The organism is Mitsuaria sp. MSU3D (genome assembly GCF_056867975.1).
Genome location: NZ_CP200314.1, coordinates 4652788 through 4707361, shown reverse-complemented (window position 1 = coordinate 4707361; position 54574 = coordinate 4652788). Strand labels below are relative to the sequence as shown.

Sequence of the window (54574 nt, the reverse complement as noted above, 5' to 3'; positions counted from 1 at the left end):
CGACGGGGTTCTCGCTGGCCTACAGCCTGGCCACCGCCATCTTCGGCGGCTTCACGCCGCTGGTCTCCACCTGGCTGATCCAGACCACCGGCAACAAGGCCGCGCCCGGTCTCTGGATGAGCGGCGCCGCGGCCGTCGGCCTGGCCGCTACCGCGCTGCTCTATCGCGGGATCGTCAAGGCGCGATGAACGCACGGCCATCCACTTGACGTCTCCCGGAAGAAGTCCGGTCACCGAGTGAAGTCCTCCGCCGCCTGCGGGATTGACGCATCGTCCTGTTGTGTATTACTGTACTGATACACGCTGACGATGCCGTCGGCGCCGCCAATCGCCACTTGCCGATGGACGCCGACCTCCTCTTCAGCATCAACCCGGGCTCCCCCGAGCCGATCTACCGCCAACTGGTGGAACAGCTGCGCCGCCGCGTGGCCAGCGGGCAGCTGGTGGCGGGGCAGGAGATCCCGTCCGTGCGCGAGCTGGCGCAGGCGCTGGCGGTGAATCCGATGACGGTCTCCAAGGCCTTCGGGCTGATGGAGGCCGAGGGGCTGGTGGAGCGTCGCCGCGGCTTGCCGATGGTGGTGGCGGCGCAGCATCAGAAGGCGATGAAGACGCGCGGCCGCGTGGAGCTGCTGCGCCCCACGCTGGAGAAGGCCGCCGCGGAGGCGCGCCAGCTGGAGCTGCCGGCGGATCAGGTGCTGGCGCTGTTCAAGGCGCTGCTCGAGGACCAGGGAGAGACGCGATGACTCACACGCTGAAGCAGACACTGCACGAGACGCTCGATCACTCGATGACGATCAGCCCGGCGCAGAGCCGGGCGCTGGCCGATGACGCCCTCGCCGCACCGCCGGTGAGCGCGAGCGGCCTGCGGGTCGACTTCAAGGGCCAGCCGGGCGTGCTGGCGGGCCTCGATTGGACGCTGGCGCCGGGGCAGGTGGTCGGGCTGCTGGGCCGCAACGGCGCCGGCAAGACCACGCTGCTGGAGACGCTGCTGGGCCTGCGCGAGCCGCAGGCCGGCGAGGTGCGTCTCTTCGGCCAGCCGGCGCTGACCCCGGACGACGCGCTGCGCGCACGGCTGGGCTACGTGCCGCAGCAGGCGGCGCTGTTCGAGGACTTCTTGGCCGGCGACCTGCTGCGCTACTTCCGCAGCTTCTACACGCGCTGGAACGACGCGAAGGTCGACGGCCTGATGTCGCGTTGGGAGATCCCGCGAGATCGCCGTGTCGGTCAGCTGTCGCAGGGGCAGCAGCAGCGGCTGTCGATCATCCGCGCGCTGGCGCACGAGCCCGACCTGCTGGTGCTCGATGAACCGGTCGCCAGCCTCGACGCCGCCGGGCGGCGCGACTTCCTGCGTGAGCTCGTCGATCAGGTGCTGGACCGCGGCACGACGGTACTGTTCTCGACGCACATCCTGTCGGACCTGGAGCGCGTGGCCTTCAACGTCGCGTTCCTCAGCCGCGGTCGCATCGCGCTGCAGGCGCCGCAGGACGCGCTGGCGGATGAGGTGCGCTTGCTGGCCGGGCCGCTGGGCCGGCTGCAGGCGGCGGTCGACGCGCATGGGGGTCAGGTGCTGAGCCGGCGCGACCTCGGCGAGCAGCCGCGCTGGCTGGTGCGTTTCCCCGAGGGGAAGCTCCCGCAAGGCGATGCCGCGCTGCGCTGCGAGGCGCTCAGCCTTGAGGACCTCTTCCTGGAGCTGACGCAATGAACGCGGCGATGAACGCGGCGCTCCCGCTGCCCGGCGTCGGCGGACACGTCGCGGTGCTGCGCGCGACGACGCGGCCCTTGCGCCGGCTGTGGTGGCTGCTGCTGCCGGTGGCCGGGATCACGGGCCTGACTTCGATGAAGTCCGCGTCCGCAGCGGGCGTCGCGTTCTGCATCATGGTCGCGATCGGACTGCAGTTCGTGTGGTGGCTGTGCGCAGGTGCCTTGAGCATGCAGAACCACCCGATCACCGCGCGTCTCGTCCCCGGCCACCTGCGTCTGTTGCGCGAGGTCGGGGTCGCGCTGTTCCTGTTGATCGCCACGGCGACCGGGTTGCTGCTGCATGCCGTGTTCGGCCACTTCCTGCTGTTCACGATGCTGGCGGGGGCTGTGCTCGTCAGCGTCTCGGTCGCGCTGCGCTGGCCGATCGCCTGGTTCGTGATCTGGGTCTTTCCGTGGATCCCGAGCGCGCTGCTCAAGGACACCGTCGTCTGGCGCGAGACCGCGGCGGTGCTGCGCGGCTGGCACGAGCAGCAGCCCGTGACGCAGGCCGCGCTGGCGATGATCGCGCTGAGCGTGATCCTCTGGCACCTGTTCCAGGACGGCGGCCCCGGGCACTTGCGCTCCTGGCAATCGGCCAAGATGTTCAGCGACCTGATGTCGATGAAGGCGACCTGCGCGACGCGCGCCGCGCGGCCGCCTGCCCACCCGGTCCTGCGCCTCCTCGGCAAGCCATTCACCTGGGGCCTGCCGACCTGGACCCGCCACCTGATCCGCACCGCCACGCCGACGGCCGACAGCGTGGCGGCGCGTGCAGAGGTCGCCGCCATGCGGAACCTGCACTGGTCGGCGACCGTGGGCGTGGCCGCCGTCATCTTCCTGGCGCTGCTGCTTGCGGAACTCGCGGTGCTGTACTGGCTGCCCGCACCGCGCGCGGCGACGGTGCTGCACAACGCGCTGCCGGGCGCCTCGTTCGGCGTGATGTGTGCGTTGTTCGGGCCGACGCTCAGCCTCTCCGCGATGCTGCGACGGACCCGGATGGAGCAGGCCTTGCTGACCCTCGTGCCCGGCATGCCGCGCGGCGAGGCGATGAACCGCGTGTTCGCGCGCCGCATGCTGACCCAGTTCCTGCTGGTGCTGGGCTTCGGGGCGGCGGTGTTGATGCTGATGGTGGCGCTCGTGCCCGGCGACTGGCCGCGCGACCAGCCGCTGATGGGTCTGCATTTCGCCGCCATCGCGCTGCCCGCGGGGCTGCTGTTGTGGCAGGACTGGTCGCGCAAGCGTCAACCGGGAGCGACGCAGGCCGTGCTGCTCATGCTCGGAGGGATGCTGGTGGCCGGACTGAGCATCGGCGCGAACCGGTTCTTCGAGATCATGCCCTGGCATGTCGTGGCGATCACGGCACCACTGACCGTCGTGCTGGCCGCGTGGCGGTGGCGCGCGGTTCGGCGCATGGCGCCGTTCTGGCCGGTGGGCAGGCACGCCGGAGACTGAGCTTTCGCCTTGCAGGTGGCGCGGTGTGCCGCGCCTTCTGTTGCGCGACAACCTGCGACCAAGACATTTCCGTCCCGGAAAGCGGAAGGCCTCCTTTCGGAGGCCTTCACACTCTTTACACTGGGGCTCCCTCTCGGGTTGGCTTACCAGCGCGTCGGGGACAAGTGTACTCCAGTAATGTCCTAGGACAGGGACGGGATGCTTCCACCAGCCAGCGTATTCGAACAGATCGTCTCCAAGCCTCGATTGGACAGCTATCGCAACTACTGGAAGGTCAGCGCGGATGCAGCGGTTGGCCTGTACATGTGGAACGGCGAAGTCTCCGCGGAGGTGGCGAAGCTACTTTCGTACTTCGAGGTGGCCCTCAGGAACAACATCCACCGAGAGCTGAGCCTCAACGTGACTGGCAACGCAGCCGCGAGCGCCCACTGGTGGGACGCGCTTTCCGGTCAACTACGGTCCGGGACGTTGGACAAGGTTGCGGAGCTCCGTCAGAAGGCGCTTCCTGCAGTTCCAAATGCCGACGAAATCGTTTCGCGGCTGTCCTTCGGGTTTTGGCCGAATGTCTTGACCGGGGTGGCCAAGCATCGAACCTCATTGATGCCTCGAATCCTTCCGGCACATCCGTTGAGCCAGCATGCAGCAGTTCCCAATTGGGCAAATGCCGTTGCCCGACGGAATGCATTGACGGAGTTCTTCGAAATCAAAGACCTTCGAAATCGCATCGCGCATCACGAGCCGTTGTGGAAGTTCGCAGCTGTCATGGACACGTCGACATCGCCCGCGACCCTTCTTGCGGCGGCCTCTACGGATGAGGCTTCGAGCCTTGCCCGGTTGACACGCCTGCTCCAGCGTTATGACCATGCGGTCAATGCGCTCTCGCCTGATCTCTTCGCACACATCCGTAGTTCTTCTTGGCGTGCGAGGGTGAACTATCTGCTGTCCAGGCGAGGACTGGACCGCTACAAGGATGGCGCGCATGTCGCAGAACCGAATGCCATCAGCACGCTCGCTCTGCGTCAACAGTTTGCCGCCGTGATGCGGCGGAATCGGCCTGTCCGCCTCGTCGATCAGGCTGGCGAGGGCCTCTTTATCCCAGCCTGAAGAGGCCCATCAACTGCTCGAGACAACGGGAGCGCAGAGGGGCTTTGGACAAAGGGGCTTGATCGACGTGCCGCCGCTCAGATCGGCAGCTCGGTGTAGTACCGCCCGCCGTGGAAGATCAGCGGCTGCGCCTGTTCGGCGCGGGTGCAGGCCTCCACCTCGCCGACGAAGATGACGTGGTCGCCTTCCTCGTACTGGCTGCGGTTGGCGCATTCGAAGACGGCGGCGCAGCCCTCCAGCACCGGCGCGCCGCCGCAGCCTTCCCGGAATCTCACGCCCGCGAAGCGGTCGATGTCGCGCGTGGCGAAGCGCTGCGCGAGTTCCTTCTGATCCGCCGCCAGGATGTTGATCGCGTAGTGCGAGCCGCGGCTGAACACCGGCATCGATCCGGCCCGGCGCGCCAGGCTCCACAGCACCAGCGGCGGGGACAGCGAGACGGAGTTGAACGAGTTGGCCGTCAGGCCGACCAGGGTGCCGTCCTCGGCGCGCGCGGTCACGATGGTGACGCCGGTGGCGAACATCCCGAGCGCCGCGCGGAACTCCTGCGGGTCGAGCGGCGAGGTGGCGCAGGTCGGAGACGGCGTGATCAGGGGCGACTGGGACATGATGACCGGGATTGTCGCCTGCCTAGAATCTCGCCATGGTTGATGCTGACTTCTCTCCCGATGCCGAGGTTCACCTGCCGTCGGCCCCCGCCTACGGCTTCGGTCGTTGCGATTGCCGCCGCTGCGGCGCCGACGGCGCGCCGCGCCAGCCCGCGCGGCGCCTGTTCACCGGCCTGATCGCGGCCGGCGGCGCCATGGCGCTGTCGCCCGCCTGGGCCCAGGACGGGGTCGATGTCGGCAAGCAGAGCCGCTTCACGAAACTGATCTCGGCCGAACAGGTCGAGGCCGCCGCCCAGCAGCAATACGTGCAGATGATGCGGCAGGCGCAATCGCAGAAGGCGCTGGCGCCGCCCAACAACGCGCAGCTGATCCGCCTGCGGGCCATCGCGCAGCGGATCATCCCGTTCGCGGCGGCGTGGAACCCGCGCGCGCAGCAGTGGCGCTGGGAGGTGAACCTGATCGGCAGCAAGGAGCTCAACGCGTTCTGCATGCCGGGCGGGAAGATCGCGTTCTACTACGGCATCCTGCAGCAGCTGCAACTGAGCGACGACGAGGTCGCGATGATCATGGGCCACGAGATGGCCCACGCGCTGCGGGAACACGCCCGCGAGCGCATGGGCAAGAACATGGCCACCAGCGGCGCGATCCAGCTGGGCGCGGCGATCTTCGGCCTGGGCGACTTCGGCCGCGGCGTGGCCAACATCGGCGGGCAGCTGCTGTCGCTGACCTTCAGCCGCGAGGACGAGAGCGAAGCCGACCTGGTCGGCATGGAGCTCGCGGCGCGCGCCGGTTACAACCCGCACGCGGGCATCACGCTGTGGGAAAAGATGGGACAGGCGAGCAAGGGCGCGCCGCCGCAGTTCCTGTCCACGCACCCGTCGGGGCCGACGCGGATCCGCGACATGGAGCGCACCCTGCCTCGGGTGCAAGGCCTCTACGCCCGCGCCGCCAAGCCCGAGCAGCGCTACCAGCCGCCCGCGCCGGCGGCCAGGTCCTGACGGAGATCGGCGGGGGACCTCGGGCAAGCACGGGGAGACACGCCCGGCCTTTCGGGGCCTGATGGCTCGAAAGGCCGATGCCATCGGGCTTCCCTACGGTTAGGTGCTGGCACAGCGATTGCCCACGCGGCCCACGGGGTCCACACTGGCACCTCGTCCAGAAGGGGTCCACATGCCGGGTCAGGAGCCGTCGTCGCACGGGTCGGGTGCATCCACCGCACCCGAGGAAGGCGCCGCGCACGTCGGGGCCGCGCTCGACTACGTCACCGACGCCGTCATCCTGCTGGAACACGACTGGACCATCGAGTTCGTCAATGTCGCCTTCGAACGCGCGAGCGGCCGGCAGCGCGAGGCGCTGATCGGCAGGAATTACTGGACCTGTCTGGCCGGCGCGATGGGCGACCGATTCGACGTCGAGGCCCGGTCCGCGATGCAGACGCGCGCCGCGCACATCTACGAGGAATTCAACGCCCGCCTCAGCAAGTGGTTCGAGTGCCGGGCCTTCCCGTGCGAACACGGCCTGGTGGTGCTGTTCATCGACGTCACGATGCGCAAGGCCGATGAGCTGACGCGCGTGGACTTCGAGGAAAAGCTGATGCGCATCCAGCGGATGGAATCGCTGGGCACGCTCGCGGGCGGCGTGGCGCACGACTTCAACAACATCCTGGCGGCGATCCTCGGACACGCGGGGATGATGCTCGACGAGCTGCCGGCGGCGTCGCCGCTGCGCGCGCACATGCAGCAGATCAAGCGGGCCGGCGACCGGGCACGCGACATCGTGCAGCGCATCCTGGCCTACGCGCGGGGCGGCGGACATGAGTTGTCCAAGCACCGCCTGCGTCCGCTGGTCGAGGACAGCATCGGTCTGCTGCGCTCGACGCTGCCGGCGTCGGTGCGGCTGACGGTGGACCTGCACGGGGACGACTGCGTGGCGACGGTCGATCCGGCGGAGGTCCAGCAGGTGGTGCTGAACCTCTGCACGAACGCCTGGCAGGCGATGCCGGGCGGCCATGGGCGGCTGCATGTCGGGCTGCGCGCGGTGCAGTTCGACGTGCCGCACGCGTTCGCGATCGGCCGCGTGGCGCCGACGCACTACGCGGAGCTCAGCGTGCGCGACGACGGCCACGGCATGGAGGAGGACGTGGCGAAGCGGCTGTTCGAGCCCTTCTTCACGACCAAGCCGCGGGGTCAGGGCACGGGGCTGGGGCTGCACATCGTGCACGGCATCGTGCATGCGCACGGCGGCGCGATCGACGTGCAGTCGCGGCCGGGGAAGGGGACCGTGTTCTCGGTCTATCTGCCGGTGGTGGGCAGCGAGGCGGCGCCGCTGGACACGGCGGCGCTGGCGCGGGTCGCCGACCCTGGCACGGGCGAGCATGTGCTCTATGTCGACGACGATCCGATCGTCCTGATGATGGTCGAGGCGCTGCTGAAGAAGGCGGGCTACGACGTCCGCACCTACGCCGAGCCGGCCGACTGCCTGGCGGACATCGAGCAGGGCCGCGTGCCGGTGCAGCTGCTGATCACCGACTTCAACATGCCGGGCATGAACGGCCTGGAACTGGCGGTGGCGGTGCGCGCGACCCTGCCGGCGGTGCCGGTGATCATCACGACGGGCTACATCGGGGACGAGCTCACCGACTCGGCCGACCGCATGGGCGGCGTGGCGGTGCTGCAGAAGGAGCGCAGCTTCGAGGAGCTCGTGGAGCTCGCCGCGTTGGCGCTGCGGGGCTTCCCGGAGTCGCGGTTCCTCGATACGGGGTTGTCGCCGCTCTGAGGGCGTTCCGGGGCCGCTGCAAACGCTGTCGGGAGACGGTGAGGCCTCAGCCCCAGCGCCCGCCGACGAAGGGGTTGGTGCGGCGTTCCTCGCCGAAGCTGCTTTCCGGCCCGTGGCCGGGCACGAAGACGGTGTCGTCGCCCATCGGCCAGAGGCGCTCGTTGATGGAGCGGATCAGCGTGTCGTGGTCGCCGCCGGGGAAGTCGGTGCGGCCGATGCTGCCGGCGAAGAGCACGTCGCCGACGAAGCAGCGCTTCGCGCTCGCGGAGTGGAAGACGACGTGGCCGGGCGTGTGCCCGGGGCAGTGGCGCACGGTCAGGGTCTCGTGGCCGATCTGGACGGTGTCGCCGTCCTCGAGCCAGCGCGTGGGCGTGAACATCTTGGCCGGCGGGAAGCCGAACATCGCGGACTGCTGAGGCAGTCCGTCGATCCAGAACTGGTCGCCCTGATGCGGTCCGATGATGGGCAGGCCGCGCAGACGCGCGAGCTCGCCGGTGCCGCCGGCGTGGTCGATGTGGGCGTGGGTCAGCCAGATCGCCTTCAGCGTCAGGCCCAGGCGCTCGACCTCGGCAAGCAGGCGCGGGATCTCGCCGCCCGGATCGACGATCGCGGCTTCCTGCGTGGCGTCGCACCAGACGATCGAGCAGTTCTGGCGGAAGGGGGTGACGGGGACGGTCTGGTCGCGGAGGGGCATGGGGGGCGGAGGTTCTGCTGGGATGCAGACTGAAGGATGCCATGACCCTCCAAGCAGGACACGGCGCCGACGAGGGGTCGATGACATCCTGGCGGTAAAGGAGTCAAGTCCGCAGCCGCGCCACCGCCCAGCCCAACGCCGGCCACGCGACCCGGCGGACGAGGAACGAGCTCAGCGCCAGCACCGATCCAACGAGGATCGGCAGGATCGGGCCGAAGGTCCACGCCATGCCGAGGACGAAGCCGAGCAGGTACTCCGCGCGATAGGTGGGGAACGCGACGCCGCTGAGCAGGATTGCGAGCAGCACGACCGCCGCGTGATCGGACGTTCCGAGGCTGAAGGCCAGCGAGAGTCCGATGCCCGCGCAGGCGGCGCCCAGCGCGGCGATCAGGATGGCGCGTGTCGCCGGGCCGGAGGTCGCTCGGCGCAGGAAGCGGCCGGAGAGGAACCACGCCAATGCCGGCAGGGCCACGATGCCCCAGCCGTTGGACACGGACGGCAGGTCGGGATTCGCGAGCAGGTGATGGCTGACGATGCCGCCGTGCGTCCACTGCCACGCGAGATGCGCGAGCTCGAGCACCGCGACCAGGATCGTGATCAGCGCGCGGGTGCGGCGCGTGCCCGTGGCGGTGGTGAGGGACATCGCTCGCTCCTTGAATGGAAGAAGCGGCGATGGTCCGTGAGGGGGCCAGGCGTTGCGCGGCGAAAGCGATGAGACGTCGAATGCGTCGGATGGGACGGCGATCAGCGCGGCTGCGGTGCTCGCGTGTTCACCGCCAACTGGTCGGCGAACGCCCGTTGGTAAGCCGGCCGCGACTCGCCGCGCGCGACATAGGCGGCCAGTCGCGGGACCTCGTCGAGGAGACCGGTCGATCGCAATCGCAGCAGCACGTGCACCATCATCAGGTCCGCGGCGTTGAAGGCGCCGTCGAGCCAGTCGGCATCGCCCAGCCGCGCCGACAGCTGTTGCAATCGCGTGCGCACACGCGCTTCCAGCGTGGGGAGTCGGGCGGCGTACCAAGGCTGGTCGCGCTCGAACAACCGGGCCATCGTCAGCTCGAGGATCGGCGGCTCCAGGGTGTTCACCGCGGCGAAGACCCAGGCGACGGCGCGCGCTCGCGCATCGGCGTCGTCAGGCAAGAGGCCGGGATGCTGGTGACCGATGTGCAGGACGATCGCCCCCGTCTCGAAGAGCGCCAGCCCGCCTTCCTCGTAGGTGGGAATCTGGCCGAAGGGGTTGAGCGCCAGGTGCGCCGGCTCCTTCATGGCCTGGAAGGAGACGAGGCGGACGTCGTAGTCCAGCCCCGCCTCCTCCAGCGCCCAGCGGACGCGCGTGTCGCGTGCCAGCCCTTTGCCCCCGTCGGGTGAGCGTTCGAAAGCGGTGATGGTGATGGTCATGGCGTCGATCCTTGCACGAGGCGTGTAGGGGAACGACGAATGACCCTCACCGCGATCGACAGTTCAGCGCGAGAAAGCGCGCGCGGGGAGCGTCCTTACCGACCGGCGCGGAAGCCCCGAGCTGCCAGTCGCGCGAGGACGGCAACGACCACGAGGGCCACGCCGTCAAGGACGAACAGCTCGACGCCCGGACCTGCCCGCTTGGCCATGTCGGTGGATTGACCGAAGTGGCTCGCGCCGATGCCATAGGCTTCGACGAAGCTCATGGCGGTGATCCACGCCGCCGTCGCGGCAATCGCGATGGCGGCCACCGTGGCCACGTTGGCCTTCAGATAACTCGTCTTCCTGCGCGTGATGGTCGGCACGTGGTCCGCGCCCGCCGCCACGTCGATATCTGCCTGCATGTTGATTCCTCCGTCTGTCCGAGGAGGCGTTGTATGAGGAGAGCCCTTTTGAATGGCCCGGCGTGTCGTGAACTGCGGAATGGGGCGTTGAATGGGGCCGAGCCGAGGCCAGACGGAGGCGCGCCTGGGGCGCGTGAGCGACGATGGTTGCGGGGCGAAACGCTCGCATGCTTCAATCACCGCATGCCCCAAGACGCCGCCTTCCTGTCCGGCACCGAGAACCTCTCGATGTCCTCGGCCACGGTCATTCCGGTGCTGCACTACCCCGATGTGGCGGCCGCGGCGGCGTGGTTGGTCCGTGTCTTCGGCTTCACCGAGCGCCTGCGCATCGGTGGCCATCGCGTACAGCTCGATATCGGCGCCGGCGCGATGGTGGTGGCGCAAGGCGATGCGCCAGCGGAGCCCGTCTTCTCCATCATGGTCCGCGTCGCGAGCGCGGACCGGCACGCCGCGCGAGCCGCGGCCGAGGGCGCCAAGGTCCTGTCCCAGCCGCACTCGTTCCCGTACGGAGAGCGCCAGTACACCGTGTCGGACCTGGCGGGCTACGTGTGGACGTTCTCGCAGTCCGAGCGCGATGTGCATCCGGGCGATTGGGGCGGGGAGCTCGTCGCCGCGTGTTCGGATGTGACGCGGCCTGCCGGCGGCGGCTGAAGCGCTCAAGAGCACTAAAAAATCGGCCTGGTGCGCCCCCGAGCTCGAAGACGCCATGAGCGTCTCTCCGCTGCGAGTTGCGCACCAGGCCGTCGCCTGGGCGGAGGAGTCGCCTCCCCGTCTGATCCTTAGAGCGAGTTGAGGAACGCCAGCAGCGCCTCCCGGTCCGCCGTGCTCAGCTTGACGAAGCGCTGACGGCTGGCGTCGCCTTCGCCGCCGTGCCACAGCACCGCCTCGGTCAGCGTGCGGGCGCGGCCGTCGTGCAGATAACCGACCTTCACGCCGGTGCCCGCCACGCGCTCGGTGTACCCGATGCCCCACAGGGCCGACGTGCGCCACTGGCTGCCGCTCGCCTGCGATTCGGCGAAGTTGTCGGCCAGCTCGCTGCCCATGTCATGCAGCAGCAGGTCGGTGTAGGGCTTGATGGTCTGGTTGCGCATCTCGGCCAGCTCGGTGCCCGCGCCCGTCTTCATCTCCGCGATGTGGCAGGCCGTGCAACGGATGGTGGAGAACACCTTCGATCCCGCCGCGACCTTCACCGGATCCACGTCCAGATAGGACAGCGGCGTCACGCCCTTCGGGAAGCCGCTGACCACGCTGCGCTGCGCCGGCACGCCCAGCTGGGCCACGTAGCGCGAGAGCAGCTGCAGCTCGGCCTCGGACACGCCCTTTTCCACCTTCTTGTTGTTGCACTGGGCCGGGCCGGCCAGGCAGTCGCGGTTCGGGTAGACCGGGGATGTGACCGACATGTCCAGCAGCAGCGCATTGGCCGTCTGGTGACGCAGGCTCACCTTGGCCGCCTTCCAGCCGTAGCGACCCACGCGCACGGCGCCGGTCTCCGGGTCGTAGACCAGGTTGGCCTGGCCCTTCACACCGTCCTCGTCCGGCGTGCTGCGCACCCGCGACAGGATGTCCGCGTCGGTGATCGCCTCCAGCAGACCCATGCCGATCACGGGCTGCGCGCTGCGCAGCGAGTACACCGTCGGCGTCGGGCCGTCGAAGCTGACCTTGGGCTTGCTCAAGGTCACGACGGTGCCGTCGGCCAGCGTGACGTTCTTCGTGTCGAAGCCGGCGACGCGCACGCCGTTGCCCCAGTCCTGCGCCGCACCGGTGCTGAGCGAGCGGGCGTTCATCTGCACGGCCTCGCCGTAGACCGGGTGGGGCAGCTGCTTGCCGTTGCCGTCCAGCGCGGCCACGCGCACGGCCATGGTGTCCAGGCGCTGGTTGAGCACCTGCGGCGCCAGGCTGCGGCCGTTGTTGATGTGGCAGCCGAAGCAGTTGGTCTGGTTGAAGCGCGGACCCTGCAGCTTCACCGCGTCGGTGTTGCGATCGTTGCCCTGCTCGTTGTGATCGCCGGTCCACATGTTGGTGTGGAACCAGCGCCGGCCTTCGACGAAGGTCTGCATGTTCTTCATGCCGATCTGCGTATTCGGCTGCTGGAACATGAAGGTCGAGTTGTCCGCGTAGTCGTAGGAGATCGACCCCGTGCCGCCCGACAGCGTCTCGACCGGCAGCGGCGCGTTGTTCAGCCGCGGCTGGATGCCGTACTGCGGACGCAGGCCGCTGCCCACCACATAGGTCACCTCGTTGGTGTAGTAGCGGAAGTTGCCGTTGTCCTGGATCGCGTCCATCGCCGCGCGGCTGGAGAAGAACGAGCCGGTGAACTCGATCGCGTCGCCCACCTTGAGGTTGCGCGACGGGATGTTGACGCCGTTGGGCACCATCACGCCGTTGGCATTGGGCGCCAGGTCGGAGTGGCCGGGCACGTTGTCCAGCACCACGGAGCAGCCGTCGTTCGCGCCGACGATGCCGCCGTAGCCCGTGGTGGGCCGGGCCAGTGCGCCTTCGGGCGGCTTGGGCACCACCGGGCAGGAGGTCTTGTCGACGAATCCGTCCGTGTAGGTGGTGTTGTCCAGCAGCCGGCCCGGCGACATCCAGCCGTAGCCGGTGACGTTCGGATCATCGATGCGGCGGAAGAAGGAATGACCGCCGCCGCGCTGCGCCTGCTGGTAGTACTGGTTGACGATGATGCTCGGCTTGGTGACGCCGGCCACGCGGCTGTTGTCGATGAACTCGACGCCCCAGGTGCGGTTCTTGAAGTAGTTGGCGATGAAGTTCAGGTACGCGCCCGGGCCCTTGTCCTGCGGCTTGCCGTTGGCATCCACGGTGTCGTTGGGGCCGAAGCCGATCTCGTTCCAGTCCTCGCCGCGCTCGCGTCCATGGCGCGAGCGGCCCACGAAGCCGAAGCGCGTCACCAGCGTGCCGTCGGGCAGCGTGAACTGCACCTGCTCCAGCGTGGGCGGCGTCGCCGGCGTGACCACGGTGCTGTTCGCGGGCGGCGTGGGCACGGCCGAGGCGGTGAGCATCGGCAGCGTGTTGTCGCTGCCGGGCGAGCTGAAGCTGACCTCGAGCAGCGAGTAGCCGTACTGCGTGCCGCGGGCCACGCCCTGCAGGCGCACGTAGCGCGCGTTGGCGTTCAGGTTGAAGAACTCTTCCGTCCCGCCCTTGCCGCCGGCCACGTAGCGCAGCTGGTACCAGGTCTGGCCGTCATCGGAGACCTGGATCGCGTACTCCTTGCCATACGCGTTCTGCCACACCAGCTTCATGTAGCCGACCGGCGTCTTGGTGCCGAAGTCGAACTGGATCCAGGCCTTGTCGTCGAAGGCGCTGGCCCAGCGCGTGTTCAGGTCGCCGTCGAGTGTCTTCTGGGCGGTGTCGCCGTTGTTCTCCAGCGCGCTGGACGTCGCCGTGATGCCGGTGATGGCCTTGCCGGGCTTGCTGATGTCCAGGCCGGTGGGCGATTGCAGCGACGGGGGCAGCGCGGGCGTCGTGGGGCTGCCGCTGTCGCCGCCGGTGGGCAGGCTTGGCGGCGCGGGCGCGGGCGGAGGCAGTTCGGGTTCGTCGCCGACGGGCGCGGACGCCGGAGGCGCGGGGGCCGGACCGGGCGCCGGCGCGGGTGCCGGCGCGCCGGACACCGGCGGGCTGCCGCCTGCGTCCGAGCCGCCGCCACCACCACAACCTGCCAGCGTGCCGACGGCGCTCAGGGCGACGACGGCGCTGAAGACGATTCCCCAGGGGTTTCGCGGGGAAGGGCATGCCGACGTCGGGTCAGCCTCTGAAATGTTGTGGCGCATGGCGCTCCTGCAGGTCCGTAGAACGAGACACCCGGGGAGCGCGCACGAACGCCTGACCCGGGTGGACTTTCACCCCGTTCAAGCAGAGAGCGTGCCGGTTGCGGTTGGTCACAGAGTGCGGTCAGCGTTGCAAAACGCGAGCGCGCGACGCCTGACCCTAATCCCAAAGAGGTATTTGCGCGATGTGCGGATCGAGGGGCAGGGTCAGGTTTTGTCACGTCTGACATCAGACGCGACAAATAGTGTCACTTCGACAGGCTGGCGCTGGCCGTGGTCACGAGGAGCGCGCGTTGGCCGGCCGCCTCGACACGGGCGAGCTGCTCGGGTGTCGCGATCACGAGGCCGTCATTCCCCTGGGTGTCCAGCAGACCCAGGCGACGCGCTTCGGACGTCTCCGCCCGGACCTGCTGCCGGGTCTTGGGCGTGCCGGTCAGCGCGGGTTCGTAGTTGTCGCGCTGCGAGCGCTGGAGCTCGCCGCTCGCTTGCGCGGCGGCCAGTTCGGCCAGCACCTCGGCGCGCGTGCGCGGCGTGCCCACGTCGCTGGTCCGCGAGAACGGCGCGTCCTCTTTCCAGTCGCCGTTGTCGCCGGCCGCGTGGGCGCGGATCAGGTCGGCCTGGACTTGCACGCGGGGGAGCGCGGCGGTCTGCGCGGCGGCGGGTTGCGCGATGGCGGCGAGCGTCGCGGCGATGAGGGTGGCGGCGAACAAGGTGCGGGACGTGGCGGTGGTCATGTCGGACTCCAGTGAAGGGTTGGGGTTGGCGTGGGATGGATTTCATCCGTCGCAGGTATCTGGGGTTTGTCCCCGCCCCGTGCTTTCAGCAAGAGCCTGTATGCGCGCCGACGCGCGATACATGGCGGTACAAGCGCGCGATCCGCCGATGCCCGCCGCGCTACGCGATGGGCGCGAAATCGTTCGCCAGGCCGCGTGCCAGCGCGATGGCCGCCGCATGGGTGCGCGAGTTGGCGCCGAGCTTGCTCATGATGGCGCCCACGTGCGACTTGACCGTGCCGAGCTCGATGTCCAGGGAGCGCGCGATCGTCTTGTTCGACTCGCCGGCGGCCACGAGACGCAGCACCTCCGTTTCGCGCGAGGTCAGCGCCGTGCGCGTCAGGCTGTCGGCCATGCGCTGCGCCACGGTCAGTCCCAGATAACGCTGACCGCGCGCCGCCGCGGTCACGCCTTCGACCAGCTCGCTGAGCGGGCCGCCGAGCAGCAGGTAGCCATGCACGCCCGCCTCGATCGCACCGCGGATGTCGGCCTCGCGCCCGTGGCTGGTCAGGGCGACGACCCGTGCGCCGTCCAGGCGCTGCAGGGCGCGCTGTCCCGGCGCCGCGAGCCGCAGGGCGTCCTGCAGGTCCGAGACCACGACGTCGATGGGCGGATCCTGCCGCCGCTCGTCGACGCCGTCCTTGAACACGTCGATGCCGCCGTGCTCCCCGAGCGCGGCGGTGATGCCCACGCAGAGCAGGGGATCCGGATGCATGACCAGGACGCGGATCCGGGGCGTCGTGGAACGGGGCGTCGTGACATGGGGCGGTTGGGACGGGAACATCATGGACTTGCCTGGCGAAGTGGTCGGAATGCTTGGCGCCGCCGGCATCGGCCGACGGGGTGTCATGGCGCCGACTCTAGAAGTGGAGCCCCCCGCGCAGCAAGACGCTGACCGCCAAAGTGCTTTTGTGATTTCGACAAAGATCGCCGCCGCGATCTAATCGAGTTCGCGCACATGAGAGTCCGGAGGTCCCCATGGATCGGATCGCTGCAATGAACGCCTTCGTCCGTGTCGTCGAGGCCGGCAACTTCACCAAGGCCGCGGAGTCGCTCTCCCTGCCCAACGCGAGCGTGACGCGCCAGATCCAGAGCCTGGAGCAGGACCTGAAGGTGCTCCTGCTGCACCGGACGACCCGCGCCGTCACCGTGACGGCCGAGGGCGCGACCTACTACGAACGTGTCGTGCGGCTGTTGTCGGATCTGGCCGACATCGAGTCCTCGACCCGCCAGTCGAGCGCGAAACCGGTCGGCACCGTGCGTGTCGACGTGCCCGCGGCGATCGCGACGATGGTGCTCGTGCCGGCGCTCGGCGATTTCCGGCGCGCCTATCCGGACGTGAAGATCGAGCTGGGGGTGGGCAACCGCCACACGGACCTGGTCGCGGAAGGTGTCGACTGCGTGATCCGCGCGGGGGAGGTCAGCGAGCAGTTCCTCGTCGCGAGGCGCATCGGCGGCTTCCGCTTCGCCACTTGCGCGACGCCGGCCTTCCTCGACGAGCACGGCACGCCGACGTCTCCGGAAGAGGTCCCCTTCTATCCCACCGTCGGGCTGGCGGGCGGATCGGGCGGGCGCGTGCAGCCGTTCCGCTTCACGCGGGGCGAGGTCCAGCACCGCTTCACGCTCGAGCACACGCTCGTCGTCAACGACACGAACGCCTACCTGGCGGCGGGGCTCGCCGGATTGGGACTGATCCAGGCGCCGTGCTACACGATCGATGCGGCGGTCCTGGACGGACGGCTGGTGTCGCTGCTCGACGAGTGGCATCCCGACGAGAGCCCTGTCCACGTGCTCTACGCGCCGAACCGCTACCTCAGCGCCAAGGTGCGGGTCTTCATCGACTGGACCGTGGACCTGTTCGAGCGCCACGAGCACCTGCGGCGCGGCTGAGGGTTCAGTTCCGCCTACGACTTCAGTCGCAGCGGCGGACGGCGTCAGGTCGGATGTGGTCTCCCTCGGGATCCGCGAGCCTAGCGGCTCCGAACTCCCGAGGACCCACCGAGCATGAACACATACCCGAGCCGACGTCGCCTGCTTGCGGCGGCCGCCGTCGTCGGCGCTTCCAACATGGCCTTGCCCTGGCTGCCCGCCAGCGCCCACGCGGCTGCGCTGAAGGACGCCGCCATCGGCGACAGCACGGCGATCCGCCCGTTCCGCGCCAGCTTTGCGCGCGCGGATCTGGCCGACCTGCGCCGGCGCATCGCATCGATGCGCTGGCCCACGCCGGAGACCGTCACCGACGCGTCTCAAGGTGTCCGGCTGAGGACCATGCAGCAGTTGGCCCGCTACTGGACGCACGGCTACGACTGGCGGCGTCTCGAAGCGCGCCTCAACCGTCATCCCCAGTTCGTCACGACCATCGACGGCGTGGAGATCCACTTCATCCATGTGCGCTCGAAACATGCGAACGCGCTGCCGGTGATCGTGACGCACGGCTGGCCGGGCTCGGTCGTCGAGCAGCTCAAGCTCATCGAGCCGCTGACCGATCCGACGGCGCATGGCGGCCGCGCGGAAGACGCGTTCGACGTGGTGATCCCGTCCCTGCCGGGCCACGGCTTCTCAGGCAAACCGCGGACGACCGGCTGGGATCCCGTGCGCATCGCCCGCGCCTGGGTCGAGCTGATGCGCCGCCTCGGCTACACCCGCTACGTGGCCCAGGGCGGCGACTGGGGCGACGCGGTCACGGAGCAGATGGCCTTGCTCACGCCGCCCGGGCTGATCGGCATCCACGTCAACATGCCGGCGACGCTGCCGCCCGACGTGGCCCGCGCGCTGAAGCTCGGCGAGCCCGCGCCGGCGGGACTGTCGACCGACGAGCAGCAGGCCTTCGACCAGCTCGACGACTTCTTCAAGCACGGCCTGGGTTACGCGCTCGAGATGTCCAACCGGCCTCAGACGCTCTATGCGCTGGAGGACTCGCCGATCGGCCTGGCAGCCTGGATGCTCGACCACGATGCCCGCAGCCAGGCGCTGATCGCCCGTGTGTTCGACGGCCAGGCCGAGGGACTCACGCGCGACGACATCCTCGACAACGTGATGCTGTACTGGCTCACGAAGACGGCGGTGTCCTCGGCCCGGCTCTACTGGGAGAACAAGCTGGAGTTCTTCGCGATCAAGCAGGTCGCGATCCCCGTCGCGGTCAGCGTGTTCCCCGACGAGATCTACGCCGCGCCGCGCAGCTGGACGGAGCGCGCCTACAAGCGGCTCATCCACTTCAACCGCCTGGACAAGGGCGGGCACTTCGCGGCGTGGGAGCAGACCGAGGTCTTCGTCCGCGAGCTGCGCACGGGCTTCGCCAGCCTGCGCTGAGCGCTGTCTGAGCGCCCGACAAGGCGTCGCCCTCGTGCGGCGCCTTGTCATTGCGCGTTCAGGCGCAGGGCGCCACCGCCATCGAGAGCACGTACCCCGCGCTGCGCACCGTCTTGATGTAGCGGGGTTCGCGCGCGTCGTCCCGCAGGCGCAGGCGCAGGCGGCTGACCAGCAGGTCGATCGAGCGCTCGAAGGGCTCCGTCGGGCGACCCTGCGTGAGGCCGAGCAACTGGTCGCGGCTGAGCACGCGCTGTGGATGGTCGAGGAACACGCGCAGCAGCCGGTACTCGGCGCCGCTCAGATCCACCATCGACTCCTGGTCGTCGAGCAGGTGGCGCTCGACGGTGTCGAGCTTCCAGGTGCCGAACGCCAGGCGCGGGACCGTGTCGGTCGACCGCATGTTGGGCGGCAGCATGCGGGTGCGCCGCAGGACGGCGCGGACGCGCGCCAGCAGCTCGCGTTGCGCGACCGGCTTGACCAGGTAGTCGTCGGCGCCCATCTCCAGCCCGAGGATCCGGTCCACTTCGTCGCCGCGCGCGGAGAGCATGAGGATGGGCATCGTCCGGTGCTTGCCGCCGCGCAGCTCGCGGCAGAGGTTCAGCCCGTCGTCGCCGGGCAGTTCGAGGTCGAGCACGATCAGGTCGAACGGGCCCGACTGCTCGAGCGCCGCGCGCAGATGACGTCCGGTCGCGACCGCCGTCACGTGCATCCCGTGTTGCTCGAAGTAGGCCTTCAGCTGCTCGCGCTGCGCGCGATCGCCGTGGACGAGGAGGAGGTGGTCGCTGGTGTTCATCGTCATGCTCGTCGGAACTCGACGCCCATTCTTCGCAAGGAACGGGCGCGCGCCATCCGACCTTCGTCGAAGTGCCGGCTGCATCGAACGGTCGGCCGGCGGCAGGCCGGGACCGTCTGCGACTTTGGAACGAGGCGTCGATGCCGAACCAGTCGGATGGCAGGCGGCGGCGGCCTCCGTAGTCTTCGATGCATGGACGTTATCAGGACGTTCTCGCGACAAGGAGCGCCGACGATGGCAACACTGAAATTCCAATTCGACACCACGCTGACGCCGGAGCAGTTCATCGCCGGGCTCACGGACTTCGGTCCGGGTCGGTCGAAGATCTTCCGCTTCAGCACCGACGACTTCCTGCGGGTGCATCGTCAGGGGCGCACGCAGGCGGTCGTCACCGAGGGCTCGCCCAGCCTCTGGGAGCGGCTGCACTACGACTGGTCCGTCCCGACCCGCGTCGTGCTGACAACGATGGATTCGAATGTCTGGGGCGGCCGGTCGGGACACAGCTACACCTTCCATCCGTTGGCGGGCGGCAGGACACGGCTGGAGGCGGTCGTCGTCCGCGAAGGCCGCAACCTCAAGGGCCGGCTGCTGGGTCTCCTGCTTGGCAGCGTGGGCCGTGGCACCTTGAGGAACGCCTTGGCCGCGGCGATCGCGGCCATGGAGGCGCGGTACGCCTGATGTCGCCGCCCCACGACGCACCCATGACAATTTCTTCAATGCAATGAACGAGCGATCCAGGACGACCCCATGGAACTGACCGCCACCACCATCCTGGTCGCCTTCGCCGGCGTCTTCCTGATCTGCTTCATGAAGGGCGCCTTCGGCGGCGGCTTCGCCATCGTCGGCATCCCGCTGCTGTCGATCGTGATGGACCCGGTGACCGCGGGCGGCCTGCTCGCGCCGCTGTTCATCGCGATGGACCTCTTCAGCCTGCGCTACTGGAAGCCGTCGACCTGGTCCAGGCCGGACCTGCAGCTGCTCGTTCCGGGTCTGGTGGTGGGCATCGGGGCGGGTTACCTGCTGTTCCGCGTGCTGGACCATCGCGCGATCGCCATCCTGATGGCGGTGATCACGCTGGTGTTCGTCGGCCTGTGGTTCGTGCGAGGCGGCGAGGTGGTGGTGCAGCCGCGGTCGCCGCGCAAGGCCGTCGCCGCGGGGCTGACCTCGGGGATCACCACCATGGTCGCGCACTCGGGCGGACCGCCCCTGGCGATCTATCTGCTGCCGCTCGGCTTGAGCAAGCAGGTCTATGCGGGCACGACCAGCCTGTTCTTCACGGTCGGCAACCTGCTCAAGGCGGCCCCGTGGCTGATGCTGGCCAAGCCGGCCGGCGCCGTCTGGAGCCTGATGGCGATCTGCCTGCTGGCCATCCCCTCGGGCGTCTGGCTGGGGTGGCGCCTGCATGCCAGGCTGGATCAGCGCCAGATGTACAGGGCCTGCTACGCCTTGCTGGTGGTCACCGCCATCAAGTTGCTGTGGGATGGCGTCTCGGGTTACCTGCGCTGAGCAGCGCGGCGGCCGATCGTTTCAGCGTGCCGCGTTCAACGCCGTCCGCGCTTGCCGGCGGCGGCCATCCAGGCTCCACGAGCCCGCACCGAACGCGACGATCTGCAGCAGGCCGCCGGCCATCGCGATGTTCTTCAGGAAATGGAACATCTGGTTCTGGTCGCCCAGCGCGCTGTGGAAGAACACGGCGGAGACGACCGAGAACGCGGCCAGCGCCGCGGCCACGAGACGGGTGCGATAGCCCAGCACGAGCAGCAGGCCGCCGCCCAGTTCGGCGACCAGCGCCGCGCCGTAGGCGAGCGTCGGCGCAGGCAGCCCCACGGAGGCGATGTAGCCGATGGTGCCGGCCGGGGCGGCGAGCTTGCCGAAGGCGCTGATGAGGAAGATGGCGGCCATCATCACGCGGCCGGCAAACGGCAGCGCGGAGGTCGAAGCGGAGGAGTTCTGGAAGGTCATGATGGATTCCTTTGACGATGAAGTGGAGGGCGGAAACGGAAGACTCGGTCCTGGCGCCGTCAGCGCACTCGGCCGCGGGCGCGGAGTTGCTCGCCGAGCAGAGCAATTTCCTGTTCACCGCGCCTCAGCGCGGCCTGGCTGGTGTGGACGGAGTAGCGACCCAGCACGAGATCGTGACGATGCGGAACAGCCGTGCCGACGATGAATTCGGTGTCGCCTTCGGCGATCACATCGATGGGGGCGTCGCTGCTGTTCAGGATGGCCAGCTCGTTCTCGAGGCGGTGGCCGTCGAAGCGCAGGGCGCCTTGCGACACATGGAACCAGCCCACGCGGTGACCTGTCGGCGGGGTCAGTTGCCAGCGCTCGCCGTCGCGCAGCTGGACGTGCACCAGCTGCAGTCCGGCCGGGGCATCGACCTGGCTCGCGCCGCCGCCGTGACGCCCGAGGATCACGCGCGCCGGGCCGTGCCGCGGCACGGCTTCCGGGCCGAGGTACTGGCTGCGGGCCTCCGCGCCTTCCAGCGCTTCCGGCAACGCCACCCAGAGCTGGTAGCCCCGGAACCGGGTCGAATCGACCGGCACGCCGTCGTGCCAGATGCCGCGCCCGGCCCGCATCCATTCGACGCTGCCGCCTTGCAGCTCGCCGTGCGCGCCGGTGGTGTCCTCGTAGCGCATGCGGCCCGAGAGCAGGACGGTGGTGGTAGCGATGCCCGAGTGCGGATGCATCGGGAACAGGGGGCCGCCCGTCGGGATGAAGTCGAAGTGGTCCAGGAACACGAACGGCTTGATGAGCTCGCCGATGTCGCCTGGGCTGAACACGCGCGTGACGGGGCCGTGGCGTCGACCGGCGGCGCGGAACTCGAGCGTTCGCGAGAAGAGGGACTCGCGGCCGCCCTCAGGCATTGGCGCTTCCGTCGACGACGTGTCGGCGCGACGCGCACTCTGGAGATCAACTGACATCGGGGTGGCCTTCGTTCGATGGGATGGATCGAAGCTTAGGAACTGGACAGCCAGCTGGGTAGCCTATATGTTTGGATGGATACCATCTGCTGGAGCGATAGATGCTGGACGGCGTATCCATGGACCAGCTGCGGACCTTCATCGCGGCGGTCGAGGAAGGCAGCTTTTCCGCGGCGGGGCGCAAGCTGCGGCGTGCTCAATCCGTGGTCAGCCAGACCATGGCGAATCTCGAAGCGCAATTGCGCGTGAGCCTGTTCGATCGCAGCGGCCGTTATCCGGTGCTGACCGATCAGGGTCAGGCCTTGCTCGGTGAGGCCAAGACGGTCGTGAACGGGATGGACGCGTTCAAGGCGCGCGCCCGCACGCTGTCGGAGGGCCTGGAGCCGGAGCTGTCCGTCGCCATCGACGTGATGTACCCGATGGCCTCCTTGACCGAGACGGTCGGCGCTTTCCGCCTGGCCTTTCCCTCGACACCGCTGCGCATGTACGTCGAGGCGCTGGGGGCCGTCGTGCAACCCGTCCTGGACGGCGCCTGCCGCATCGGCGTCATCGGCTCCCTGCCCGTGGTGCCGGACGGGCTGCAGGCCGAGCCGCTGGCCGAAGTGCCGATGGTCACCGTGGTTGCGCCGGGTCATCCGCTGGCGCAGCAGCGGGGATTGCTGCGCTCCGCCGAGCTGGAGCGGCACGTGCAATTGATCCTCACGGACCGGACGACGCTCAGCACGGGACGCAACTACGGCGTGATGTCGCCGCAGGTCTGGCGCCTGGCCGACCTGGGCGCCAAGCACGCCTTCCTCAAGGCCGGATTCGGCTGGGGGCACATGCCGCTGGCGATGGTGCAAGCCGATCTTGACGCGGGGCAACTGGTGCGACTCCGGCTGGAGGCGCATCAACCGGCGACGCCCGGCATCGTGATGTACGCGGCCTATCGGAACGACGCCCCGCCGGGGCCTGCGGGGCGATGGTTCATCGACAGATTGCGCCAGCCGACCGTCGATCAATCTGTTTGAAAGATGGATGCCATCGAAACAAATAGGCTACCGCGATAGAGGGGCGGTTCCTACTCTTCGAGGCATGCAACTCGCCGAGTTGCTCCCACTCGAAGGAGTAGACGATGTCTCAGAAGAATTTCAGCGACGCCGCCGCGTCCGTCATCGCGGCCAAGGCGCACAACACCACCATCCGCTTCCATCACTACGGCAGTCCCGCGGTCCTGCAGGTCGAGGAGGACGTCATCCCCGCGCCCGGTGCCGGCCAGGTGCGGCTGCGCCACGAAGCCATCGGCGTGAATTTCATCGACACGCTGTTCCGCCAGGGCGCCTTCCCCGTGCCGCTGCCGTCGGTGCCCGGCGTCGAGGGCGTGGGCATCGTCGAGGCGCTGGGCGCCGGGGTCGCCGGCATCGCGGTGGGCCAGCGCATGGCCTACTACCTGGCGCCCGGCAGCTACGCGCAGGAACGCCTGATCAACGCGGACCAGCTGGTGCCGGTGCCCGACGACCTCTCCGCGGAACAGGTCGCCGCCATGTTGACCAAGGGCCTGACGGCCTGGGCCGGTCTGAACGGCTATCACCAGCTTCGTGCCGGCGAGACGATCCTGGTCCAGGGCGCTTCCAGCGGCGTGGGTAGCCTGCTCGCCCGCTGGGCCAAGGCCCGAGGCGCCATCGTGATCGGCACGGCTGGCTCGGCGGAGAAGCGCGCGGCGCTGGCTTCCGTGATCGACCATGTCCTGCCGTCGGACGCGGCCGACCTCGCGCAGCAGATCCGGCGCTTGGCGCCGCAGGGCGTCGACGTGGTCTACGAGTTCGTCGGCAAGGCCACGTTCGCGACCACGCAGGCGGTGGTGCGCGACGGCGGTGTCATCGTGTCGATCGGCGCCGCATCGGGCGCTCCCGAGGTCGACAAGGCCGAACTGGCGCGACGCAACGTGTCGATGGTGGGCGGGCCGATGGCGAGTCATCTGCAAGGGCGCGTCGACGAAGCCGCGGCCGCCGTGTTCGACGCCTACCGGCGAGGCCTCTTCGGCGCCGTTCCCGTCACGCGCTACGTGCTCACGGACGCCGCCCAAGCGCACGTCGACATCGCGGAGCGTCGCAAGTCCGGATCGCTGGTGCTGATTCCGTAAGCGCCTTGGTCAGTGTCGCCTCATGGTTGTGCCGGCATCGCCGTGACGCCAGCCTGGACAGGGGTCCCGCCTTGATCCGCGCCGCGCCGCGCCACTGACGCCGCTAGACGAGCACGCAGTGCGCGACCGCGCCGAAGTGACAGCCGCTGCCCACCACGACGAACAGGTGCCAGATGCCGTGGGCGTGACGACTGCAGCCCGGGTTGGCGAAGAAGTAGGTGCCGGCGGTGTACGCGCCGGCACCGGCGACGAACAGCGTGACGCAGGCCACCGGCAGTTCCTGCAGGGCGGGGATGCACACCATCGTGGCCAGCCAGCCCATCGCCAGGTAGACCTTGAGCATCGGCCGTTCGACATCGCCCCACACCGTGCGCCGGATGCCCCACAGCGACACGATCCAGACGCTCGCCAGGGCCACCCACCGCCACCAGCCGTCGCCGGTCAGGACCGCGAACGGCGTCATCGTCCCGGCGATCAGCAGGAAGATCGCGCAATGGTCCAGACGGACCCACAGGCGTTGCCGCCGACCCCGGGTGCTGTGGCAGAGCGTGGAGGCCGCGAACAGTGCGATCAGGGCCGCGCCGAAGATGCAGGCGACGGCGAAGCGCCGGCCGCTGCCCGTGCCCAGCGCCTGATGCGCCAGCCACGCGACGGCGGGAAGGGCCGCCAGCAGCCCCAGGAGATGGGTGCCGGCGTTCAAGCGCTCGCCTGGGTACATCGCCGCCTTCACGGTCATGGGATCTCCCAGCGTAGCCCGCTCATGTGACGCCACGTCGGGCGTCCGTCCGGTTCAGTCCCGCAGCGCGTGGGCCAGTGTCTTCCGGACGCGTTCGAAGCGATCGGGATCGGTGGCCCGCAAGGTCTTCAGATCCTGCGCGACCCGCTCCAGCCGGTCCTCCGCCCCGTCGGCCTTGAGCGCCTCGATGTCCTCGCGCAATTGCTCGAAGCGCGCGAGGGGCCCGTTCGGGCCATCGGGCGCGCCCTCCGGATACAGCACGTCCATCAAGGCCTGCACCGCGTCGGACAGCCGGCCGAGCTGCCGCCCGTAGCTGTGCTGCGAGACGATGCGGGCCTCGGTCTGCGGCGCGCTCGAATTGAACGCGTTGATGTTGTAGGTGATGGGCAGGATGGGCTGGGTCAGCTGGCTCGGCGCCAGCGTCAACGCCCGGAAGGGCCAGCCGATCAGCTGCGAGACATCGAAGGACGGCGACGACGTGGTCATGCGGGGCTCCCTGGGTGCGTGTGGCACGCCGAAGCCTACGGAGATCGCCGCGCAAGCGAATCCCTCATCGAGGGGACGCACGCTCAGGCCGGGATCACGGATCAGGGCAGGCTGCGCGCCGGTGCGTCGCAACGCAGGCCCGCCACGCCGAGCGCCCGCGCCGCCGCGCAGGCATTGATCGAGCCGGACACGCCCATCGAGCCCAGCAGCGCGCGTTTGAGCCGCTCCGCGTCCGCGCCCGGCGCCGCCGCGCGCAGCAGCGCGATCACGCCGGTCGCGTGCGCCGCGGCCAGCGAGCTGCCGGCATCGATGTCGTAGCCGCCGCCCGGCACCGTCGTCAGGACCGATCGGCCGGGCGCGGCGAGCCAGCCTTCGGAGCCCGCGGCCTCGCCCGTGCTGGCCACGACCAGCGCGCCGGGCACCTCGCTCGGAAAGCCCTTGCCGAGCCGCCCCGGCGGCGCCGCCGCCACCAGCACCGCGCCGCGCGACAACGCGTGCTGCGCGAGCTTCGTCAGCAGCGGATCGCTCGGACCGCCCAGGCTGAGGTTGATCACCTCGGCGCCGTCGGCGATCGCCGCGCCGAGCGCTTGCGCCAGCGTGAAGGAGTTGCAGCGCGCCGGCGCCGGGCCCGCGGCCGCGCCGGCACCCGCCCGCGCGGCGTCCGTCCAGCACGCGCGATAGCTCGTCACCACGGCGCCCGGCGCGACGCCGACGATGCCCTGGTGGTTGTTCACCTTCGCCACGATGAGGCCCATCACTTCGGTGCCGTGGCGCTCCGGCACGGCATCGACCAGCGCGCCGCCGCCGGCGACGTAGTCCCGCTGGCCCGACACCTGGCCGAGCAGATCCGGATGCCGCGCGTCGACGCCGGTGTCGATCACCGCGACCTTCACCCGCGCGCCGACGCTCACCTGCTGCAGCGCCGCCGCGGACATCTGCTGGAAGCCCTTCTGCAGGCCGAAGTAGGGATCGTTGTAGAGCGAGATCGGCGCGGATGCTCCCAACGCAGAGGCAGGCGGGGACGCCGGTGCAGAGGGCGAAGTCGGCGACGACAGTGAAGACGGCGAAGGCACCGGCGCTTCCGGCGCGGGGTCGTTCAGCGTCTCGAATTCGTTGAGCGGCTGCGCCAGCTTGACGCGGGCGTCCTGGCGCAGCCGCGCCAGCACCGCGTCAGCGTCATCGCCCGCGCCGAGCGCATAGAGCATGCAGCGCAGGTTCAGCGGCGCGATGGTCCATGCGGACTGCTCGCGCAGTCCGTACTCGCGCGCGAGCGCCTCCGACATCGCCAGGGCCCGCGCGCTGCCGGCGTAGCCTGCCATCCGGCGATAGTCGCCGCGCGCCGACCCGCCGGCGCCGGGCAGCGGCTCGCCGCGGTCCTCGACGGCCAGGATGATCAGACGGACGTCAGAGGGCGCCTTCGCCGGCGAAGGTGCCGCAGCGGTGATGGCAGCGGCGGACGCGTCGCCGCCCTCGGCCGCACGAGTCGGACCCGCGGACGCCAGCGCGGCGACCAGGATGGCCAGCGCGATGGGGCCGACGGTCCGCAGGCGGCGCGCGATCGCCGATGGCATCGCTCAGCGTCCCGGCGCCGCGGCGCCGACCGGCTCCGCGAGCAGCACGCCAGGCTCCGCGCGCAGGCGTTCCACCATCGCGGGCACGGCCGCCACCGGCGCCGGCTGCAGCGGCGCCAGCAGCAGGCTGCTCGCGTCCTCGTCCGCGCCGACGATCCTCAGGCCGTGGTGCGTCAGCACCTGCCGCAGCCGGCCCATGTCCACACGCTCTTCCGGCACCAGCCTCACGACCGCGCCGGCGGGCAGCGCGGCCGGCTGGCTCAGCGTCACATAGTCGGCCGGCGGATGGCCGTCGCTCCACAGGCGCAGTCCGAGCACGCACATCGCCACCGCCTGCACCGCCACCGCCGCCGTCAGCCAGCGCGTCGTGCGCGATCCGCCGTCGTTGGCCGAGGCGCCGCGTCGTCCTTCCACCGGCGTCGCCGGACCCGCGTCGCGGTCGCGCGCCCAGAGGCGGTCGAGGCCGGCCTGGATCGAGGCCTCCTCGGCCTCGCTGGCCGCCGCGCCCACTTCACCCGCGGCACCCGCGGCGTTCGCCGAACGCGCGTCCTGCATGCCGCGATGGATGTTGCGCTGGAGTTCCAGCTCATCGCGGCAATGCGCGCAGTGCGGCAGATGCGCCTGCACCAGGCGGCGCTGTTCGGGCGTCGCCGTGCCGGCCACGACCCACGCGATCGCGTCCCACACCTGGCGGTGCTCGTTCGGCTGACCCATCGCCGGATCGCCGGCAGGCAGTCCCGTGGGGTCGGAGGGGGCGTCGTCGTGGGAAGTCATCGGGTCGGTCCTTCGGTGCCGCTGGCCGGGCGGTCTTCGCCGCCCAGCTCGGGCAGCACGTTGCGCAGCCGGACGCGCGCATGGAACATGCGGGCCTTCACGGTGCCGGTGGCGCAATTCATGATGCGGGCGATGTCCTCGCAGGTCTCGCCCAGGTAGTACGCCAGTTCCAGCGTCACCCGCTGTTCCACCGGCAAGGCGGCCAGCCCCCGCATCACCCAGTCGCGCAACTCGCGGTCGGCGGACTCGTTGACCGAGGGCTCGGCCATCGCCAGCTCCGCCTCGCTCACCGAGGAGGCGTTGATCTCCTGCGCCGTCACGCCGTCGCGCAGCGCCTTCAGCATGCAGCGGTAGGCGATGCCGTGGATCCAGGTCGAGACCCGCGACTCGCCGCGGAAATTGCCCGCGGTCCGCCACACGATCCACAAGGTGTCGTTGACGACCTCCTCGGCCAGGTCCGGCCGCCCGCAACTGCGCAGCACGAAACGCGACAGCCGCGGTTGGCAGTGCCGGTACAGCTGCTCGAAAGCCGACCGGTCGCCGGCCGAGGCGGCCTGCAACCAGGCACGCAGACGCGACTCGGCGGCCGTGTCCGCTTCATTCGGAACAGGTTGAAACATGGGCGACTGATTTCTGCAGAAGTGTCCCTCATGGGTGCCAGAATCGCCGCCGATGGTTGCCATGCCCCGAAAAAATCCTGCTCGAGCCCTCGCCCTCCTGGCGGCGGGCCTCATCGCGTCGGGGGCAGCCGCCGCACAGAACTGGGGCGGCACGCTGTCGGCCGTGACGGAACGCGTCTCGCGCGGCAACAGCCTCAGCGGCGACCATCCGGGCGCCACCGCCGACCTCTACTACCGCGACGACCGCAACTGGAGCCTCGGCCTCGGTCTCGGCACGATGCACATGTCCAACGGGGCGAAGGCGGAAGCCGTCGTCTCCGCGACCCGCTGGTGGCAGATCGACGACCGCCGCGTCGTCACGCTGTCCGGCGCCCACTACGCCTACGCCGGCGGCGTCAACGCGAACCGGCTGCGCTACAGCGAGCTGTCGCTCGGCGGGCTCTGGGACACCCCCGCGTGGGGGCAATGGGGGGCGACGGTGTCGGTGTCGCCGGACCTGGCCGCGTACTCGTCGTGGGGCTACCTGGGCCATCGCGGCGCGACCATCGCCGAGCTGACCTGGCACCGCCGGCTCGTCGATGCGCTGGCCGCGGACGTGGGCTGGGGCATGGTCTCCAACTGGGGGCATGGCAGCGGCTCGTACCGCTTCGCCAATGCCGGGCTGGCCTACACCGTCGGGGACTGGCGCTTCAGCGCCGCGCGCTTGTACAGCTCGCTGCCGCAGCGCGGTGACCCGTCGCTGCAGCGCTGGGTCGCCGGCGTGGCGTGGTCGTTCTGAGCCCTTCCTGCCCGCTCTCCCGCTTGCGGGAAAACGGGTAAGAAGAGCGCCGGACGGACTCCCTCTCCCGCTTGCGGGAGAGGGTGGGGGTGAGGGCCAGCGATCTCACGCAGTCAGCCCGACTGCTGCTCCAGGAAGCGCTGCGCGTCGAGCGCCGCCATGCAGCCGGTGCCCGCGCTGGTGATGGCCTGGCGATAGACGTGGTCCTGCACGTCGCCGGCGGCGAACACGCCCGGCACGCTCGTCATCGTGAAGAAGCCCTCCGAGCCGCTGCGCGTCAGCACGTAGCCGTCGCGCAGCTCGACCTGTCCGCGCAAGATCTCGGTATTGGGCTTGTGGCCGATGGCGATGAAACAACCCTGCAGCTTCACGTCCGTCGTCGTGCCGTCCTGCGTGCTCCTGATGCGCACGCCGGTCACGCCGCTCGCGTCGCCCAGCACCTCCTCCAGCGTCTGGAACACGTGCAGTTCGATCTTGCCCGCCTTGGCCTTGTCCATCAGCTTGTCGACCAGGATCGGCTCGGCGCGGAACTTGTCGCGACGATGGATCAGATGGACCTTGCTGGCGATGTTGGACAGGTACAGCGCTTCCTCGACCGCGGTATTGCCGCCGCCGACGACGCAGACTTCCTGCTCGCGATAGAAGAAGCCGTCGCAGGTCGCGCAGGCGCTGACGCCGCGGCCCATGAACGATGCTTCCGACGGCAGTCCCAGGTATTGCGCGGAGGCGCCGGTGGCCAGGATCACCGCGTCGGCCGTGTAGACCGCGCTGTCGCCGGTGAGCGTGAACGGACGCTTGGAAAAGTCGACGCTGTTGATGTGGTCGAAGACGATCTCGGTCTGGAAACGCTCGGCGTGTTCCTGGAAGCGCTGCATCAGTTCGGGACCTTGCACGCCCATCACGTCGGCGGGCCAGTTGTCCACCTCGGTCGTGGTCATCAACTGACCCCCTTGGGCCATGCCGGTGACGAGCAGCGGCTTCAGGTTCGCGCGGGCGGCGTAGAGCGCCGCGGTGTAGCCCGCGGGGCCGGAGCCGAGGATCAGCAGGGCGGTGTGTCGTTGTACGAGGCTCATGTCGGTTCTGCTCGGTGCTGGGTGGTACCGGTCGGTGCCGGTCGGTGCTGCCGGTTTCGTCCCTGGGGTCAGGTCTGCGAGGGTCACAGCCTGGCGCGATCCAGGCGCTGGGCGAATTCGTCGGCGGGCAGGAAGCCGATCGTGCGGGCGGCGGCCAGCTCCTTCCCCTGCGCGTCGAAGAACAGGATCCCCGGCGGGCCGAACAGCTGGAAGCGCTTGAGCAACGCCTTCGCCTCGGCGCTGTTCGCGGTCACGTCGGCCTGGAGCAGGCGCGCATTGCGCAGCCGCGTGGCGATCGCGGGGTCGGAGAAGGTGAGGTGTTCCATCTCCTTGCAGGCGACGCACCAGTCCGCGTAGAAGTCCAGCATCACGGGACGGTCCGTCGACGCGAGGGCCGCATCGAGCTGCGCCACCGTCGTGATGCGCTCGAAGGCCGGCGCCGGCGTGCCGCGCGACGCGGCTTCGGCGCTGGCGAGCGGCAGGGCACCCGCGGAGCTCCGCGCCAGATGGCGCAGCGGCATCAGCACGCTGTCGCCGCCGGAGAGCGCGCCGCCGATCATCGCGGCGGACCACAGCGCCACCAGCGCGCCGCCCGCCTTGAGGGCGCGCGGCCGGCCGGACTCGAACGCGCCCAGGCAGATCGCCGCGACCAGTGCGACCGCGCCGATCAGGAACATCAGCGCGCCCGTCGGCAGCACCGGCGACACCAGCCACAGCGCGACCGCGATCAGCAGCAGGCCGAAGAAGGTCTTCACGTGTTCCATCCAGCGGCCCGCGCGCGGCAGCAGCGTGCCGGCGGACAGCCCCAGCAGCAGCAGCGGCACGCTCATGCCGCAGGCCAGCGCGAACAGCGCGGAGCCGCCCAGCACCACGTCGCGGGTCTGGCTGATGTAGACCAGCGCGCCGGCCAGCGGTGCCGCGACGCAGGGGCCCACCAGCAGCGCCGACAGCCCGCCCATCAGGAACACGCCGACGTGGCGGCCGCCCTTGATGCGGTTGGAGGCGTTGTTGACGCGGTCCTGGATGAAGCCCGGCATCTGGAATTCCCAGACCCCGAACATCGACAGCGCCAGCACTGAGAGCAGCAGCGCGAAGCTGCCCAGCACCCAGGGGTTCTGCAGCGCGGCGGCGAAGCCCGAGCCGAGCAGGCCGGCGACGACGCCGGCGCTCGTGTAGACCATCGCCATGCCCAGCGAGTACGCGACGGCCAGCGAGAAGCCGCGCGCCCGCGAGACGGGCGCGCCCTGGCCGACGATGATCGACGACAGGATCGGGAGCATCGGCAGCACGCAGGGCGTGAAGGACAGCAGCAGGCCGCCGAGCAGGAACATGCCGACCACGCGCAGCAGGCTGCCCGACTGGAGCGCGGCGGCGCTGCTGTCGACGGGCGCCTGGTCGGCGGCGGCGGAGGTCGATGCCGTCGAATTCGAGGCCGATGCTGCGGCCGATGTCGCGGTGGCCGTCGAGGACGTCGAAACAGCCGGCGTGGCCGAGCTTCCGGTCCCCGTCGAGGCGGTGTCCTCGAGGGGCGCGGACAACGCGTCCGGCTGCGCCTCCCAGCGCGCCTTCAGCACGCCGTCGCCGCCTCGCTCCAGATGCACCAGCGCCTGCTGCGGCGGGTAGCAGAGCCCGCGATCCGCGCAGCCCTGATAACGCACCGTCAGCGCCTTCGGCGCGACGCCCTGCGGCAACGGCTGCACGACGCGGATGGCATCGGCCCACAGCGTCATCGTCTTGTTGAAGTTGGGATCGAAGACCGCCTTGCCGGCCGGCAGGCCCGGCGCGGGCAGCGTCGCGCCTTCCGCCTCGATGGCGAAGCGCTCGCGGTACAGGTGATAGCCGGCGGCGACGTTGAATTCGACGATCACCGCGGCCGCGCCTTGGCCTGCGGCCCCGCCGTCCGGGGGCAGCTCGACGCGGGCCCGGCCCGGGAAGGCCTGGGCCGGCTCGAGGAACGCGGGCTCTTCGGCCGCCGCATGCGCGGAAGGGGGAACGGTGACGGCCAGCGCGAACGCGGCCGCCGCACCGGCGAGGAAGGTGGCGAGGAGTCTCATGGCGAAGTCAGAGGTTGAAGCAGTTGTTCGGGGTCGTGCGTGCGGACCTGGCCGTCGGCGTCGACGAGCAGGAATCCGACGCCCGGCGTGCTCAGCCGCGAGGGCGCCTGGGTGCCGATCAGCATGGTCATCGTGGCCAGCGCGCCGGCCGCGACGCACAACGGCGCGACGACGCTGACGGCCTGCCAGTGGCGCACCGGCTGGCCGCTGCGCGGATCGAGGATGTGGCAGCAGCGCCGGCCGTCGGGGGTGATGAAGAAGCGCTCGTAGTCGCCGCTGGTGGCGAGCGCGCCGTCGCTGAGCGGGATGCGGGCGCAGACCTCGTCCTCGCGGCGGGGATGCCGGATCGCGAAGACCCAGGGTTGGTCGTCGGGTCGCGGACCGATGACCCGGATGTCGCCGCCGAGGTTGACGAAGCCGTGCCGCAGCCCGAGTCCGCGCAAGACGGCGACCGCGCGGTCGGCGGCGTACTCCTTGCCGATGCCGCCGAAGTCGATCTCCATGCCTGGCTGCGGCAGCGCGATCGCCCGGCCGTCCCACTGCACGCGGTGCCAGCCGATGCGTTGAAGCTGCAGCGCCAGGGCATCGGGCGTGGGCTCGCGCGCGGCCTTGAAGTCCCAGGCACGGCGCAGGCAGCCGCTGGTGATGTCGAAGAGACCGTCGCTCTGCCGATGCAGCTCGGCGGCGAAGTTCAGCAGCTGCGCCGTCTCCTCGTCGACGGCGACCGCGTTGCGGCCGGCGCGCACATTGATCGCGGAGATCACGCTGTCCTCGCGGTAGCGCGAGTACTTGCGCTCGATGCGGCGCACCTCGGCCTCGGCGGCCTCGCAGGCGTCGGCGGCCCGGTCCGCCGCCACGCCGCCGAGCACGATCTCGTTGGGCGAGGCCATCGCGGTGAAGGCATGGCGGTGCAGGGACCACATGGCGCGTTCGTCGCTTCCGTCCGTCGTTGCGGGTTCGTCGTGTCGGGGTCGTCGTTTCGGGGCGTCGATGCCGGTCAGAACTTGTGCGAGAGACCGACCTGCAGCCAGTCGGCCTGGAAGCGCGCCAAACCCGGCGAGCCGCTGCCGCCCAGGCGCCAGGCGGCGCGCTGTTCGTAGTGCTCGAGGCTCAGGTCGGCGGTCCAGCTCGGCGCGATCTCATAGGCGACTTTCATCCCGACGGTGATCGCGCCGAACGCGGACAGGCGCTGGTCCGGGGACAGGTATTGCGGCGAGGTCGCCGTGTAGCCGGGCGGCAGCGGCGCGCCGAGCGCGGTGTCGTAGACCGGGTCGTAATAGAACTTCGCGGCGCGCTGCGTCGTGTAGCGCAGCGTCGGCGTGACCGTCCAGCCGCCGGACAAGGGCTGCACCCAGGCCGTCTCCAGCGTGTTGGCGCGCACGCCGAAGCTGTCGGCGTAATAGCGCCAGCTGCTGCGCAGCGTGGCCTTCCAATCGCTGAAATGATGGTTCCAGCGCGTCATCAGCGTGTACTGCTCACGCCGGTCGGGGCGACGGTCCGGGAACTTGTACGGGTCCGAGTACATGCCGTGGCCCCAGCTCGCGCCGAGGCTGACCTGCACCAGGTCCACCGCCGTCCAGGCCTGCGTCACGCCCGCGGTCAGCTGCGTGGTGTTGCGGCCGCGGCTGAGGGTCGGATCGTCGGAGGAGCCGATCCAGTCGTCGCTGTACGCGGCGCCGATGTTCCAGGTGGTGTTGTTGTCCTCGCTGGAACGGCGATAGCCCGCGGAGACGGTGCGCGAGCGGTAGTCGTGTTCGGTCGAATACGCCGCGCCGAGGGACCACGCGTCGCGGTCGTTGTAGCGCGTCACCTGGATGTCGCCGGCCTTGCGGGTCTCGTCGAGCCGCGAAGCGCCGGAGACTGCGCTGTGATAGCGCGGCGAGGCGCCGGAGACGCTGTCGTTCACCAGCGATCCCTCGACGGACCAGCGGCCGGCAACCGGCACCATCAGGTAGACCGACGGAGCGGTGACCTTGATGCGGTCGAAGCCCGGCTGGCGGTCGCGGTAGTGCAGCAGCTTGACGGACATCTCGGCCTGTTCGGGCGGGGTCTCGGCCAGGGCGGGGGCCTGCAGCCCGGGGAGCAGCAGCGCGGCGGCGAGCACGCCGCCCCAGGCGTTGCGCCCGCCGGCGCCCGCGTCGACGGCATCAGCAGGCATCGCCGTACCGGCGCGAAGGTCGTGCTCAGTTGCAGCCACAGCCACCCCCTCCCACGCCGTTGCCGCCGGACGCGTTTTCCTTGCTCGTGTAGATGTGCTGCGCGAAGCGGTCGCCAAGGACGTCGCCGCCCATCGTCATCTCGGGACGGGCGAGCGCGCCCTTCTCCCAGGGCTGGGGCGGCTGCAGGGCGCAGCCGGTGGCGGCAACCGCGATCAACGCGAGGATCGCGGCGCGCGCGAGGCGCCGCGGCATCGGACGTGGGGACATGGGAAACTCCTCGAAAGAAAAATCAGGTCGAAGAAGAGCGCAGCGACTCACGACGCCTTCAGCGCGGCGACGATGCGGGCCTCGAGCTCGGCCTCGTCCTCGGCACGGAAACCGCTGTGCTGCATCAGCACGCGTCCATCCGGACCCAGCAGCACGGAGCTCGGCATCGTCCGCACCCCGACGCGACGGGCAGAGTCACCCTTGGGGTCGAAGCCGAGCGAGACGCTGGCGGGCACCTCCTTGAGGAAGGCCTGGGCATCGGCGCGGCTCGCGTCCAGATTCACCGCGACGATGCGCAGACCCTGCGCGCCATACTTCGCCTGCATGCGGTTCATCCACGGGAAGGACTGGCGGCAGGGGCCGCACCACGACGCCCAGAAGTCGACGTAGGTCACCTTGGCCTTGCCGTCGTGCAGCGGAACCGGCGCGCCGTCGGCGCTCGGGACGCTCGCGATCGGGAGAGGCTGGCCGATGTCGGCTGCTTGCGCGTCTTTGGGGGCCGAGGAGAAGACCGTCGTCAGCGCGATCGCCGCCAGCGCCAGGAGGGACGTCTTTCGGGAGACCGCCTGGACTGCTCGGCGCCAAGCGCGGGCTCTCCACGGTGCAGGGGGCATCCCTCCGGGAACCCCCAGCACCATTCCGGCCCCAGCATCACTCGCTGCCTTCGCGTTGGTCGCGGTGCTCGCGTTGGTCGCGGTGCTCGAGGTCCTCGTCGCACGGCGGCGCCACAGGATCAGCGCGGAGAGGCCGGCCATCAGCAGCAGCAGCGGGTCGGCAGCGCCGGTGCCCGAGCCGATCGTGCATCCACCACCACCGCTGTTCGAGGGTTCGGTGTTGCCCGGCGTGCCGCGCAGCGCGACCGTCGTCGTGGCCGGCGTCATGTCGCCCTGCAGGGTGAGCGTGCCGGTGTCCGTGCCGGTCGGTGCCGAGGCCGCGCCGGCACCCAGCCAGCGCAGCGTGATCTGGCAGTTCGCGCCGGGCAGGACGGTGAAGGGCGCGGGTCCGCAGGTGTTGGTGCCCGTGATGTCGATCGAGAAGCGGGCGCTGTCGACGCTGATCGCGCTGATGTGCAGGACGCCGGCGCCGCTGTTGCTCAGCGTCAGCGGGCGACCCGTCGTGTCGGCGGGACCGAAGTCGAGCGAGGTCGCCGACAGCTGCAGCGCCGGCTGCGGCGGGGCAACACCGACACCGGTGAGCGTCAGCGGCGCGGGCAGCGAGGCGTTGTCCGCGACGACGGCGGCCGTGGCCGCGCGTGCGCCGACGCCGCGCGGGCTGAAGCCGATCGCGAGGTCGCAGTTGGCACCGACCGCCAGCGCGGCACCGGCGGTGCAGGTGGAGCTCGTGTCGACGCGGTAGTCGGCGGCGGCATCGCCTGCGAAGGCGAAGCTGCCCAAGGTGGCGGCGACGTCGCCGGTGTTGCTCAGCGTGAAGTGCTTGAGGCCGCCGTCGGCACCCATCGTGACGGAACCGAAATCGGCGCTCGTGGCGGCGGTCCAGACCAGGATCGGCGTGTTGGCAAGGACGCCGTTGCCGCTGAGCGCGACTGACTGCGGCGAGGCGGCCGCGTTGCTGGTGAGAGTCAGCGTGCCGGTGGCGGCACCGGCGCCGGCGGGTGCGAAGCTGACGTTGACGGCGCAGCTGCCGCCGGCGGGAACGCCGCCGCTGCAGTTGTCCGTCGTCGTGAACGGTCCGGTGGCGGCGATGGCGCTGAAGCTCAGCGCGGCGTTGCCGGTGTTGGAGACGGTGACCGTCTGCGCGGCGCTGGTCCGTCCGACGGTCAGCGCGCCGAAGCTGAGTTGCGTGGTCGACAGCGAGGAGACCGGTGTGGGCTGCGCCTGGCCGGTGCCGCTCATCGCGATGTTGACGTTGGCGGTGGCGTTGTTGGCCGTCGGCGCGGTCGCCGCGACCGCCAGCGTGGCGGCGCGCGCGCCGGTCGCAGCGGGGGTGAAGGTGGCGGTGACGGTGCAGGTCGCGCCGACGGCGAGCGGTGTGCCGACGGCGCAGCTGCCGCCGCGGCTGAAGTCGCCGGCGTTGGCGCCGGTGACGCCGATGCTGCTGAAGTCCAGCGACGCGGTGCCGGTGTTGCTCAGCGTGACGGTGCGCGCGGCGGAGGCGGTGGCCAGCGGCTGGTTGCCGAAGGCCAGCGTGGTGGCGTCGGCGGAGAGCACGGCTGTGAGCGCGACGTTGGCGGTGCCGCTCAGCGTGATCGGGATGGGCGTGGAGATGCCGTTGTGGCTGATCGTCAGCGCGCCGCTGCGCGCGCCGGCGGCGGTGGGGCGGAAGACGACGCCGACGGTGCAGCTGGTGCCCGCGGTCACGGTGGTGCCGCAGGAGCCGCCCTGCACGGCGAAGTCGCCGCCGGCAACCGCGGAGAGGCTGCCGAGCGCGGCGAGCCGGCTGGCGCTGATGGTGATCGTGGAGACCGCGCTGGACTGGCCGACGGCGGTCTGCGCGAAGCTGATCGACGAGGGCGAGTTGCCGAGGTAGGCCGCGATGTCGGCGAGGTCGGTGGCGGAGACCGCGCCACCCACGCTGCTCATCTGCGGGATCGTGTTGATGGCGTTCTGGATCATCGCGGGGTTGTTGCGGCCGCGGTCGACGACGGCCGTCGAGGCCACCGTGTGGCAGGCGGCGCAGACCTGCGAGAAGCGGGCCTGGCCGGCGACCGGGTCGGCGGCGAAGGCAGGACCCGCGAGGACCGCGGCCGTGATCGCGACGATTGCGCCGGGGAGGGCGGTGCGCAAGGGAAGGGTCATGTCGGGAGCCTCGTCAGGATGAGGAGAGGGAAGTGGGGAAGGCCGATGAAATCGAGGTGTGGCGCGGGGCATCGAGCGGAGCGTCGAGCGGGGACGCGAGCACCGAAGCCAGTACCGAAGCGAGCAGCGGCAGCAGCGTGGGGGCGGCGAGCAGCCAGCAGGCGTTGAAGCTTGCGTGCCAGGCGATGCAGCGGGGCAGGGAGCGATGTCGTCGGTAGCTGCGGCCGATCCACCAGGCGGGTACGGCGGTGGCGAGCGCGAGCAGCAGCGCCGGGCTGGCCGGCGTCAAGCCGGGCGTGACGATGGCGAGCACGAGGGCGTGCGTCGCGCCGAAAGCGATCGCGGTGAGCGCGACGGCATGACGCCGCGCGGCGGCGGCGCGCGCGGTCGACAGCCGCTCCTGGAGGCCGAGCCGGAAGAGGATCTCTTCGAAGCAGGGCGCGAGCAGGAGCTGCCGGAGAACGACGTCCCAGGGGATCGGGACGGAGAAGAAAGGCAGCATGGGCGCGGCGGAAATTCACGCAGGGGTTCTGCGTAGGTGCCGGCGCGCGGGAGAAAGGTTGCGAAGGGGCGGGGGCGTTACGAGTTGGTCACAAACGGATTCGCGAGGGATTGCTCCCCCGGGGTGCAGCCCCGAGTCAGGCTGGCTCCATGTCGGCGAACGAAGAGAAGTCCATGACGTAGCGCAGTTCCGCCAGGCGCGCCTTGAATGCGTCTGCCTCGGGAATGGTGATCAGTCCTTCCTCGACGCATCGCCAGATCACATCCTCCGTGCGAAGCAAACGCCTCTCACCAAGCATCTCGATGGCAATTCGCTTGGCGTGCTTCTTCTCATCGGTCGCCACCAGGTGCCCGCGCATGAACGCAATCGCGATGCAAGCTGCTTCGCCGATCTCAATCCGTGTGCAGAGGTCCGCGAACAGATCCCTCGTTGCGGAATCGTCGGTGTCGCAGCGATCGATGTGGCGGCATTCGAAGGATGCAGCCAGGGCCAGGGCTTGCGACTCCCGTGTGATTTCGTCGACCACTTGATTCGGAACGGCGCATCGGTAGGAGCACATGCTTCCGAGCAGTGGCAATTGCGCCAGATGAAGGAAGTTGATCAGAACGTTGGTGTCCGTGACCACGACCTCGGGCGCCGGGTGATTCGTCGCAAATGTCATCGGTTGATCACTCCATGCCAAGCGCTTCGACCATCCGCGCGATGGCACCCCGTTCGAAGCCGGCCAGCTGGCCGATCTCATTCAGTTTTCCCCGCGATATCTTCTCCAGTCGATAGGCCTCGCATGCCAGCCCCAGGAGACGGCCGCGACTCTCCCTTCGGCTGTCTGCCTCTGGTGGATTGAACAGACCGAGCAGCGTCGAATACGGTTGGCCGACTCCCCGCGCTTCCTCGGACCTCAGCGCCTCGAACTCCTCCATCGAGACGAGCTGAAGATTGCGAAGGCGCCGGAGGGCCGATCGGCGGCTGACGCCGAACGCTTGCGCTACAGCCGCCACGTGCAGCATGCCCACGGTCGAAGGCTGCAAGATCTCGCGATCGACGGCCATCGCAGGCTGCCGGGCGTGCGACCGCCTGGCGGCGATGCGTCGGACGCCGTCGGCTGGCATGAGGAATGCCGCAGCGAAGGCGTCGGCCCGACGTTCAATCAGATCATCGCGAGCATCGATCCTGCTGAGACAGCCGAGTCGATGCCGATCCATCAGGACATGGCCGTACTCATGAGCAATCGAGAAGCGGCGGCGGGTGAGAGGCTGGGCCGAGTTGAAGAGGACGAAGGCCCCGATGCGGGCTTCAAAAAGCATCACGCCAGAAACGCTGTCCGGCAAGGGCGCTGCCATGCTTCCGACACCCTGCATTTCCAGCAAGTGCTGGATGCGATCGATGGACTGCTCACCCAATCGGAGTCGTAGGCGCTCCGTTGCCGCGATGTGCTCACCTTGCTGAACCGCCTCGTCGAAGTTGCCGGGATCCGCAAGGCCGGCGGCGGTGGGCAGCAACGCTTCCCGGCGGATGCCGAGCATGGCCTCCAGCGAAGTGAACTGCAGAGCATGGGCCATGCCTTCCTGTAGCGCCCTCGTCAGACGGTGTCGATCCCGGATCTCGACATCGGCGCGAAACAGGGCGGACAGGGCGCCGCTGTCCGCAAAGCTGTCCTCGAAGAACTCTCGGAGATTGCGCCCCAAGGCGTAGGCAATGCGCATCAGCGCCCCGGTGCCGAAGTCCTGGGTACCTCGCTCCAGGGCGTCGATATCGGCCGTCGACAGGCCGACGAACTCCCCCAGCTCCTGCTGAGTCAAATGGAATCGTTCCCGGGCGACGCGGATGCGCTCGCCAAACTGCTCGTCCGTCACCGTCATCGCGGCTCCCCGATCGAAGTGGAAAGCAGCAGATGGTGAATCGCGGCGCGCTCATTGACGATGACTCAGTCTCATCGTCTTTCGTGCAGCTCCCACTTGTTTGAGGAGTCCCCATCGCGGCGATGAGTGGGCGACGGATTCAGGCGCGTCGCCGCCCGGCCATTTCCTCGCCCATCACACGCAGCACGGTGCCAGGCGTTGCCGCACTCGCCGACGGATACGCGTCGTGGTCTTCGGCATCGATATGACGCCGGTACAGCGTGGCGAAGGTCTGCCAGCGTTCCCGCGCGGCGTTGAGCGTCTCGGTCGGCATCGATCCGTCACGGATCGCCTCGAGGTCCGGCACGATCTCGGCCCAGCGCGCTTCCATCTCCCGATGGTCGGCCAGCAATCGATCGGCGAGCTCGTCGTTGCCCAACTCGCGCAGTCGAGGCAGGACGTGCAGCTCCTCGTCCTCGTGATGCAGCGGCGCAGCGATGGTGAAGTAGCGCAGCACGTCCTTCGCCGCGTCCCGCGCCTGCTCGTCGCAGCCGTGCGTCGCCACATGCGCGCCGATGCGTTCGAGCAGGGTCAGGGTCCGCGCCATCCGCTCGTGGCACGCGGCCATCAGCGCGAAGGGCTCGTCGAAGCCAGCGGCCGGGGCGGTGTGCAGGAGGCTCATGGATGGCTCGCCGGCGTCAGTCCGGGATGACTCCGGGCTCGTGCCCGGATCACTCCAGGTAGTGCCCCATCCGCTTGCGCTTGGTCTCGAGGTAACGCTCGTTGTGCGGGTTCGCCGCGATGCGCAGCGGCACCAGCGCCTCGACCTCGACACCGCCCGCCACCAGCGCGTCGCGCTTCTGCGGGTTGTTGGTGATCAGCCGGACGCTCTTCACGCCCAGCAGGCACAGGATGTCGATGGCGTCGGCGTAGTCGCGCTCGTCCTCGGCATGGCCCAGGCGCAGGTTGGCGTCGATGGTGTCCACGCCGGCTTCCTGCAGCGCGTAGGCGCGCAGCTTCTCGACCAGGCCGATGCCGCGCCCTTCATGACCGCGCATGTAGATGACGATGCCGCCCTCGTCCTTCAGCAGGTCCAGCGCGCTCTGCAGTTGCGGACCGCAGTCGCAGCGCAGCGACTGGAAGACGTCGCCCGTCAGGCACTCGCTGTGCACGCGCAGCAGGCCGCCGCGCGCCTGCAGCGGACCGACCGACAGCACCAGGTGCTCCGATCCCGTCGCGGGGCTGCGGAAGGCCCGCGCCTGGAAATCGCCCAGCGTCGACGGCAGGTGCACCACTTCCCACTCGGTCGCCCCTTGCGTCCCCAACGGGATCTTCTCGCAGTGATTCACAGCCATCTCTCCAGCTTCGCCTCGGCGCCCTCGCGGACGTCCCGGTCATGTCGTTCGTTCATGTCGTGCGATGCGCGCCCGTCTGAGCGGCGGCGCGCACGTGCAAGTCCAGCAATTTAACCCGTCTCAGGGAAAACGCGCTGTCGCGAGGTGGAGAGCCCTCTCGGTCGCCGGGGCCTGGGCATGCAAAATCGGCCGCACCGACACCGCCCCTGGGACGCCCATGACCGCTCTCCCGCCCGCCGCCGCGCCCGCGTCGACGCCATCGCTGCCGACGCCGCGCTTCGACGAATTCCCCCGCTACGACGCGCTGACGCAGCTGCTGTTCAGTTACGCCGAGGCCTGTCCCAACCTGGTGTCGGTGCGGTCCATCGGCAAGAGCTTCGAGGGCCGCGAGATCTGGGTCGTCATCCTGACCAACACCGCGACCGGCAGCGATGTCGAGAAGCCCGCCTTCTGGCTGGACGGCAACATCCACGCCGCCGAGCTCACCGCCTGCACGACCTGCCTTTACTACCTGCACGATCTGTTGAGCAAGTACGGCACCGACCCGCAGGCCACCCACCTGCTGGACACGCGCACGATCTACATGGTGCCGCGCCTGAACCCGGACGGTGCCGAGCTCGCGCTGGCGGACCGGCCGCGCCACATCCGCTCGTCGACGCGCCCGTATCCGTTCGACGAGGAGCCGGTCGAAGGCCTCAGCGTGGAAGACATCGACGGCGACGGCCGCATCCTGACGATGCGCATCGCCGATCCGCACGGCGGCTACAAGAAGCACCCGGACGATCCGCGCCTGATGGTCGCGCGCCAGCCCGGCGAATTCGGCGGCGAGTACTACCGCCTGATGCCCGAGGGCCTGGTCATCAACCACGACGGCTTCAGCATCAAGGTCAACCGCGACAGCGAAGGCCTGGACCTGAACCGCAACTTCCCCGCGGGCTGGCGGCAGGAGTTCGAGCAGGTCGGCGCCGGTCCCTACCCGACCAGCGAGCCCGAAGTGCGCGCGATGGTGGACTTCATGGTGAGCCACCCCAACATCGGCGCGGCGATCAGCTTCCACACGCACAGCGGCGTGATCCTGCGTCCCTGCGGCACGCGCAGCGACGACGACATGGCGCCCGAGGACCTCTGGGCCTTCCAGCGTTTCTCCAAGCTCGGCGAGCAGCACACCGGCTACCCGGCCGTGAGCATCTGGCACGAGTTCAAGTACCACCCCAAGGAAGTCATCACCGGCACGCAGGACTGGGTCTACGAGCACCTGGGCGCGCTGTTCTGGGTGGTGGAGCTGTGGTCGCCCAACAAGGAGGCCGGCATCACCGGCTACAAGTGGATCGACTGGTTCCGCGACCATCCGGTCGAGGACGACCTCAAGCTGCTGAAGTGGAGCGACGAGCACTGCGGCGGCAAGGCGCATGTCGAGTGGACCTCGTTCATGCATCCGCAGCTGGGGCCGGTGGAGATCGGCGGCTGGGACAAGATGAACTTCTGGCGCAACCCGCCGCCGCACCTGCGCGAGCGGGAGGCGGCGCGCTTCCCCGCGTGGATGAACCAGATCGCGCTGAGTCTTCCGAAGCTGGAGCTGCTGCGCACGGAGGTCCGCGCGCTGGGCCCGGACACCTGGCGCGTGCGCATGGCCGTGGGCAACAGCGGCTGGCTGCCGGCCTACGTGACCAAGCAGGCGCTGGCGCGCAAGCAGACGCGCGGCGTGATGTTCGAGATCTTCCTGCCGGTCGATCCCGAGGTCGGGCTGGTCAGCGGCAAGCCGCGCATGGAAGGCCCGCAGCTCGAAGGCCATGCGCCGAAGCAGACGCAGCTCGCGTTCCTGCCGGAGCGGGATATCACCGGGGATCGCGCCTACGGCGAATGGACGGTGAGAGCGCCGAAGGGCACGCGACTGAGCCTGGTGGCGTGGGCCGACCGCGCGGGCACCGTGAGGACCGAAGTGACGCTGGATTGAGCCCCGAACGGGCCGCGCTCAATGGCGCGGCTCGTTCTTGTCCTGCTCCGCAGCCGTGAGAACGGCTTCGCGCCAGAGGCGCGCAGGAATGAACGTCCGCAGCTGCTCCATCGCGCGCTCGATGAGCGCCGGATGCAGTTCATGGCCCACATGCGGGAGCACATCCGCCGTGATGTCCGCGCCGAGCGACATCAGCTCGCGCGCGGCGTTCAGCAGCGCCGGATAGGGCAGCTCGCCATCGTCCTTGCCATGCAGCAGATGGATGGAGACATCCTTCGGCGCATGCTGCGGCCAGTAGGCAAACGCACCGCCGAAGGCGAGCACGCGACCGGCCAGCTGCTCTTCCTGCTGCAGCGCCTCGAGCGCCAGGATCGCGCCCTGCGAGAACCCCGCCAGCGCGACGCGCCCCCACTCCAGATCGAGCTTCTCCGCCCACCCGCGGACCAGCGCGACCAGCGTCGGCACCGCCGCGCTCAGGCGCAGCGCCCGGAGCGTGTCGTCTCCGTCCTCGGAGTACCACTGGAAGCCCGCGCCGCCGCCCGGGATCGCATCGAAGGGCTCGAAGCCGTCGAGCAGCACCAGCGCGGCGCGCGGGTACTGGCGATGGAGTGCCTCGGCGAGCGGGCGCATCTGTTCGGCATCGGCGCCGGCGCCGTGCAGCAGCACGAACAGCAGTTCAGGAGCTCCGTCCTTGGGGAGCAGCACATGGGCTTGGGTCATGGCCCCGATTCTCCGTCACGTGCCGTCGATGCGCTCCAGCGCGGCCCGGATATCCGCGGCGTTCGTGGGCCTGACCAGGCGCTCCACCTCCTGCCCGTCGCGCATGAAGATCAGCGTCGGCCAGAGCTTGACCTTGAAGGAGCGCCCCAGCGGCTGGCCCTTGCCGTCCTCGACCTTGATGTGCTGGACCATCGCGTGCCGGCCTTCGAAAGCCTGCTCCAGCAGCGGCTGCGCCGCCTCGCAGATGGGGCACCACGAGGCGCCGAACTCGACCAGCAGCGGATGTTCCTTCGACAGCGTGTCGACGGCGTCGCGGATCGGCTCGGTCAGCGCGTAATGGGGATTCATCGGCATGAAGACCTCCTTGTCGATTGAGGCGGCGCGGCTCAGGCCGCGGCGCGGCGCAGGCTCATCTCGAACACCACGCCTTCCGGCACATTGAATGCCCGGATGCTGCCATCCATCTTCGCCAGGTAGGTCTTCGCGACGAAGAGCCCCTGGCCGCGGCGTTCCCCGTTGACCTGCGGGGCGGTGTCGGAGACGCCGTATTCGAAGATCTGGTCGAGCATCGCCGCGTCGATGTGCGGCCCCTGGTTGCGGATGCGCAGCAGGACGAAACCGGGCTCGCCCGCCTCCAGGGTGATGGCAATGGGCGTGCCTTCGGGCCGGTAGCGGTCGGCATTGCGCAGCACGTGGGTGACGGCGTCCTCCAGCGCGTAGGCCTCCGCGTGCACGGGCTGCGGCTCGGGCAGCTCGGTGGCGAAGGTCACGCCGTCGATGCCGGCATAGTGCGCGTTCGCGGCCACCTCGCGGCAGAAGGTCGCCAGGTCCAGCGCCTCCGTGTGCAGGTCGGCGGATGCCAGCGCCTCGCTCGGCGGCGCGCTGCCGTAGAGCACCTTCACCGCCTGCTGCATCCGCTGCACGTAGCGGTGGCTGGGATCGTCGCCCGCGCCGTGCAGCACCATCAGCGACTGCAGCGGCGACATGATCTCGTGACCGACCGCATGCCACATCTCGCGCTCGCGTTCGGCGCGCAGCTGCTCGCGGCGCAGGCCGTCCTTCACGCGGGTCAGCGCGTCGGCCAGGCTGCCGGCCAGGATGCCCAGCTCGTCGCGGCCGCGCAGGTCGGCCACGTCGAGCTCGCCGATGCGCTGGTCCGCGCGCGCGTCCTGCATGTTGTAGGAGACGGCGGCCGCGCGCTTCGTCAGCACCGCGATGCCGCGGATCAGCCCCAGCTCCACCATCAGCCACGCGAGCGCGACGGCCGCCAGCATCGCCGCCGCCAGCCAGGCCAGCGGGCGCGCCTCCAGCGCCAACTGACGGTCGAGGCTGCGCAGGTCGCCGCGCAGGTCGAGCCGGTAACGGCCGCTCGGCGTCGCCACGTCGTCGGACGCCGTCAGCCAGCGGATCTCGGTCGCGTCGGTGTCGGCGCCGACGCCCAGGACTTCGCCTTGCACCGGCAGGCGGCGCATCACGTGGATCAGCCACGGCAGCGCGCGCTCCGACAGCTCCGGGCCGCGGGGCTCGGCGATCGTCGTCGCCTGCTTGCCCAGTCGCTCGATGCGCAGCGTCTCGCCCGGCTGCAACGACGCGCCGATCCGGTCCAGCGACAGCGCGAGCGACGCGCCCGGCTTGGCGCTGTCGAAGAGGATCGGAGCCGGAGCCGGCGTGGGAGCCTGTGTCGGCGGGGCGATCACGCTGGCGTGCATCGACTCAGAGGCCGCAGCAGGCAGCTCGGTGGGCGCTATGGGTTCGGAAGGCCCGAGCAGCTCCACCCGCACCCGCATCTGGTCGAGGTCCGCCGGCGGCCATACCGGCCGGGCGCGATGGCCCGCGTCGTCGAAGAGCGCGTCCTGGAACGCTTCCACCGGGAGCCGGATCGAATAGAAGGTGCGCCTGGCGCAGTCCGGACCGCTGCTGCCTTCGGCGCAAGGCCCCTCGCGCCAGAGCCAGCCGCGGAACTCGCGCACCGGGCGCGCCTTGCCGGGCAGTTGCGGTCCCGCGCCCAGGAAGCCGGTCAGCCGGCCGCGCTGCGTGCCGTCGGCCGCGGCGGTGCCTTCGAACGGCGCGATCCAGGTCTGCGTGCCGCCGCGCAGCTTCAGCGTCACGCGCGCGCGGTGCACGCCGCTCAGGTCCAGCGCGCCGTGCTCGCGGCCGGCGAGCGGGCCGCTCTCCAGGCTGCCGACCAGGTAGAGAAATCCGCCCGCGTAGGCGTTCGCGCCGACGGCGGCGCACAGGCTCGCGCCGTCGGGCCAGCGCAGGCCGCAGCCGGCCATCTCGACGGCGCGCTGCGCCTTGTTCTGGTCGTCGAAGTCGATCGCCGAGAACGGCAGCAGCACCGGCGCCTGGCCGTCGCGGTCGCCCACGCCCATCGTCGGATTCAGCAGCGCCAGCTGGCCGCTCGGATGGCGCAGCTGCAGCACGATCTCGGCCAGCGACTGCCGGAAGCCCTGCGCATACCGCTGGTAGGCGCGCTGCTTCTGATCGATCAGCACGGTCAGCACCAGGCCGACCGTCGCCAGCGCCAGCAGCAGGAAGGCCAGGTGCACGACCGCGCGGCGGCGGAACGCTGCCAAGCCCAGTCGCGGCACGGCCAGCGCGGGCAGTTCGACCGGTCCGAGCTTCATGCGACGTCCATGCCGACCGTCATCGCGGGCCCGACCACCGGAACCCCCGCATCGGCACGTTCTCGATCGCGTCGAACGACGGATCGACTTCCTTCAGCGCCTCGCGCAGCGTCGACACGTGCTTGCGCACGTTGTCGCGCGTGCGGCCGCTCTTGACGACGTCGTAGAGCTCCTCGTACGACACCACCTGCGGCGCGCGCTGGTACAGCGTGGCGAGGATGCGCTGCGCCGTCAGCGGCAGGTTGATGCGCTGGCCCTTCCACAGCGGGCTGCGCTGCCACAGCGGGTCCAGCTGCAGCGCCTCCGGCGCGGCCGGCACCGGCTCGGTCGCTTCGCGGGCGCGGGCGGCGCGCAGGATGTCGAGGAAGGTGTCGATGAATTCGGCCTCGTCGAAGCTGGTCTTCTGCAGGTAATCCCAGGCGTCGAGCGCCTTCATGATCCCGCGGTAGATGGCGGCCGGCATCGCCGACACGACCAGCACCGGCGTGCCGGCGTTCAGCTTGTTGATCTCGTTGATCAGCGCGATGCCGGCGTTGCGCTCGCGGCCGAGCTCGATGTCGAGCACCACCATCTCGTAGCGCTCGCGCGCCAGCGCGGCCTCGGCGGCGTCGCGGTCGAACCATTGATCCACCTGCAGCTCGGGCCGCGCGGCGCGGATCCAGCCGGTGAGCTGCTCGCTGGTGGGGCGGTCGTCCTCGATGACGGCGACCTTGTTCCTGGGGATGGCCATGGCGCCGGATTATCGACATCGCCGCGCCCGGCGGCGCGACCCGCCCGTGAAGGTTTCTTCCGGACCGTGAAGGGACCCGCCGACGCCCGCATTGAGGCTTCCGGGGCGTCTGCGGACCATGAGCGTCATCCCAACACCCGAATCAACGGGAACCCCGGAGGACCTCATGAACGACCGCCTGCAATCGATCCGCAACGCCGCCGCGCGGCTCAAGGCTCGGCTGCCCGGTTTCTCCCGCCGCCACCGCGGTGACGAGCTCGGCGACGAGTTCGGCGGCGAAGGCGCCGGCGCTGGTGCCGGCGGCCTAGGCCTGCCGCTGAAGCGCGCCGGCGCCGGCCTGGTCCGCTGCCTGCCCTGGCTGGCCGGCCTGACCGCCGTGGCCGGCGCGGTGGCCCTGCTGGTGATGCATCCGCCGGTGCACGAGGTGCCGCGCGGCGCCGTCAGCCTGCGCACGAACATGCTGACCGGCGGCGTGACGGAGGCCCGCTCGGGCTCCATGCTCCAGCTGCCTGGGCTGCATGACGTCCGCGACCTGCCGGTGCGTGATCGCAGCTATCACCCGCAGCGTTTCGCCCGCGCCGACGGCGAGGCGCCGCTCCAGTCGCTCGAAGGGCTGTCGCTGGGCCTGGACCTGACGGTGCGCTGGACCGTCGACACGACGCGGCTGGCGCAGCTGGCGACCTCGCTGCCCGATGACATCGAAGGCGACGTGATCGCGCCGGCGCTGCAGGGCATCGTCTACCGCCAGATCGCGACGCACACGGTGCGCGAGATCTTCTCGACGCAGCGCGGTCCCATCCAGGCCGCGCTGGAGTCCGAGCTGCGCCGCAAGCTGGCGGTGGACGGCATCGTGCTGCGCGGCCTGGAGATCGGCAACGTCGACCTGCCGCAGGAGTACCGCGCCGGCCTGGAGAACCTGCTGTCGGAAGGGCTGGCCAGCGAGAAGATGCGCTACACGCTGGAGCTCAAGGAGAAGCAGGTCAAGCAGACCGAGCTGGAGGCGGCCGCCGAGAAGGTCCGCCGCGAGACCGCCGCCGAAGCCTCGGCGCGCGAGCAGATCATCGCCGCCAAGGGCCAGGAGGAGGCGATGAAGCACGTGCTGCCGTTCAAGCAGCGCCAGGTCGAGCAGCGCCAGCTGGAAGCCGAGGCCGAGCGCGTCGCGCGGGTCCGCATGGCCGAAGGCAACGCGCAGGCGCGCGGCATCGAGGCCGAGGGCGAGGCCAAGGCGCGCGAGAAGCTGGCCGACGCCGAGGCTTATCGCCAGACGCGCATCGGCAAGGTCGCCGTCGACCAGATGGCTGCCGAAGGCGCGTTGCTGAGCCGCCATCCGTTGCTGATCCAGAAGGCGATGGCCGACAAGCTGTCCGACAAGGTGCAGGTGATCATCGCGCCGCCGCCGTCGGACGGCGGATTCATCGGCAAGACGCTGCTCGGGACGAAGCAGGACGGGCGTCCGGAAGGACGCCATGAAGGTCGCTCGGAAGGCGAAGGCGAGGGGACCTCGCAATGAACCGCCACCGTTCCTCCGCGTTTTTGGTCCCGTCCCTGATCCTGAGTCGAAAGGGTTCCGACATGTGCCGCCTGAAGCTCGTGATGGCTGCCGCGATTGCCGCCGTCGCCGTTCAACTGCTGTGCGTCCACTCGGCCGATGCCGCCACGCTGACCGCGACCGCGACCGCGACTGTCGACGACGCCGCGCCGAAGCCGCCGATCAAGCGCGTCTCGCCGGATGACGCCGCGCCGCGCACCGCGCTGGTGGTGCAGGACAACGTCGCGATGCGCGCGGCGGCGAAGGATTCGTCGCCGGCGCAGGCGCAGCTCTGGCGCGGCGAGGCGCTGGAGATCCGCGGCGAGCGCCCCGACCACTTCCAGGTCTACGACTACCGCCGCGAGCGCGGCGGCTTCGTTCGCAAGACCGCGCTGCTGCCGCTGAACGGCCCGGCCGCGCAGCCGGACGCGCTGCTGGCCGCGCTGCGCGTCGTGCGCCAGCAGCCGGGCGCGGAGTCGCTCGGTCTGGGCCTGGCCGCCGCCTACGTGCAGGCGGCGAGCGCGGCGCAGATGAACGGCGTCGACGGCGCGGAGGTGCTCGATGCGATGGGCACGCTGGCCGAACGGCTGGCCGATCGCGCCTCGCGCACGCAAGCGCGGACGGACGGCGTGGCGACGGTTGCCCCGTCCGCTGCGGAGACGCAGGTCGCCGCGCAGCTCGACGTCGCCGCGCGCTACGGCCTGCGTTTCCGCACGCTGGAACGCGAGGCCGGCGCGATGCAGCTCTGCTACGACGGCGAGGCGTTCCGCCGCGTGCTGGCGATGCCGGCGTCGATGCCGGAGCAGAAGGCGCGCGCCGCGCTGGCGCTGACGCGCGCCGACTGCCTGGACCCGGTGGCGACGCCGCCGCAGCGCGAGCAGATGGACCAGTGGCGCGCGGACGTGCTCGACAAGGTCGACCTGCGGGATCCGGCGTTGGCGACGCATTGGCGCAACCGCGTGCTGATGCGGCAGTCGGGCGTGTGGAGCAGCCTGGCGTTCATCCGTGCGCGCCGCGCCAGCGTCGCGGGCGTGACCGGTGCTGCCGCCTCGTCCACGACCTTGCAGGTGGACGCGTCGTCGGCCGCGTCGCGCCGGGCGCTCGAAGCCTTCGCTCGCGTCGTCCCTGCGGAGCTCTCCGACGACGATCAACCCACCTACAACGACGCCGCCATGCGTGGCAACGCCATGCGCTGGGCGGCCCTGCCGGCGGGTGCGCCGGAACAGACGCTCGGCCCCGTGAAGCTGAGCGTGGCCGCCGGCCAGCCGGGCGAGACCTGCCTGACGCTGACGATGAACGGCGCGAAGGAAGGCAGCGCGCCGCTGCTGCGCCACTGCGCCTGGGGGCTGGTGATGACGGCATCGGCGCGCATCAACCGCGAAGGCACGGCGATCGCGATCGCGTCGGTGCCGGCGGACGGCTGGCGCGAGCTCTGGCTGCTGCGCCGCACGGCGCAGGGCTGGAAGGTGTCGGTGCTGCCGCCGGTGGCGGCGCAGCCGGGCCTGGGTTACGCGGAGTTCGCCGGCTGGGTGCCCGGCGGCAAGGAACTGCTGGTCGCGCGTGAGGCCCGCGCGGAAGGCCGCTACAAGCGCAGCTACGAGCTGGTCGACCTCGACACGCTGGAGACGAAACGCCAGGCCGGCGACGTGACGATGCTCGGCGCGTTCCAGCGCTGGCAGGCGGCGGACTGGAAGGGCGCGACGCTCAGTCTGCGGTGAGCTTCACCAGCACCTGCCGCAGCCGCTGCGCGTCGATCGGCTTGGTGAGGAACTCGTTCATCCCGGCGGCCAGCGCCTCGTCGCGCTCCTGGACCAGGGCGGCGGCCGTCAGCGCAATGATCGGCAGCTGCGTCCCGTCGTAACGCTGGCGCAGCTGTCGCGTGGCCTCGTGGCCGCTCATGACCGGCATCTGCACGTCCATCAGCACCGCGTCGAAGGGCTTGCCCATGCTGGCCGCGGCCGTCACCGCCTCCACCGCCTGGCTGCCGTCACTGGCCTGCGAGACCTCCGCGCCCCACTGCTCGAGCATGGCCACGGCGATCATCATGTTCACCGGGTTGTCCTCGACCATCAGGATGCGGCGTCCCGCGAGTTCCGCGTCATCGGCCGGCGCGCGGCGTTGCGCGCTCACCGGCGCCGGCGCCGCGGGCAGCGGCAGCTCGGCCCAGAAGGTCGCGCCAGCGCCCGGCTGGCTGTCCACGCCCACGTCGCCGCCCATCAAGGTGGCCAGCTCGCGGCAGATCGACAGGCCCAGGCCCGTGCCGCCGTAGCGGCGCGTGGTCGATTCGTCGGCCTGCGTGAAGGGCTGGAACAGCCGCTCGTGCATCGCCTCGGCGATGCCGGGGCCGGTGTCGCTGACCTCGACGCGCAGGCGGCGCTCGTCCAGCCGACGCACCCGCACCGCCACGCGGCCCTGCTCGGTGAACTTCAGCGCGTTGCTCAGGTAGTTGCTCAGGATCTGCCGCGTGCGCACCGGGTCGCCGATCACCCAGGCGGGCACCGCGTCGTCGACGTCGATGCTGAACCCCAGCCCGCGCGCCTGCGCCAGCGTCAGGTAGCCCATGCGCATCGTCGCCAGCATGTCGCGCAGCGCGAAGGGCACGGTCTCCAGCGTCAGCCGGCCGGCCTCGATCTTGGACAGGTCCAGGATGTCCGACATCAGGCCCGACAGGCTCTCCGCGCTGTCCACCATCTGGTCCAGGTAGTGGCTGCGCGTGTCGCCGTTCAGGTCCGGCTGCTGCAACAGCCGCGCCAGGCCGACGAGGCCGTTCAGCGGCGTGCGGATCTCGTGGCTGATGTTGGCCAGGAACGCGCTCTTGGCGCGGTTGGCCGCCTGCGCCTCGTCCTTGGCCTGCGCCAGCGCGGCTTCGACGCGCCGGCGCTCGGTCACGTCTTCCATGATCCAGATCGTGCCGCCGCGGCTGGGGTGGTTCGGGTCCACGGCCCGCGCCAGGATCCGGCACAGGAAGCGGCTGCCGTCGCGGCGCCGCATCAGGCGTTCGACCTCGACCTGTTCGCCCGCCGCCAGGCGCGGACCGAGCTCGTGGCCGACGGCCTCGTAGTCCTCCGGGCTGGGCCACACCACGTTGCCGGCCTGGCCGATCAACTCGCCCGCGGGCCAGCCGAACATCTCCTCCACCAGCCGGTTGGCCTGCACGAAACGCTGGTCGCGCGTCAGCGCGATGCCGATCGACGCGTTCTCCAGGATCGCCGCATGGACCAGCCGCGTGCGCTCGGTGTCGCTGACGTCGCGCGAATTGACGACCAGGTAGGACATCCCGTCCATCACGAACGGCGCCGCCGACAGCAGCATGGGGATCGGCTGCCCGCGCCGGTTGACGAAGCTCGCCGGCAGGTCGCTGACGCGGCCGTGCTGGCGCAGCGCTTCGACCAGCCGATCGCGGTCGGCGATGTCCTGCCAGATGCCGAGCTCTTCCGAGCTGCGTCCCAGCACTTCGTCGGCCGTGTAGCCGCTGACCAGCTCGAAGGTCTTGTTGACCATCACGTAGCGGCCGCTGACGGTCTCGGTCAGCGTGACGACGTCGGGGCTGGTAGCGAACAGGTGCGACAGCAGCGCCTCCGAGCGGCGCAGCGCATCCTGCGCGCGCGAGGTCTCGGTCTGGTCGATGAAGAAGGACAGCGTCGCGGGACCGGTGGCCGCGTCCACGCGCACGCTGGTGGCCTGCACCAGGCGCCGGCGGCGCGACAGGGTCCGCAGCCGGAACTCCGTCATCGGCAGCATCGCGCCGACGGGCAGCGATTCGATCTTGGCGGCGCGCTGGCGGGCGCGTTCCTCGTCGCCGGGCTCGTAGTGCGAGAACAGGTCCTGGCCGATCATCGACGAGCGCTGCGTGTACCCGAACATCGCCATCGCCGCCGGGTTGGCGTCCATCACGCGGCCCCAGCGGTGCAGCACCAGCGGCGACGGCGAGCGGCGGAACAGCTCGCGGTAGCGCGTCTCCGTGGCCACCATGGCCTGCTCGGTCTGGACCTCGTCGGTGACGTCGCGGCCCACGCCCCAGTAGCCGCGGAAATTGCCCTTGGCATCGAAGCGCGGTTCGCCGCTGATCGACACGTAATGCAGCGATCCGTCCTCGGTCGTGCGGCGCATCACCAGGCCGCGGAACGGGCGGTGCGATTCGAGGTCGGCGCGGTGCGCGTCGAGTTCCTCGTCGGAGAGCCCCAGGTGCTCGATCTCCCACGGCGCGCGGCCGAGCCGCTCCGCCATCGATAGGCCCGAGGCGCCGGGGTTGTGTTCGGTCAGATGTGTGAAGCGGAACTGGCGATCCATCTCCCAGTACCAGTCCGCCGCCATGTTGAGCAGGTGACGGAAGCGCGCATGGCGGTCGTTGACCTCCTGCATCGCGCGCCGGATCAGCTTGGCCGTGCCGAGGCCGACGACCAGCCCCGAGGTGAGCAGCAGCAGTTGCGTCAGCAGCCGGGCGGTGAGTCCGATCGGCGCGCCGTCGACCGGGATCCAGCCGCCGAGTTCCGCCGAGGCCAGTCCGCCCAGCGCGGCCAGTCCGAGCCCGAACAGCGACAGGCCCGCGCCCAGTCCGATCATGCCCGTGCCCAGCGCGACCATCAGGCCCATGATCCCGAGGCTCGCGGCGTTGAGCCCGAGCTGGCGCGACACCGCCAGCGACAGCGCCGTCGCCATCGCCAGGCACATCAGCGTGACCGTCGCCGCGGGGCCGTGATGGGAAGGCAGCCGCCACAGCATGGCCAGACCCGCGAAGGTGGTCACGAGGGCGAGCGCCGGCGGCAGCAGGCCGCCAAAGGGTTCCGACGCGCCGGCGCTGGCCAGCAGCAGCAGGCCGGCCATGCCGGACAGCAGCACGCACGCGGCCATGAACAGCCGCGCGGCGCGCCATTGCAGCTTCGCGGGCAGGCTGTCGCCGCGCGACAGTTCGTGCCCCACCAGACTGCTCAGATCGTCCTGGGAATCCTTGCTCACTCGTCCCCGCCCCAACTCGTTGTAGGTGGACATGCCCTTTCCCTCCTTGGAAAGGTTCCGGGGCGAGCGGCATGCCGGATTGGCGCGTCGACCCGGAATTGCAACGTCCGGTAACGGAGTCTCGGCGAGCGGGGGGTGTTCTGAAGAGGCGAGAAATCCCGAAAGCCGCCCAGTCCGGTGCGCGTTCGGGGTTTCTGCCAATTAATTGGCGGGCGTTGCCGCCGGGGAGTCAGGCGGCGGCGGTGGGACGCAGGGCATCGCGTGTCGCCAGTGCGACACGGCGGGCGGCGGCGGCGAAATCTTCACCGGCGGAGGCGTACAACACCGCGCGGGAGGAATTCACGATCACCGTGCCCGCATCCTTGCGCCAGCCGGCCGCGACCGTGGCTGCGGCATCGCCGCCCTGGGCGCCGACGCCCGGGATCAGCAGCGGCAGCGTCGGGGCGAGCTCGCGCACGCGCTCGATCTCCTTCGGGTAGGTCGCGCCGACCACCAGGCCCAGCTGGCCGTTGACGTTCCAGTCGCCCTGGGCCAGCGCGGCCAGGTGCTCGAAAAGGCGCGGCTGGCCGGGGACGTCGGCCAGGCGCTGCATTTGCCAGTCGTCGCCGCCCGGGTTGGACGTGCGGCACAGCAGGAAGGCGCCCTTGTCGGCGTAGCGCAGGTAGGGCTCGACGCTGTCTCGGCCCATGAACGGCGACAGCGTCACCGCGTCGGCCTGGTAGCGCTCGAAGGCCTCGCGGGCGTACTGCTCGGCGGTGGCGCCGATGTCGCCGCGCTTGGCGTCCAGGATCACCGGCACGTGCGGCGCGTGGCGCTTGATGTGGGCCATCAGCTGCTCGAGCTGGTCCTCGGCGCGGTGCGCGGCGAAGTAGGCGATCTGCGGCTTGTACGAGCTCACCACGTCCTTGGTGGCGTCGACGATGGCGGCGCAGAAGTCGTAGATCCGGCCGGCGTCGCCTTTCCAATGGGTCGGGAACTTCGCGGGATCGGGATCCAGCCCGACGCACAGCAGGGAGTCGTTCAGGCGCTCGGCGGCCTGGAGCTTCGACATGAATTTCATGTGCGGTATTGTCCCGCTTTTGTGGGGGACGGCGTCCACGGGGACGTCGGCAATGACGCTGATGATGGCGTCGATGAGGATCCTGACGATGACGCTCACGGGCGCTGGGAGGCGTGGATGGACGTGTTGAGAACGGCGCGCTTGCGCCTGCGGTGGTTT

At 70.0% G+C, this 54574-nt stretch carries 52 protein-coding genes (2 of these 52 running past the window's edge); 19 read left to right on the top strand and 33 right to left on the bottom strand.

Going from position 1 to position 54574, the window contains the following annotated elements:
- From tcuC to AC1VNM_RS20660, 5 genes are all read left to right on the top strand, one after another.
- On the top strand, positions 1–188 hold the end of the coding sequence (gene tcuC / locus AC1VNM_RS20680) for a tricarballylate/proton symporter TcuC (protein WP_483109312.1). Its footprint begins 1087 nt before the window's first position; only the last 188 of its 1275 coding nucleotides appear in the window; its start codon lies off the left edge, out of view; it ends in the stop codon at positions 186–188.
- 152 nt (positions 189–340) lie between these two features.
- Positions 341–742, top strand: coding sequence for a GntR family transcriptional regulator (locus AC1VNM_RS20675; RefSeq protein ID WP_377159271.1), 402 nt, complete (start codon positions 341–343; stop codon positions 740–742).
- Positions 739–1701 carry an ABC transporter ATP-binding protein gene (locus tag AC1VNM_RS20670; protein ID WP_483108142.1) on the top strand — a complete coding sequence of 321 codons (963 nt, stop codon included), beginning with the start codon at positions 739–741 and terminating at the stop codon, positions 1699–1701. Before AC1VNM_RS20675 ends, AC1VNM_RS20670 begins: the two co-directional genes overlap by 4 nt.
- Positions 1698–3191, top strand: coding sequence for a hypothetical protein (locus tag AC1VNM_RS20665; RefSeq protein WP_483108141.1), 1494 nt, complete (start codon positions 1698–1700; stop codon positions 3189–3191). The genes AC1VNM_RS20670 and AC1VNM_RS20665 overlap by 4 nt, the downstream gene beginning before the upstream one ends.
- A 198-nt stretch (positions 3192–3389) precedes the next feature.
- Positions 3390–4295, top strand: a complete 906-nt coding sequence (locus AC1VNM_RS20660; protein ID WP_483108140.1) for a hypothetical protein — start codon at positions 3390–3392, stop codon at positions 4293–4295.
- 77 nt (positions 4296–4372) lie between these two features.
- Here AC1VNM_RS20660 and AC1VNM_RS20655 read toward each other — a convergent pair whose 3' ends face one another.
- Complete coding sequence (locus AC1VNM_RS20655) at positions 4373–4900, bottom strand: flavin reductase family protein (protein WP_331614856.1); 528 nt, start codon at positions 4898–4900, stop codon at positions 4373–4375.
- A gap of 35 nt (positions 4901–4935) precedes the next feature.
- Between AC1VNM_RS20655 and AC1VNM_RS20650 the strand changes: the two genes are divergently transcribed.
- Both AC1VNM_RS20650 and AC1VNM_RS20645 read left to right on the top strand, forming a co-directional pair.
- Complete coding sequence (locus AC1VNM_RS20650; RefSeq protein WP_483108139.1) at positions 4936–5898, top strand: M48 family metallopeptidase; 963 nt, start codon at positions 4936–4938, stop codon at positions 5896–5898.
- A gap of 172 nt (positions 5899–6070) precedes the next feature.
- The gene (locus AC1VNM_RS20645) at positions 6071–7675 is read left to right on the top strand and encodes a hybrid sensor histidine kinase/response regulator (protein ID WP_483108138.1); all 1605 of its coding nucleotides are present in this window, start codon (positions 6071–6073) and stop codon (positions 7673–7675) included.
- Between the two features lie 46 nt (positions 7676–7721).
- Here the strand turns inward: AC1VNM_RS20645 and AC1VNM_RS20640 are convergent, their stop codons facing one another.
- From AC1VNM_RS20640 to AC1VNM_RS20625, 4 genes are all read right to left on the bottom strand, one after another.
- Positions 7722–8369: an MBL fold metallo-hydrolase gene (locus AC1VNM_RS20640; protein ID WP_483108137.1), complete on the bottom strand. Its 648-nt coding sequence runs from the start codon at positions 8367–8369 to the stop codon at positions 7722–7724.
- A 103-nt stretch (positions 8370–8472) separates the two neighbouring features.
- Positions 8473–9012, bottom strand: coding sequence for a hypothetical protein (locus tag AC1VNM_RS20635; RefSeq protein ID WP_483108136.1), 540 nt, complete (start codon positions 9010–9012; stop codon positions 8473–8475).
- Between the two features lie 101 nt (positions 9013–9113).
- Positions 9114–9767, bottom strand: coding sequence for a glutathione S-transferase family protein (locus AC1VNM_RS20630; RefSeq protein WP_483108135.1), 654 nt, complete (start codon positions 9765–9767; stop codon positions 9114–9116).
- A 95-nt stretch (positions 9768–9862) separates the two neighbouring features.
- Positions 9863–10171, bottom strand: a complete 309-nt coding sequence (locus AC1VNM_RS20625) for a hypothetical protein (protein ID WP_483108134.1) — start codon at positions 10169–10171, stop codon at positions 9863–9865.
- A gap of 183 nt (positions 10172–10354) precedes the next feature.
- On the opposite strand from AC1VNM_RS20625, the gene AC1VNM_RS20620 reads away from it, so the two are divergent.
- Complete coding sequence (locus tag AC1VNM_RS20620) at positions 10355–10822, top strand: VOC family protein (protein ID WP_483108133.1); 468 nt, start codon at positions 10355–10357, stop codon at positions 10820–10822.
- A gap of 128 nt (positions 10823–10950) precedes the next feature.
- Here AC1VNM_RS20620 and AC1VNM_RS20615 read toward each other — a convergent pair whose 3' ends face one another.
- From AC1VNM_RS20615 to AC1VNM_RS20605, 3 genes are all read right to left on the bottom strand, one after another.
- Positions 10951–13956, bottom strand: coding sequence for a di-heme oxidoredictase family protein (locus AC1VNM_RS20615; RefSeq protein ID WP_483108132.1), 3006 nt, complete (start codon positions 13954–13956; stop codon positions 10951–10953).
- A gap of 245 nt (positions 13957–14201) precedes the next feature.
- Positions 14202–14687: a DUF4148 domain-containing protein gene (locus AC1VNM_RS20610; RefSeq protein WP_483108131.1), complete on the bottom strand. Its 486-nt coding sequence runs from the start codon at positions 14685–14687 to the stop codon at positions 14202–14204.
- Positions 14688–14847: 160 nt separating this feature from the next.
- Positions 14848–15441: a LuxR C-terminal-related transcriptional regulator gene (locus AC1VNM_RS20605; RefSeq protein WP_431100626.1), complete on the bottom strand. Its 594-nt coding sequence runs from the start codon at positions 15439–15441 to the stop codon at positions 14848–14850.
- 281 nt (positions 15442–15722) lie between these two features.
- Between AC1VNM_RS20605 and AC1VNM_RS20600 the strand changes: the two genes are divergently transcribed.
- A complete protein-coding gene (locus AC1VNM_RS20600) occupies positions 15723–16616 on the top strand; it encodes a LysR family transcriptional regulator (protein WP_377159298.1) in 894 nt (297 codons plus the stop codon).
- Positions 16617–16730: 114 nt separating this feature from the next.
- Positions 16731–18035, top strand: a complete 1305-nt coding sequence (locus AC1VNM_RS20595) for an epoxide hydrolase family protein (RefSeq protein WP_483108130.1) — start codon at positions 16731–16733, stop codon at positions 18033–18035.
- A gap of 58 nt (positions 18036–18093) precedes the next feature.
- On the opposite strand, the gene AC1VNM_RS20590 is transcribed toward AC1VNM_RS20595, so the two are convergent.
- Positions 18094–18828, bottom strand: a complete 735-nt coding sequence (locus tag AC1VNM_RS20590; RefSeq protein WP_377159300.1) for a response regulator — start codon at positions 18826–18828, stop codon at positions 18094–18096.
- Positions 18829–19062: 234 nt separating this feature from the next.
- Here AC1VNM_RS20590 and AC1VNM_RS20585 point away from each other — a divergent pair, with 234 nt between their 5' ends.
- Positions 19063–19506 carry a hypothetical protein gene (locus AC1VNM_RS20585; RefSeq protein WP_377159302.1) on the top strand — a complete coding sequence of 148 codons (444 nt, stop codon included), beginning with the start codon at positions 19063–19065 and terminating at the stop codon, positions 19504–19506.
- A gap of 69 nt (positions 19507–19575) precedes the next feature.
- A complete protein-coding gene (locus AC1VNM_RS20580; protein ID WP_431100622.1) occupies positions 19576–20334 on the top strand; it encodes a sulfite exporter TauE/SafE family protein in 759 nt (252 codons plus the stop codon).
- A 21-nt stretch (positions 20335–20355) separates the two neighbouring features.
- Here AC1VNM_RS20580 and AC1VNM_RS20575 read toward each other — a convergent pair whose 3' ends face one another.
- Together AC1VNM_RS20575 and AC1VNM_RS20570 are read right to left on the bottom strand one after the other, a co-directional pair.
- Positions 20356–20790 (bottom strand): DoxX family protein, encoded by a 435-nt coding sequence (locus AC1VNM_RS20575; RefSeq protein WP_483108129.1) that lies wholly within the window; start codon positions 20788–20790, stop codon positions 20356–20358.
- Positions 20791–20849: 59 nt separating this feature from the next.
- Positions 20850–21749: a pirin family protein gene (locus tag AC1VNM_RS20570; protein ID WP_483108128.1), complete on the bottom strand. Its 900-nt coding sequence runs from the start codon at positions 21747–21749 to the stop codon at positions 20850–20852.
- A 101-nt stretch (positions 21750–21850) separates the two neighbouring features.
- Between AC1VNM_RS20570 and AC1VNM_RS20565 the strand changes: the two genes are divergently transcribed.
- Entirely contained in the window at positions 21851–22759 is a 909-nt protein-coding gene (locus AC1VNM_RS20565) for a LysR family transcriptional regulator (protein ID WP_483108127.1), read from the top strand.
- 104 nt (positions 22760–22863) lie between these two features.
- Positions 22864–23871: a quinone oxidoreductase family protein gene (locus AC1VNM_RS20560; RefSeq protein WP_483108126.1), complete on the top strand. Its 1008-nt coding sequence runs from the start codon at positions 22864–22866 to the stop codon at positions 23869–23871.
- Between the two features lie 103 nt (positions 23872–23974).
- Here AC1VNM_RS20560 and trhA read toward each other — a convergent pair whose 3' ends face one another.
- The 5 genes from trhA to AC1VNM_RS20535 all read right to left on the bottom strand — a co-directional run bounded on the left by trhA (position 23975) and on the right by AC1VNM_RS20535 (position 28058).
- Positions 23975–24607: a PAQR family membrane homeostasis protein TrhA gene (gene trhA, locus AC1VNM_RS20555; RefSeq protein WP_483108125.1), complete on the bottom strand. Its 633-nt coding sequence runs from the start codon at positions 24605–24607 to the stop codon at positions 23975–23977.
- 54 nt (positions 24608–24661) lie between these two features.
- A complete protein-coding gene (locus AC1VNM_RS20550) occupies positions 24662–25093 on the bottom strand; it encodes a hypothetical protein (RefSeq protein WP_377159308.1) in 432 nt (143 codons plus the stop codon).
- Positions 25094–25194: 101 nt separating this feature from the next.
- The gene (locus tag AC1VNM_RS20545; RefSeq protein ID WP_483108124.1) at positions 25195–26664 is read right to left on the bottom strand and encodes a S8 family peptidase; all 1470 of its coding nucleotides are present in this window, start codon (positions 26662–26664) and stop codon (positions 25195–25197) included.
- Between the two features lie 3 nt (positions 26665–26667).
- Complete coding sequence (locus AC1VNM_RS20540) at positions 26668–27438, bottom strand: zf-HC2 domain-containing protein (RefSeq protein WP_377159312.1); 771 nt, start codon at positions 27436–27438, stop codon at positions 26668–26670.
- The gene (locus AC1VNM_RS20535) at positions 27435–28058 is read right to left on the bottom strand and encodes an RNA polymerase sigma factor (RefSeq protein WP_377159314.1); all 624 of its coding nucleotides are present in this window, start codon (positions 28056–28058) and stop codon (positions 27435–27437) included. Before AC1VNM_RS20535 ends, AC1VNM_RS20540 begins: the two co-directional genes overlap by 4 nt.
- Positions 28059–28119: 61 nt before the next feature.
- On the opposite strand from AC1VNM_RS20535, the gene AC1VNM_RS20530 reads away from it, so the two are divergent.
- A complete protein-coding gene (locus tag AC1VNM_RS20530; RefSeq protein WP_483108123.1) occupies positions 28120–28836 on the top strand; it encodes a hypothetical protein in 717 nt (238 codons plus the stop codon).
- 113 nt (positions 28837–28949) lie between these two features.
- On the opposite strand, the gene trxB is transcribed toward AC1VNM_RS20530, so the two are convergent.
- From trxB to ribA, 11 genes are all read right to left on the bottom strand, one after another.
- Positions 28950–29909, bottom strand: a complete 960-nt coding sequence (gene trxB, locus AC1VNM_RS20525) for a thioredoxin-disulfide reductase (RefSeq protein ID WP_483108122.1) — start codon at positions 29907–29909, stop codon at positions 28950–28952.
- An 83-nt stretch (positions 29910–29992) separates the two neighbouring features.
- On the bottom strand, positions 29993–31963 hold the full coding sequence (dsbD, locus tag AC1VNM_RS20520) for a protein-disulfide reductase DsbD (RefSeq protein WP_483108121.1): 1971 nt from the start codon (positions 31961–31963) through the stop codon (positions 29993–29995).
- Entirely contained in the window at positions 31960–32886 is a 927-nt protein-coding gene (locus AC1VNM_RS20515) for an FAD:protein FMN transferase (RefSeq protein ID WP_483108120.1), read from the bottom strand. Before AC1VNM_RS20515 ends, dsbD begins: the two co-directional genes overlap by 4 nt.
- A 74-nt stretch (positions 32887–32960) precedes the next feature.
- Positions 32961–34121, bottom strand: a complete 1161-nt coding sequence (locus AC1VNM_RS20510; RefSeq protein ID WP_483108119.1) for a DUF3570 domain-containing protein — start codon at positions 34119–34121, stop codon at positions 32961–32963.
- Between the two features lie 25 nt (positions 34122–34146).
- Entirely contained in the window at positions 34147–34389 is a 243-nt protein-coding gene (locus tag AC1VNM_RS20505; RefSeq protein ID WP_483108118.1) for a DUF4266 domain-containing protein, read from the bottom strand.
- 47 nt (positions 34390–34436) lie between these two features.
- Positions 34437–37145: a choice-of-anchor D domain-containing protein gene (locus AC1VNM_RS20500; RefSeq protein WP_483108117.1), complete on the bottom strand. Its 2709-nt coding sequence runs from the start codon at positions 37143–37145 to the stop codon at positions 34437–34439.
- Positions 37146–37158: 13 nt separating this feature from the next.
- Entirely contained in the window at positions 37159–37647 is a 489-nt protein-coding gene (locus AC1VNM_RS20495; RefSeq protein ID WP_483108116.1) for a CPBP family glutamic-type intramembrane protease, read from the bottom strand.
- A 136-nt stretch (positions 37648–37783) separates the two neighbouring features.
- Complete coding sequence (locus AC1VNM_RS20490; RefSeq protein ID WP_377159329.1) at positions 37784–38308, bottom strand: PIN domain-containing protein; 525 nt, start codon at positions 38306–38308, stop codon at positions 37784–37786.
- Positions 38309–38315: 7 nt separating this feature from the next.
- On the bottom strand, positions 38316–39506 hold the full coding sequence (locus AC1VNM_RS20485; RefSeq protein WP_483108115.1) for a helix-turn-helix domain-containing protein: 1191 nt from the start codon (positions 39504–39506) through the stop codon (positions 38316–38318).
- Between the two features lie 139 nt (positions 39507–39645).
- On the bottom strand, positions 39646–40167 hold the full coding sequence (locus AC1VNM_RS20480; RefSeq protein ID WP_483108114.1) for a hemerythrin domain-containing protein: 522 nt from the start codon (positions 40165–40167) through the stop codon (positions 39646–39648).
- Between the two features lie 49 nt (positions 40168–40216).
- Positions 40217–40840: a GTP cyclohydrolase II gene (gene ribA / locus AC1VNM_RS20475; protein WP_377159335.1), complete on the bottom strand. Its 624-nt coding sequence runs from the start codon at positions 40838–40840 to the stop codon at positions 40217–40219.
- A gap of 217 nt (positions 40841–41057) precedes the next feature.
- Between ribA and AC1VNM_RS20470 the strand changes: the two genes are divergently transcribed.
- Positions 41058–42794 carry a M14 family metallopeptidase gene (locus AC1VNM_RS20470; RefSeq protein ID WP_483108113.1) on the top strand — a complete coding sequence of 579 codons (1737 nt, stop codon included), beginning with the start codon at positions 41058–41060 and terminating at the stop codon, positions 42792–42794.
- 18 nt (positions 42795–42812) lie between these two features.
- Here the strand turns inward: AC1VNM_RS20470 and ypfH are convergent, their stop codons facing one another.
- From ypfH to AC1VNM_RS20450, 4 genes are read right to left on the bottom strand one after another with little or no spacing between them, the layout of a single operon-like run.
- On the bottom strand, positions 42813–43514 hold the full coding sequence (gene ypfH, locus AC1VNM_RS20465; protein ID WP_431100607.1) for an esterase: 702 nt from the start codon (positions 43512–43514) through the stop codon (positions 42813–42815).
- A gap of 15 nt (positions 43515–43529) precedes the next feature.
- A complete protein-coding gene (locus AC1VNM_RS20460) occupies positions 43530–43868 on the bottom strand; it encodes a thioredoxin family protein (RefSeq protein ID WP_377159341.1) in 339 nt (112 codons plus the stop codon).
- 32 nt (positions 43869–43900) lie between these two features.
- Positions 43901–46141: an ATP-binding protein gene (locus tag AC1VNM_RS20455; protein ID WP_483108112.1), complete on the bottom strand. Its 2241-nt coding sequence runs from the start codon at positions 46139–46141 to the stop codon at positions 43901–43903.
- Positions 46142–46160: 19 nt separating this feature from the next.
- Positions 46161–46871, bottom strand: a complete 711-nt coding sequence (locus tag AC1VNM_RS20450; protein WP_483108111.1) for a response regulator — start codon at positions 46869–46871, stop codon at positions 46161–46163.
- A 166-nt stretch (positions 46872–47037) separates the two neighbouring features.
- On the opposite strand from AC1VNM_RS20450, the gene AC1VNM_RS20445 reads away from it, so the two are divergent.
- Positions 47038–48381, top strand: a complete 1344-nt coding sequence (locus AC1VNM_RS20445; protein WP_483108110.1) for an SPFH domain-containing protein — start codon at positions 47038–47040, stop codon at positions 48379–48381.
- Between the two features lie 83 nt (positions 48382–48464).
- The gene (locus AC1VNM_RS20440; RefSeq protein ID WP_483108109.1) at positions 48465–50117 is read left to right on the top strand and encodes an SH3 domain-containing protein; all 1653 of its coding nucleotides are present in this window, start codon (positions 48465–48467) and stop codon (positions 50115–50117) included.
- Here the strand turns inward: AC1VNM_RS20440 and AC1VNM_RS20435 are convergent.
- Together AC1VNM_RS20435 and pyrF are read right to left on the bottom strand one after the other, a co-directional pair.
- Positions 50104–53388, bottom strand: coding sequence for a PAS domain-containing hybrid sensor histidine kinase/response regulator (locus AC1VNM_RS20435; RefSeq protein WP_483108108.1), 3285 nt, complete (start codon positions 53386–53388; stop codon positions 50104–50106). The genes AC1VNM_RS20440 and AC1VNM_RS20435 overlap by 14 nt on opposite strands.
- A gap of 196 nt (positions 53389–53584) precedes the next feature.
- A complete protein-coding gene (pyrF, locus tag AC1VNM_RS20430) occupies positions 53585–54415 on the bottom strand; it encodes an orotidine-5'-phosphate decarboxylase (RefSeq protein WP_431100594.1) in 831 nt (276 codons plus the stop codon).
- Between the two features lie 117 nt (positions 54416–54532).
- On the opposite strand from pyrF, the gene AC1VNM_RS20425 reads away from it, so the two are divergent.
- Positions 54533–54574 carry the start of a GNAT family N-acetyltransferase gene (locus AC1VNM_RS20425; protein WP_483108107.1) on the top strand. It continues 726 nt past the right edge of the window, so 42 of the gene's 768 nt are visible here — the first part of the coding sequence; the start codon lies at positions 54533–54535; its stop codon lies beyond the right edge, outside the window.

What these genes read in the sequence shown, in the direction of transcription:
- AC1VNM_RS20625 (WP_483108134.1), bottom strand. Translation starts at nt 10,171, where the DNA reads ATGCAGGCAGATATCGACGTGGCGGCGGGCGCGGACCACGTGCCGACC.
- AC1VNM_RS20610 (WP_483108131.1), bottom strand. Translation starts at nt 14,687, where the DNA reads ATGACCACCGCCACGTCCCGCACCTTGTTCGCCGCCACCCTCATCGCC.
- AC1VNM_RS20600 (WP_377159298.1), top strand. Translation starts at nt 15,723, where the DNA reads ATGAACGCCTTCGTCCGTGTCGTCGAGGCCGGCAACTTCACCAAGGCC.
- trxB (WP_483108122.1), bottom strand. Translation starts at nt 29,909, where the DNA reads ATGAGCCTCGTACAACGACACACCGCCCTGCTGATCCTCGGCTCCGGC.
- AC1VNM_RS20495 (WP_483108116.1), bottom strand. Translation starts at nt 37,647, where the DNA reads ATGCTGCCTTTCTTCTCCGTCCCGATCCCCTGGGACGTCGTTCTCCGG.
- ribA (WP_377159335.1), bottom strand. Translation starts at nt 40,840, where the DNA reads ATGGCTGTGAATCACTGCGAGAAGATCCCGTTGGGGACGCAAGGGGCG.
- AC1VNM_RS20505 (WP_483108118.1), bottom strand. Translation starts at nt 34,389, where the DNA reads ATGTCCCCACGTCCGATGCCGCGGCGCCTCGCGCGCGCCGCGATCCTC.
- AC1VNM_RS20620 (WP_483108133.1), top strand. Translation starts at nt 10,355, where the DNA reads ATGCCCCAAGACGCCGCCTTCCTGTCCGGCACCGAGAACCTCTCGATG.
- AC1VNM_RS20635 (WP_483108136.1), bottom strand. Translation starts at nt 9,012, where the DNA reads ATGTCCCTCACCACCGCCACGGGCACGCGCCGCACCCGCGCGCTGATC.
- AC1VNM_RS20450 (WP_483108111.1), bottom strand. Translation starts at nt 46,871, where the DNA reads ATGGCCATCCCCAGGAACAAGGTCGCCGTCATCGAGGACGACCGCCCC.
- AC1VNM_RS20445 (WP_483108110.1), top strand. Translation starts at nt 47,038, where the DNA reads ATGAACGACCGCCTGCAATCGATCCGCAACGCCGCCGCGCGGCTCAAG.
- AC1VNM_RS20640 (WP_483108137.1), bottom strand. Translation starts at nt 8,369, where the DNA reads ATGCCCCTCCGCGACCAGACCGTCCCCGTCACCCCCTTCCGCCAGAAC.
- AC1VNM_RS20585 (WP_377159302.1), top strand. Translation starts at nt 19,063, where the DNA reads ATGGCAACACTGAAATTCCAATTCGACACCACGCTGACGCCGGAGCAG.
- AC1VNM_RS20560 (WP_483108126.1), top strand. Translation starts at nt 22,864, where the DNA reads ATGTCTCAGAAGAATTTCAGCGACGCCGCCGCGTCCGTCATCGCGGCC.
- AC1VNM_RS20440 (WP_483108109.1), top strand. Translation starts at nt 48,465, where the DNA reads ATGGCTGCCGCGATTGCCGCCGTCGCCGTTCAACTGCTGTGCGTCCAC.
- AC1VNM_RS20545 (WP_483108124.1), bottom strand. Translation starts at nt 26,664, where the DNA reads ATGCCATCGGCGATCGCGCGCCGCCTGCGGACCGTCGGCCCCATCGCG.
- AC1VNM_RS20530 (WP_483108123.1), top strand. Translation starts at nt 28,120, where the DNA reads ATGCCCCGAAAAAATCCTGCTCGAGCCCTCGCCCTCCTGGCGGCGGGC.
- AC1VNM_RS20575 (WP_483108129.1), bottom strand. Translation starts at nt 20,790, where the DNA reads ATGACCTTCCAGAACTCCTCCGCTTCGACCTCCGCGCTGCCGTTTGCC.
- AC1VNM_RS20540 (WP_377159312.1), bottom strand. Translation starts at nt 27,438, where the DNA reads ATGACTTCCCACGACGACGCCCCCTCCGACCCCACGGGACTGCCTGCC.
- AC1VNM_RS20630 (WP_483108135.1), bottom strand. Translation starts at nt 9,767, where the DNA reads ATGACCATCACCATCACCGCTTTCGAACGCTCACCCGACGGGGGCAAA.
- AC1VNM_RS20605 (WP_431100626.1), bottom strand. Translation starts at nt 15,441, where the DNA reads ATGCATCCGGATCCCCTGCTCTGCGTGGGCATCACCGCCGCGCTCGGG.
- AC1VNM_RS20580 (WP_431100622.1), top strand. Translation starts at nt 19,576, where the DNA reads ATGGAACTGACCGCCACCACCATCCTGGTCGCCTTCGCCGGCGTCTTC.
- AC1VNM_RS20615 (WP_483108132.1), bottom strand. Translation starts at nt 13,956, where the DNA reads ATGCGCCACAACATTTCAGAGGCTGACCCGACGTCGGCATGCCCTTCC.
- AC1VNM_RS20535 (WP_377159314.1), bottom strand. Translation starts at nt 28,058, where the DNA reads ATGTTTCAACCTGTTCCGAATGAAGCGGACACGGCCGCCGAGTCGCGT.
- AC1VNM_RS20550 (WP_377159308.1), bottom strand. Translation starts at nt 25,093, where the DNA reads ATGACCACGTCGTCGCCGTCCTTCGATGTCTCGCAGCTGATCGGCTGG.
- AC1VNM_RS20570 (WP_483108128.1), bottom strand. Translation starts at nt 21,749, where the DNA reads ATGTCAGTTGATCTCCAGAGTGCGCGTCGCGCCGACACGTCGTCGACG.
- dsbD (WP_483108121.1), bottom strand. Translation starts at nt 31,963, where the DNA reads ATGAGACTCCTCGCCACCTTCCTCGCCGGTGCGGCGGCCGCGTTCGCG.
- AC1VNM_RS20485 (WP_483108115.1), bottom strand. Translation starts at nt 39,506, where the DNA reads ATGACGGTGACGGACGAGCAGTTTGGCGAGCGCATCCGCGTCGCCCGG.
- ypfH (WP_431100607.1), bottom strand. Translation starts at nt 43,514, where the DNA reads ATGACCCAAGCCCATGTGCTGCTCCCCAAGGACGGAGCTCCTGAACTG.
- AC1VNM_RS20645 (WP_483108138.1), top strand. Translation starts at nt 6,071, where the DNA reads ATGCCGGGTCAGGAGCCGTCGTCGCACGGGTCGGGTGCATCCACCGCA.
- AC1VNM_RS20460 (WP_377159341.1), bottom strand. Translation starts at nt 43,868, where the DNA reads ATGCCGATGAATCCCCATTACGCGCTGACCGAGCCGATCCGCGACGCC.
- trhA (WP_483108125.1), bottom strand. Translation starts at nt 24,607, where the DNA reads ATGACCGTGAAGGCGGCGATGTACCCAGGCGAGCGCTTGAACGCCGGC.
- AC1VNM_RS20660 (WP_483108140.1), top strand. Translation starts at nt 3,390, where the DNA reads ATGCTTCCACCAGCCAGCGTATTCGAACAGATCGTCTCCAAGCCTCGA.
- AC1VNM_RS20650 (WP_483108139.1), top strand. Translation starts at nt 4,936, where the DNA reads ATGGTTGATGCTGACTTCTCTCCCGATGCCGAGGTTCACCTGCCGTCG.
- AC1VNM_RS20435 (WP_483108108.1), bottom strand. Translation starts at nt 53,388, where the DNA reads ATGTCCACCTACAACGAGTTGGGGCGGGGACGAGTGAGCAAGGATTCC.
- AC1VNM_RS20510 (WP_483108119.1), bottom strand. Translation starts at nt 34,121, where the DNA reads ATGCCTGCTGATGCCGTCGACGCGGGCGCCGGCGGGCGCAACGCCTGG.
- AC1VNM_RS20515 (WP_483108120.1), bottom strand. Translation starts at nt 32,886, where the DNA reads ATGTGGTCCCTGCACCGCCATGCCTTCACCGCGATGGCCTCGCCCAAC.
- AC1VNM_RS20470 (WP_483108113.1), top strand. Translation starts at nt 41,058, where the DNA reads ATGACCGCTCTCCCGCCCGCCGCCGCGCCCGCGTCGACGCCATCGCTG.
- AC1VNM_RS20675 (WP_377159271.1), top strand. Translation starts at nt 341, where the DNA reads ATGGACGCCGACCTCCTCTTCAGCATCAACCCGGGCTCCCCCGAGCCG.
- AC1VNM_RS20455 (WP_483108112.1), bottom strand. Translation starts at nt 46,141, where the DNA reads ATGAAGCTCGGACCGGTCGAACTGCCCGCGCTGGCCGTGCCGCGACTG.
- AC1VNM_RS20670 (WP_483108142.1), top strand. Translation starts at nt 739, where the DNA reads ATGACTCACACGCTGAAGCAGACACTGCACGAGACGCTCGATCACTCG.
- AC1VNM_RS20665 (WP_483108141.1), top strand. Translation starts at nt 1,698, where the DNA reads ATGAACGCGGCGATGAACGCGGCGCTCCCGCTGCCCGGCGTCGGCGGA.
- AC1VNM_RS20500 (WP_483108117.1), bottom strand. Translation starts at nt 37,145, where the DNA reads ATGACCCTTCCCTTGCGCACCGCCCTCCCCGGCGCAATCGTCGCGATC.
- AC1VNM_RS20490 (WP_377159329.1), bottom strand. Translation starts at nt 38,308, where the DNA reads ATGACATTTGCGACGAATCACCCGGCGCCCGAGGTCGTGGTCACGGAC.
- AC1VNM_RS20655 (WP_331614856.1), bottom strand. Translation starts at nt 4,900, where the DNA reads ATGTCCCAGTCGCCCCTGATCACGCCGTCTCCGACCTGCGCCACCTCG.
- AC1VNM_RS20480 (WP_483108114.1), bottom strand. Translation starts at nt 40,167, where the DNA reads ATGAGCCTCCTGCACACCGCCCCGGCCGCTGGCTTCGACGAGCCCTTC.
- AC1VNM_RS20595 (WP_483108130.1), top strand. Translation starts at nt 16,731, where the DNA reads ATGAACACATACCCGAGCCGACGTCGCCTGCTTGCGGCGGCCGCCGTC.
- AC1VNM_RS20590 (WP_377159300.1), bottom strand. Translation starts at nt 18,828, where the DNA reads ATGAACACCAGCGACCACCTCCTCCTCGTCCACGGCGATCGCGCGCAG.
- pyrF (WP_431100594.1), bottom strand. Translation starts at nt 54,415, where the DNA reads ATGAAATTCATGTCGAAGCTCCAGGCCGCCGAGCGCCTGAACGACTCC.
- AC1VNM_RS20565 (WP_483108127.1), top strand. Translation starts at nt 21,851, where the DNA reads ATGCTGGACGGCGTATCCATGGACCAGCTGCGGACCTTCATCGCGGCG.